The 57671-nt window shown below is 61.9% G+C and carries 50 protein-coding genes (2 of these 50 only partly in view); 31 read left to right on the forward strand and 19 right to left on the reverse strand.

From position 1 onward, the window contains the following. Window positions 1-817, forward strand: the 3' portion of a protein-coding gene (locus ACQ4LH_RS01315; protein WP_430695523.1) for a nucleobase:cation symporter-2 family protein. The gene continues 719 nt to the left of window position 1, outside the view; 817 of the gene's 1536 nt are visible here — the last part of the coding sequence; the start codon falls outside the window, past its left edge; the stop codon is at window positions 815-817. A gap of 26 nt (window positions 818-843) precedes the next feature. Here the strand turns inward: ACQ4LH_RS01315 and ACQ4LH_RS01320 are convergent, their stop codons facing one another. Further along, window positions 844-2619: a KinB sensor domain-containing domain gene (locus tag ACQ4LH_RS01320; protein WP_430695525.1), complete on the reverse strand. Its 1776-nt coding sequence runs from the start codon at window positions 2617-2619 to the stop codon at window positions 844-846. Further along, entirely contained in the window at window positions 2616-3968 is a 1353-nt protein-coding gene (gene algB / locus ACQ4LH_RS01325) for a sigma-54-dependent response regulator transcription factor AlgB (protein WP_430695526.1), read from the reverse strand. The genes ACQ4LH_RS01320 and algB overlap by 4 nt, the downstream gene beginning before the upstream one ends. Before the next feature lie 252 nt (window positions 3969-4220). On the opposite strand from algB, the gene ACQ4LH_RS01330 reads away from it, so the two are divergent. The 5 genes from ACQ4LH_RS01330 (at window position 4221) to ACQ4LH_RS01350 (ending at window position 7620) form a co-directional block, all read left to right on the forward strand. Continuing rightward, entirely contained in the window at window positions 4221-5057 is an 837-nt protein-coding gene (locus tag ACQ4LH_RS01330; RefSeq protein ID WP_430695527.1) for a BON domain-containing protein, read from the forward strand. Window positions 5058-5140: 83 nt separating this feature from the next. After that, window positions 5141-5575, forward strand: coding sequence for a ferritin-like domain-containing protein (locus tag ACQ4LH_RS01335; protein ID WP_430695528.1), 435 nt, complete (start codon window positions 5141-5143; stop codon window positions 5573-5575). Window positions 5576-5652: 77 nt separating this feature from the next. Further along, window positions 5653-5817, forward strand: a complete 165-nt coding sequence (locus ACQ4LH_RS01340) for a DUF1328 domain-containing protein (RefSeq protein WP_090379030.1) — start codon at window positions 5653-5655, stop codon at window positions 5815-5817. Between the two features lie 10 nt (window positions 5818-5827). Then, a complete protein-coding gene (locus ACQ4LH_RS01345) occupies window positions 5828-6286 on the forward strand; it encodes an inhibitor of vertebrate lysozyme family protein (RefSeq protein ID WP_430695529.1) in 459 nt (152 codons plus the stop codon). Window positions 6287-6390: 104 nt separating this feature from the next. Continuing rightward, window positions 6391-7620, forward strand: a complete 1230-nt coding sequence (locus tag ACQ4LH_RS01350; RefSeq protein ID WP_430695530.1) for a nucleoside recognition domain-containing protein — start codon at window positions 6391-6393, stop codon at window positions 7618-7620. A gap of 122 nt (window positions 7621-7742) precedes the next feature. Here the strand turns inward: ACQ4LH_RS01350 and ACQ4LH_RS01355 are convergent, their stop codons facing one another. Then, on the reverse strand, window positions 7743-8756 hold the full coding sequence (locus tag ACQ4LH_RS01355) for a DUF5924 family protein (RefSeq protein ID WP_430695531.1): 1014 nt from the start codon (window positions 8754-8756) through the stop codon (window positions 7743-7745). Between the two features lie 13 nt (window positions 8757-8769). After that, complete coding sequence (locus ACQ4LH_RS01360; protein ID WP_430695533.1) at window positions 8770-9117, reverse strand: VOC family protein; 348 nt, start codon at window positions 9115-9117, stop codon at window positions 8770-8772. Between the two features lie 206 nt (window positions 9118-9323). Here ACQ4LH_RS01360 and ACQ4LH_RS01365 point away from each other — a divergent pair, with 206 nt between their 5' ends. After that, window positions 9324-10274, forward strand: a complete 951-nt coding sequence (locus ACQ4LH_RS01365; protein ID WP_430695534.1) for an SDR family oxidoreductase — start codon at window positions 9324-9326, stop codon at window positions 10272-10274. A 55-nt stretch (window positions 10275-10329) separates the two neighbouring features. On the opposite strand, the gene ACQ4LH_RS01370 is transcribed toward ACQ4LH_RS01365, so the two are convergent. The 3 genes from ACQ4LH_RS01370 to ACQ4LH_RS01380 form a co-directional block, all read right to left on the reverse strand. Further along, window positions 10330-10758: an Imm50 family immunity protein gene (locus ACQ4LH_RS01370; RefSeq protein WP_430695535.1), complete on the reverse strand. Its 429-nt coding sequence runs from the start codon at window positions 10756-10758 to the stop codon at window positions 10330-10332. Between the two features lie 71 nt (window positions 10759-10829). Further along, on the reverse strand, window positions 10830-11312 hold the full coding sequence (locus tag ACQ4LH_RS01375; RefSeq protein ID WP_430695536.1) for a hypothetical protein: 483 nt from the start codon (window positions 11310-11312) through the stop codon (window positions 10830-10832). Between the two features lie 30 nt (window positions 11313-11342). After that, on the reverse strand, window positions 11343-12368 hold the full coding sequence (locus tag ACQ4LH_RS01380) for an AraC family transcriptional regulator (protein WP_430695537.1): 1026 nt from the start codon (window positions 12366-12368) through the stop codon (window positions 11343-11345). A gap of 228 nt (window positions 12369-12596) precedes the next feature. Between ACQ4LH_RS01380 and ACQ4LH_RS01385 the strand changes: the two genes are divergently transcribed. From ACQ4LH_RS01385 to ACQ4LH_RS01415, 7 genes are all read left to right on the forward strand, one after another. Further along, a complete protein-coding gene (locus ACQ4LH_RS01385; RefSeq protein WP_430695538.1) occupies window positions 12597-13568 on the forward strand; it encodes a TAXI family TRAP transporter solute-binding subunit in 972 nt (323 codons plus the stop codon). Between the two features lie 109 nt (window positions 13569-13677). Then, complete coding sequence (locus ACQ4LH_RS01390; protein WP_430695540.1) at window positions 13678-16236, forward strand: TRAP transporter permease; 2559 nt, start codon at window positions 13678-13680, stop codon at window positions 16234-16236. A 303-nt stretch (window positions 16237-16539) separates the two neighbouring features. After that, entirely contained in the window at window positions 16540-17058 is a 519-nt protein-coding gene (locus tag ACQ4LH_RS01395) for an Hcp family type VI secretion system effector (protein WP_430695541.1), read from the forward strand. A 176-nt stretch (window positions 17059-17234) separates the two neighbouring features. Continuing rightward, complete coding sequence (gene tssI / locus ACQ4LH_RS01400) at window positions 17235-19277, forward strand: type VI secretion system tip protein TssI/VgrG (RefSeq protein ID WP_430695542.1); 2043 nt, start codon at window positions 17235-17237, stop codon at window positions 19275-19277. Next, entirely contained in the window at window positions 19274-20116 is an 843-nt protein-coding gene (locus ACQ4LH_RS01405) for a DUF4123 domain-containing protein (protein ID WP_430695543.1), read from the forward strand. Before tssI ends, ACQ4LH_RS01405 begins: the two co-directional genes overlap by 4 nt. Beyond that, entirely contained in the window at window positions 20113-23346 is a 3234-nt protein-coding gene (locus ACQ4LH_RS01410) for a toxin VasX (protein WP_430695545.1), read from the forward strand. The genes ACQ4LH_RS01405 and ACQ4LH_RS01410 overlap by 4 nt, the downstream gene beginning before the upstream one ends. Further along, window positions 23343-24278 (forward strand): hypothetical protein, encoded by a 936-nt coding sequence (locus ACQ4LH_RS01415; RefSeq protein ID WP_430695547.1) that lies wholly within the window; start codon window positions 23343-23345, stop codon window positions 24276-24278. Before ACQ4LH_RS01410 ends, ACQ4LH_RS01415 begins: the two co-directional genes overlap by 4 nt. A 155-nt stretch (window positions 24279-24433) precedes the next feature. Here ACQ4LH_RS01415 and ACQ4LH_RS01420 read toward each other — a convergent pair whose 3' ends face one another. Genes ACQ4LH_RS01420 through ACQ4LH_RS01430 form a run of 3 tightly spaced genes read right to left on the reverse strand, consistent with a single transcriptional unit; the run spans window position 24434 to window position 27259 of the window. Continuing rightward, window positions 24434-25021 carry a hypothetical protein gene (locus ACQ4LH_RS01420; RefSeq protein ID WP_430695549.1) on the reverse strand — a complete coding sequence of 196 codons (588 nt, stop codon included), beginning with the start codon at window positions 25019-25021 and terminating at the stop codon, window positions 24434-24436. Further along, a complete protein-coding gene (locus ACQ4LH_RS01425) occupies window positions 25018-26268 on the reverse strand; it encodes a peptidylprolyl isomerase (protein WP_430695551.1) in 1251 nt (416 codons plus the stop codon). Before ACQ4LH_RS01425 ends, ACQ4LH_RS01420 begins: the two co-directional genes overlap by 4 nt. A gap of 1 nt (window position 26269) precedes the next feature. Next, on the reverse strand, window positions 26270-27259 hold the full coding sequence (locus ACQ4LH_RS01430) for a hypothetical protein (protein ID WP_430695553.1): 990 nt from the start codon (window positions 27257-27259) through the stop codon (window positions 26270-26272). Window positions 27260-27600: 341 nt separating this feature from the next. On the opposite strand from ACQ4LH_RS01430, the gene ACQ4LH_RS01435 reads away from it, so the two are divergent. Then, window positions 27601-28353 carry a M48 family metallopeptidase gene (locus ACQ4LH_RS01435; RefSeq protein WP_430695555.1) on the forward strand — a complete coding sequence of 251 codons (753 nt, stop codon included), beginning with the start codon at window positions 27601-27603 and terminating at the stop codon, window positions 28351-28353. 48 nt (window positions 28354-28401) lie between these two features. Then, window positions 28402-28803, forward strand: a complete 402-nt coding sequence (locus tag ACQ4LH_RS01440; protein WP_430695556.1) for a lysozyme inhibitor LprI family protein — start codon at window positions 28402-28404, stop codon at window positions 28801-28803. 36 nt (window positions 28804-28839) lie between these two features. Here ACQ4LH_RS01440 and ACQ4LH_RS01445 read toward each other — a convergent pair whose 3' ends face one another. Next, a complete protein-coding gene (locus ACQ4LH_RS01445) occupies window positions 28840-30486 on the reverse strand; it encodes a Na/Pi cotransporter family protein (RefSeq protein ID WP_430695558.1) in 1647 nt (548 codons plus the stop codon). Between the two features lie 208 nt (window positions 30487-30694). Between ACQ4LH_RS01445 and recC the strand changes: the two genes are divergently transcribed. From recC to ACQ4LH_RS01500, 11 genes are all read left to right on the forward strand, one after another. After that, the gene (gene recC / locus ACQ4LH_RS01450; protein WP_430695559.1) at window positions 30695-33955 is read left to right on the forward strand and encodes an exodeoxyribonuclease V subunit gamma; all 3261 of its coding nucleotides are present in this window, start codon (window positions 30695-30697) and stop codon (window positions 33953-33955) included. Beyond that, window positions 33952-37497, forward strand: a complete 3546-nt coding sequence (recB, locus tag ACQ4LH_RS01455; RefSeq protein ID WP_430695560.1) for an exodeoxyribonuclease V subunit beta — start codon at window positions 33952-33954, stop codon at window positions 37495-37497. Before recC ends, recB begins: the two co-directional genes overlap by 4 nt. Beyond that, a complete protein-coding gene (recD, locus tag ACQ4LH_RS01460) occupies window positions 37494-39314 on the forward strand; it encodes an exodeoxyribonuclease V subunit alpha (protein ID WP_430695562.1) in 1821 nt (606 codons plus the stop codon). The genes recB and recD overlap by 4 nt, the downstream gene beginning before the upstream one ends. 13 nt (window positions 39315-39327) lie before the next feature. Beyond that, the gene (locus tag ACQ4LH_RS01465; RefSeq protein ID WP_430695563.1) at window positions 39328-40512 is read left to right on the forward strand and encodes a hypothetical protein; all 1185 of its coding nucleotides are present in this window, start codon (window positions 39328-39330) and stop codon (window positions 40510-40512) included. Between the two features lie 212 nt (window positions 40513-40724). Next, window positions 40725-41861 carry an RNA ligase RtcB family protein gene (locus ACQ4LH_RS01470; RefSeq protein WP_430695565.1) on the forward strand — a complete coding sequence of 379 codons (1137 nt, stop codon included), beginning with the start codon at window positions 40725-40727 and terminating at the stop codon, window positions 41859-41861. After that, on the forward strand, window positions 41861-42478 hold the full coding sequence (gene prfH, locus ACQ4LH_RS01475; protein WP_430695567.1) for a peptide chain release factor H: 618 nt from the start codon (window positions 41861-41863) through the stop codon (window positions 42476-42478). Before ACQ4LH_RS01470 ends, prfH begins: the two co-directional genes overlap by 1 nt. Before the next feature lie 175 nt (window positions 42479-42653). After that, window positions 42654-43409, forward strand: coding sequence for a PspA/IM30 family protein (locus ACQ4LH_RS01480; RefSeq protein ID WP_430695569.1), 756 nt, complete (start codon window positions 42654-42656; stop codon window positions 43407-43409). 9 nt (window positions 43410-43418) lie between these two features. Next, window positions 43419-45068 (forward strand): AAA family ATPase, encoded by a 1650-nt coding sequence (locus tag ACQ4LH_RS01485; protein WP_430695571.1) that lies wholly within the window; start codon window positions 43419-43421, stop codon window positions 45066-45068. Continuing rightward, window positions 45065-45922, forward strand: a complete 858-nt coding sequence (locus ACQ4LH_RS01490; RefSeq protein WP_430695573.1) for a hypothetical protein — start codon at window positions 45065-45067, stop codon at window positions 45920-45922. The genes ACQ4LH_RS01485 and ACQ4LH_RS01490 overlap by 4 nt, the downstream gene beginning before the upstream one ends. 98 nt (window positions 45923-46020) lie before the next feature. Next, on the forward strand, window positions 46021-47703 hold the full coding sequence (locus ACQ4LH_RS01495; protein WP_430695574.1) for a phosphate ABC transporter substrate-binding/OmpA family protein: 1683 nt from the start codon (window positions 46021-46023) through the stop codon (window positions 47701-47703). Window positions 47704-47762: 59 nt separating this feature from the next. Then, window positions 47763-48521, forward strand: a complete 759-nt coding sequence (locus ACQ4LH_RS01500; protein ID WP_430695575.1) for a substrate-binding periplasmic protein — start codon at window positions 47763-47765, stop codon at window positions 48519-48521. A gap of 123 nt (window positions 48522-48644) precedes the next feature. Here the strand turns inward: ACQ4LH_RS01500 and ACQ4LH_RS01505 are convergent, their stop codons facing one another. Continuing rightward, entirely contained in the window at window positions 48645-48911 is a 267-nt protein-coding gene (locus ACQ4LH_RS01505; RefSeq protein ID WP_430695577.1) for a YheV family putative zinc ribbon protein, read from the reverse strand. Further along, window positions 48908-50956 carry an oligopeptidase A gene (prlC, locus tag ACQ4LH_RS01510; RefSeq protein ID WP_430695579.1) on the reverse strand — a complete coding sequence of 683 codons (2049 nt, stop codon included), beginning with the start codon at window positions 50954-50956 and terminating at the stop codon, window positions 48908-48910. Before prlC ends, ACQ4LH_RS01505 begins: the two co-directional genes overlap by 4 nt. A gap of 171 nt (window positions 50957-51127) precedes the next feature. Here prlC and ACQ4LH_RS01515 point away from each other — a divergent pair, with 171 nt between their 5' ends. Together ACQ4LH_RS01515 and ACQ4LH_RS01520 are read left to right on the forward strand one after the other, a co-directional pair. Further along, the gene (locus tag ACQ4LH_RS01515; protein ID WP_430695581.1) at window positions 51128-51670 is read left to right on the forward strand and encodes a gamma carbonic anhydrase family protein; all 543 of its coding nucleotides are present in this window, start codon (window positions 51128-51130) and stop codon (window positions 51668-51670) included. A gap of 14 nt (window positions 51671-51684) precedes the next feature. Further along, window positions 51685-52332, forward strand: coding sequence for an HAD family hydrolase (locus ACQ4LH_RS01520; protein WP_430695746.1), 648 nt, complete (start codon window positions 51685-51687; stop codon window positions 52330-52332). A gap of 41 nt (window positions 52333-52373) precedes the next feature. Here ACQ4LH_RS01520 and ACQ4LH_RS01525 read toward each other — a convergent pair whose 3' ends face one another. Next, the gene (locus ACQ4LH_RS01525) at window positions 52374-52604 is read right to left on the reverse strand and encodes a DUF1161 domain-containing protein (RefSeq protein ID WP_430695583.1); all 231 of its coding nucleotides are present in this window, start codon (window positions 52602-52604) and stop codon (window positions 52374-52376) included. Window positions 52605-52668: 64 nt separating this feature from the next. Then, window positions 52669-53721, reverse strand: coding sequence for an aminopeptidase (locus tag ACQ4LH_RS01530; RefSeq protein WP_430695585.1), 1053 nt, complete (start codon window positions 53719-53721; stop codon window positions 52669-52671). A 108-nt stretch (window positions 53722-53829) separates the two neighbouring features. On the opposite strand from ACQ4LH_RS01530, the gene ACQ4LH_RS01535 reads away from it, so the two are divergent. Then, window positions 53830-54249: a hypothetical protein gene (locus ACQ4LH_RS01535; RefSeq protein WP_430695587.1), complete on the forward strand. Its 420-nt coding sequence runs from the start codon at window positions 53830-53832 to the stop codon at window positions 54247-54249. A gap of 12 nt (window positions 54250-54261) precedes the next feature. Here the strand turns inward: ACQ4LH_RS01535 and ACQ4LH_RS01540 are convergent, their stop codons facing one another. From ACQ4LH_RS01540 to ACQ4LH_RS01555, 4 genes are all read right to left on the reverse strand, one after another. Then, window positions 54262-54687, reverse strand: coding sequence for an OsmC family protein (locus tag ACQ4LH_RS01540; RefSeq protein WP_430695589.1), 426 nt, complete (start codon window positions 54685-54687; stop codon window positions 54262-54264). Window positions 54688-54757: 70 nt separating this feature from the next. Further along, window positions 54758-55753 (reverse strand): LLM class flavin-dependent oxidoreductase, encoded by a 996-nt coding sequence (locus ACQ4LH_RS01545; protein ID WP_430695591.1) that lies wholly within the window; start codon window positions 55751-55753, stop codon window positions 54758-54760. Window positions 55754-55902: 149 nt separating this feature from the next. After that, on the reverse strand, window positions 55903-56118 hold the full coding sequence (locus ACQ4LH_RS01550) for a dodecin (RefSeq protein ID WP_430695593.1): 216 nt from the start codon (window positions 56116-56118) through the stop codon (window positions 55903-55905). A 110-nt stretch (window positions 56119-56228) separates the two neighbouring features. Next, window positions 56229-57116 carry a LysR family transcriptional regulator gene (locus tag ACQ4LH_RS01555; protein ID WP_430695595.1) on the reverse strand — a complete coding sequence of 296 codons (888 nt, stop codon included), beginning with the start codon at window positions 57114-57116 and terminating at the stop codon, window positions 56229-56231. A 135-nt stretch (window positions 57117-57251) separates the two neighbouring features. Here ACQ4LH_RS01555 and trpB point away from each other — a divergent pair, with 135 nt between their 5' ends. After that, window positions 57252-57671, forward strand: the 5' end (the start) of a protein-coding gene (gene trpB / locus ACQ4LH_RS01560; RefSeq protein WP_430695597.1) for a tryptophan synthase subunit beta. Its footprint extends 795 nt past the window's final position; the window shows 420 of its 1215 coding nt (coding positions 1-420); it begins with the start codon at window positions 57252-57254; the stop codon falls past the right edge of the window.

Consider the following 57671-nt stretch of genomic DNA (forward strand, 5'->3'; position numbering starts at 1 on the left):
CCATTTCGGCATGCCGACCTTCCATGTCGCGGCAATCATTTCGATGCTGATCGTGATCATCGTCACCCTGGTGGAAACCTCGGCGGACATCCTCGCGGTCGGTGACATCATCGAAACCAAGGTCGACTCCAAGCGCCTGGGCAATGGCCTGCGTGCGGACATGATCTCCAGCGTGCTTGCGCCGATTTTTGGCTCCTTCACCCAGAGCGCATTTGCCCAGAACGTCGGCCTGGTTGCCGTAACCGGGGTGAAGAGCCGCTATGTGGTGGCCTCGGCCGGACTGATTCTGGTGACCCTCGGCCTGCTGCCGGTGATGGGTCGTCTGGTGGCAGCCGTGCCAACGGCGGTGCTGGGTGGTGCCGGTGTGGTGCTGTTCGGCACCGTGGCGGCCAGTGGCATTCGCACCCTGTCCAAGGTCGATTACCGCAACAATATGAACCTGATCATCGTCGCCACATCGATCGGTTTCGGCATGATCCCGATTGCCGCACCGACCTTCTATCACCACTTCCCCGCCTGGTTCGAAACTATCTTTCACTCGGGCATCAGCTCGGCGGCGATCATGGCGATTCTGCTCAACCTGGTGTTCAACCACGTCAAGACCGGCAACTCGGATCAGCAATCGGTATTCGTCGCTGCCAGCGACCGCACCCTGCGCTATCAGGATGTGGCCGGCTTGAGTGAGGGCGATTACTTCAAGGACGGTAAGCTGTTCGACTCTGACGGTAAGGAAGTGCCGATTGTGCTTGAGGACGAACATGCGCCGGCAGCGGCGAGACCGCGCAGTGCTTCTTCCGCTGCAGCCAGCCACGTCTGAGGCCCTGATATTTGACGCTGCCGAGACTAGATCGGCAGCGCCAGATAGAACTGCGCACCCTGGCCGGCGCGTGAGTGCACGCCGATCTGCCCGCCGTGCAATTGGACGATCTCCTTGCACAGCGCCAGGCCGAGGCCGGCGCCGCCTTTCTTGCGGCTGACCTGGACGAAGGGCTCGAAGATCCGCGTTTGCTGGCGATAGGGGATGCCCTCGCCGTTGTCTTCCACGCTGAGCACCACCCGATCATCCTGCTGCCGCGCCTGCAGGCGGATATGCCCGCCGGGGTGGCTGTGGCGCAGGGCATTGCCGATCAGGTTGTCGAGCACCCGCTCGATCTGCAGCGGGTCGATCTGCACGTCCGGCAGTTCACCGTGCACCTCACAAGCCAGGCTGATCTGCAGCTCGGCGGCCTGGGCGTTGAAGCGCTGTTGGGTCTGTTGCAGCAGCGGGGCCAGGGCGCAGGCGGAGAGTTCCAGGGTCTGCAGGCCGTTCTGGTAGCGCGAGAAATTCAGCAGGTCGTTGATCAGCCGCAACAGGCGGTGCATTTCCTCATCCACGGTATTCAGCAGGTCGGCCTCGCGGGTTTCGGCGCTGAACTGCAGGCGCTCCTGCAGCAGCGAGAACGCCATCAGCATGCCGGTCACTGGCGTGCGCAGTTCATGCGAGGCACGCAGCACGAACTCGCTGCGCACACGCTCGAAGGCGCGCTGTTCGGTGACATCGCGCAGCACCATCACCGCGCACATAAACCGACCTTCGCTGTGGTGAACGCCGGACAGGCTGTAGGCCAGCACACGTTGCTCGCCGTCGACCTCGGTCTGCACATCATCCAGCACCTCGTCCAGGCTTTCGCCTTGCAGCACCTTGTGCAGCTGCTCGGCCAGGTCCGGGCGTTGCATGGCCTCGTCCAGTTTCTGCCCAAGCTGCTCGTCACCCCAGTTCAGCTGGCGCTGCGCCACCGGATTGATGTGCTCGATGCGCGCGGCGCAATCGAAGATCAGCAGGCCGTCATCGATGCTGTCGAGTACCGCCTGCAGGCGTTGTTGCCCGGCCTGCAGAGCCTCGATATCACTGTTCTTGAACTCGCGCAGGGCCTCGGCCATCAGGCCGAAACGCTGGCTCAGGGCGGACATTTCCGCCACGGGGGTCAGCGGTAGAGTGACCTGAAAATCGCCCTTGCCGATCTGGTCGGCGGCGCGCGCCAGCGCCTCGATTGGCCGGCCGAAACGTTGGGCGATGTTGTGCGCGGTGACAAAACCGATCACCAGCACCGCCATGCAGATCAGCCCCAGCAGGCCGGCGATCAGCCACGCGCGCTCTCGTGCGCGGGTTTCCTCAAGCGCTGCGGCGTCGACATAGCGCGTTTGCACCGCGTTGATGCGGTCACGCAGGGCTTCGATAGCGCGGCCGAAGCTGTCATTGCTGAGCAGCTCGCGGCGTACGGTCAGCGGTTTGGCCAGCAGGTCATCGAAGCTGGCGTAGGCGCGCTCGATTTCGGCAATCGCCTGGCGGTCGCTGTCATCGGTGGCGCTTTCGGCGGCGCGCTGCAGCCAGACCTTGAACTGCTTATCGGAGGCTTTCAGGGCCTCGCGGTCGAGGTCTTCGGCGAGCAGCAGAATCACCTGTTTGCCCAGCTCCTGACGCAGGCCCAGGCTGGCATCGATGATCTGCAGATTGCGGGTCATTGCCTGGCTCTGCACCTGGGTCAGCTGCAGCACGCTGAACATCCCCAACAGCAGCCCGACAATGGCCACGGTCAGCAGTGCGCTGCTGCTGATAAACAGCCGGCTGCGCAGCTTCACAGGCTGAGCTGCTTGCGCTTGCGGTACAGGGTCGAGGCGTCGATGCCGAGGGTTTTTGCCGCCTGGTCGAGGCTTTCGCTGTTGGCCATCACGGCGCTGATATGGGCTTTTTCCAGGGCTTCCAGGCTCAGCTGATCACCGATTTGCGGCGCACATTGGCTGGTCTGGGCGTTGAGCCCGAGGTGGCTGACCTGCACCAGTGCTTCGCTGCAGATAATGCTGGCGCGCTCAATCACGTTGCGCAGCTCGCGGATATTGCCCGGCCAGGCGTAAGTCAGCAGCGCCTCGCGCGCCTCCTCGCTGAAGTTGCGTGCGGGCCGCGCATACTCGACGACGAAGCGCGCGAGGAAACGCTCGGCCAGGTCGAGGATATCCTCGCGGCGCTCGCGCAGCGGCGGCAGGGTCAGGGTGATGACGTTGAGGCGATACAGTAGGTCTTCGCGGAAACGCCCTTGCTGGACCATCTCATCGAGATTGAGGTTGGTTGCCGCGAGAATCCGCACATCGGCCTGGCGGGTCACCGGGTCGCCGATGCGCTCGTATTGCTTGTCCTGAATAAAGCGCAGCAATTTGGGTTGCAGGGCCAGCGGGAAGTCGCCGATCTCATCGAGGAACAGGCTGCCACCATCGGCCTGGTTGACCCGGCCCAGGGTGCTTTCGCTGGCGCCGGTAAAGGCCCCGCGGTTATGCCCGAACAGCTCGCTTTCCATCAGCTCGGCACTCAGCGACGGGCAGTTGATGGTGATGCAGGACTTCTTCGCGCGTTTGCTCCAGCGGTGAATGGCCTGCGCCAGCTCGCCCTTGCCGGTGCCGGACTCGCCGAGAATCAGGATATTGGCGTCGGTGTCGGCTACCTGCTTGGCCGTCTGTAGCACCGCCATCAGTGCCGGGCTCTGCGAGTCGAGGCCATCGCCAGGCTTGCGTACATAGCCTTCCAGGCGTTCCAGGCGCTCGACCAACTGGCGCGCTTCCAGCTGTTTGGCGGCGGCCAGGCGCAGCTGCTCCGGGCTGCAGGGTTTGACCAGATAATCCGCAGCGCCGGCCTGAATGGCATCCACCGCAGTGTCCACCGCCGAGTGCGCGGTGATGATCACTACCCGCATCCAGGGGGCCTGCAGGCGCATCTGTGCCAGCACGTCCAGGCCATCGTCCGCGCCCAGGCGCAGATCGAGAAAACACAGATCGAAGACCTGGCGCAGTAGCAGAGCATCAGCCTGTGCCGCGCTGGTCGCGGTACTCACCTGATAACCCTGATCTTCCAGGCAATAGCGGAAGGTGCGCAGGATGGCGGTCTCGTCATCCACCAGCAGAATGCGTCCCAGGCTCTGTTCTTCTGTGCTTGCGTGCATATCCAGCTCCTTCTTATCCCGCACACAGTCATTGCGTGCACAGGGTTAGTCCGCGACGTGTCGTGCAAGTTGCACGGCCGTTCTGCGCCGATCATGCAAGCTGCAAGCTTGGTGCTTTCGGTTAGTGTTTATAAGTTATTGATATTTATGAATTTATATCAACAAACAAAGCTGGCATGGCAGTTGCGATATACCCGTAACGACGGCGACAAACGGCCGTCTGCTTGATCGTTATCCATTGGAGGAACTGCCATGCATCAATTGAAAACTCTGGCCCTGGCCACTGCGACCGCCGGCCTGATCGGTCTGGCTCCTTTCGCTGCCTATGCTGCCGAGGGCGATGCCAGCCGCGAGCTGAGCGAGGCGCGCCAGGAAGGCTCGATCTGGACCGCGTTTGCCCTTAACCGCCACCTCAACCCCTTCACCATCGACGTGGATGTGGAAAACGGCAGCGCCAAGCTGACCGGTAAGGTGGAAACCGATGTAGAGCGCGACCTCGCAGAGCAGATTGCCCTGGGTATCGAAGGGGTGAAAAAGGTCGACAACCAGCTGACTCTGGATCCGGCCTTCGAAGCCAAGGCCAGCGCCGAGCCGAACCTGTCGCAGCGTTTTGACGACGCGACTCTGGTAGCCACGGTGAAATCCAAGCTGCTGTGGAACAGCAATACCGAAGGTCTGGATATCAACGTTAACGCGGACAACGGCAAAGTCAGCCTGACCGGTAACGCGCAGACCGCCGAAGCCAAGGAACTGGCTGGTCGTTTGGCGGCCAACACCGATGGTGTGCGTGCAGTGGACAATCAGTTGAGCGTCAGCGCCACCGACAGCACCGCTGCCAAGGCGCAGAACGCGGCCGATGACACCGCTGCGGTGATCAGCGATGCGTGGATCACCAGCAAGGTGAAATCCAGCTTTATCTACAGCCGCAACCTCGACGGTCTGGATATTTCCGTCGACACCCAGAAGGGCATGGTCAGCCTTAGTGGCACTGTGCTGAGCAACGCCGAGAAGCAACTGGCGATTGAAACCGCCCGCAACATCCGTGGCGTGCGCGGCGTTGACGCCGATGGTCTGCGCATCGACAGCTAATTCATCCGGGCGGCGGCCATACCGGTCGCTGCCTGTTGTCTGAGGCTGCCTTGGCAGCCGCTACAACTCATAGGAGATCCACCATGACTGACACCACCGAGCAACTCAACGAACTGATCGAAATCACCCGTGACGGCCAGCGCTTTTACCAGCACGCCCACGATGAAGTGAAGGACGTGCGCCTGCAGGTGCTGTTCCGCGACATGTCGCAGAGCAAGAGCGAGCTGATCCGCGCGCTGTCGGTGAAAGTGGCCGCCAACCAGGAAGTACCAGCCAGCGGCGGCACCTTCGTCGGCAAGCTGCGTCAGGTCTACGCCGATACCAAGGCGACCCTGGCCAGCGACACCGAAGCCACCTACGTGGGGCAGCTGGAAGAAGCCGAAGACCGCATCCTGCATGCTTTCGAGGATGCTCTGGAAAGCGCTGAGCCGGACGTGCAGGCCCTGCTGACCGCAGAAATGCCGAAAGTGCGCGCTAACCATGACCGTATGCGCACCCTGAAACAGTCCATGCAGTAAGCCCGGTCCGGTGTGGTTTGCGCCACACCGGGTCTTACCGCGCCGCGGCGCACACTGAGTAAACAAGGAGTATCGCCATGCTGAGTTGGGCCATTACCTTTCTGATTATCGCCATCATCGCTGCAGTCCTGGGCTTCGGTGGTATCGCTGGCACCGCCACGGGTATCGCGAAAATTCTCTTCGTGGTGTTCCTGGTGATGTTTATCGTCTCGTTCATCATGGGCCGCCGCCCACGTGGATAGAGGAGCCGCTATGACCATCAAGACGCTGCTTGCCGCCCTCTTGCTGGGCGGCAGTGCGGCGGCTTTGGCCGCGGACACCGATGGCCAATTCCGCCTCAACGAACTGCTCGCCAGTGATCCGGCTTATCAAGAAAGCTGGCAGGAGCTGGTGGAAGAGGAAAGCCGTCTGCCAGAGTGGGTAATGAACCTCAGCGGCATCGCCAGCCCCATGCAGGGCCTGGATGACGACGGCGACAAGTATCTGGTCGGCCAGCTGTGTGAAGAGCACAACTGCTTTAACCAGCGCCTCTACGTGGCCTTCAGCTGGGACAAGGAGGACGCCTACGCACTCTATGTGCAACTGCCCGACGGCCTGCCGACGGACAAGGCACCCAGCCAGCACGCTACCCTGCGCTGGCTCGGCGAACCGGATGAAGCGACTCAGCAGTTGCTGCAAGAGCAGCTGAAAAGCGACCCCAATTGGTACTAGTGGTTGTATGGCTCGCGGCTCAAGCGCGCCATACCGGTTAACCCCCACCCCAGCTGCACTAAGCCGCGCTATCATCCCGCCCATTGATCTGGGGGAGAGACAGCATGCTCAACGGCTTGTGGCTGGGGTTTTTCGTGGTGGCGGCAATTGCCGGCCTGGCGCGCTGGTTGCTGGGCGACGACCCGGCGGTATTCGCTGCCATGGTCGAAAGCCTGTTTGCCATGGCCAAGCTGTCGGTCGAGGTCATGGTGCTGCTGTTCGGCACCCTGACCCTGTGGCTCGGCCTGCTGCGCATCGCGGAAAAAGCCGGCCTGGTCGATGCCCTGGCGCGCATGCTCGGCCCGCTGTTTGCGCGGCTGATGCCGGAAGTGCCGCGCGGCCATCCGGCCCTCGGCCTGATCACCATGAACTTCGCCGCCAATGGCCTGGGCCTGGACAACGCCGCCACGCCGATTGGCCTGAAAGCCATGCGCGCGTTGCAAACCCTCAACCCCAGCAGCACCACGGCGAGTAATGCGCAGATCCTGTTTCTGGTGCTCAATGCCTCGTCGCTGACCCTGCTGCCGGTGACCATCTTTATGTACCGCGCCCAGCAGGGCGCGCCCGATCCGACTTTGGTGTTTCTGCCGATTCTGCTGGCCACCAGTGCCTCGACCCTGGTCGGCCTGCTGTCGGTGGCGCTGATGCAGCGCCTGCGCCTGTGGGACCCGGTGGTGCTGGCGTACCTGATCCCCGGCGCGCTGCTGCTCGGCAGCTTTATGGCCGTGCTGGCGACCATGTCCGCCACGGCGCTGGCGGCCCTGTCGTCGCTGGCCGGCAACCTCACCCTGTTCGGCATCATCATGCTGTTTCTGCTGCTCGGCGCGCTGAAGAAGGTCGCGGTGTACGAGGAGTTTGTCGAAGGCGCCAAAGAAGGCTTCGACGTGGCCAAGAGCCTGCTGCCCTACCTGGTGGCGATGCTCTGCGCGATTGGCGTATTGCGCGCATCTGGCGCTTTGGAGTTCGGCCTCGACGGCATTCGCTGGCTGGTCGAGGTGGTTGGCTGGGATACGCGCTTTGTCGAAGCGCTGCCCACCGCGCTGGTGAAACCCTTCTCCGGCAGCGCGGCGCGCGCCATGCTGATCGAAACCATGCAGACCCAGGGCGTCGACAGCTTTGCCGCACTGGTGGCGGCGACGATCCAGGGCAGCACGGAAACCACCTTCTATGTGCTGGCGGTGTACTTCGGTGCGGTCGGCATCCAGCGCGTACGCCACGCCGTAGGCTGCGCGCTGCTGGCCGAGTTTGCCGGCGTGGTGGCGGCTATCTTCGTCTGCTACTGGTTCTTCGGGTAGGTGTTCGGCAACGATCTGCTGCGCGTCGGCCCTGTACCGGTAATGACGCGTTTAGCACCCCTCTCCCACGTGTGGGAGAGGGGCTGGGGGAGAGGGAATAAAAGGTACCCACCGCTAAGCCGCTACTCCACCACCTTAAACCGCAGCACACCAATCATCTGCCCGGCTTCGGTCAGCACCTGCACCTGCCAGCGGCCTACGGCGTCGGCGGGGAAGTTCTGTTTGTGGGTCCAGGCGCGGTAGCCTTCCTTGCGCCCGCCTTGGATATCTAGGGCAATGCGCTCGACTTCGCCGCCATCGCGGCGCCAGACGTGATAAATCCGCTCATTCAGCCCGCGCGGCGCACTGATTGAGGTGTAGGCGAACAGGCCCTGGCTGCGCAGTTGCGCCACGCTCAATTCCTTGATGCTCTCGCCCGGCGCGCGGTTCTGGTTATCGAATTCGTTGGTTACCGCTACCTCGGTCAACCACAGGGTTGCCGGCGGCACCCAGGTGCGCGCTAGCCAGCCAGTTGCACCAATGGCCAGGGTCAGGCCGACCAGCAGCAAGCCCCGCCACCAGCGTTGTACGGTGATGATGGTGAACAGTGATGGAAACGACAGCACTACCGCCGCCGCCAGCGCCAGCTGATAGCTCTGCGGGGTGGTCAGCTTGAAGATAATCGGCAGCGCCGTGAGCAGCACGGCGAACAGCGTCAGGGTGTGATAGGCGAGAAACAGCCAGCGCTTGGGCGCCAGCCAGCGGTAGTAGAGCGGGTCGATAATCGAGATCAGCGCAGCGCTGGCCAGCAGGCCGCTGAACAGCAGCTGGCCGCTGTTCCAGGTGGTGGTGATAAAGAAGAACGGCAGAACGAAGAACAGGCTCTCCTGGTGGATCATCTGTGTCGCATAGCGCAGCAGGGGCGGCGGCAGCTCGAAACCGAACCACTTGGCGATGCGCTCGCGCAGGATATTTTCCAGAATCAGCCACAACCAGCTGATCAGCATCACCAGCGCCAAAATCTGCGCCAGTTCGGCATGCCGCTCGACCAGTAGAAAGCTCGCCAAGCCCGAGGCAAAGCCAAAGATCGCGACCAGCCCGGGGTTGCGCTGAATCAGCGCCACCAGCTTGAAGATCAGGTTTTTCCACGCAGGCATAAATTGAACTCGATTATTCCGACCAGACGGCCAGGCGATTACCGCTTGGGTCGCTGAATTCGAAGCGTCGGCCACCGGGGAAGCTGAAGATTGCCTGGGTGATCTGCCCGCCAGCAGCGGCCACCTGGGCGCAGACGCCTTCCAGATCCGTGGCGTAAATCACTACCAGTGGGCCGGCACCCGCTGCGCTGTCGGTGGTAAAGCCACCCGTCATGCGCCCGTCGGTAAAGCTGCTGTAGTGAGGGCCGTAGTCGGTAAAGCGCCAGCCAAAGACCTGTTCATAGAACTGCTTGAGCGCCGGCAGGTCGACGGCGGCTAACTCGATGTAGTCGATACGCAGATTCTGTTCGGCTTGGCTCATGGCGACATACCTGGGCAAATGGCGGGGCGCAGAGCATAGCGCGCCCAGCCGGCCAGGGCACACGCATCTGTCGCCTTTGGCAACGCTGTTTGGCCAGCCTTGCCACTGCCTCCCCGCAATCCGCTGGATAGCCTGCAATGGGCAAACACAGTCGGCGCAAACGCAGCCCGCGCACCACGGGGCTGCGCTGCGTTATGGAGAGTTAAATGCGCGTCTTGATCACGGGGGCAGCCGGCTATATCGGCCAGCAGCTGCTTAACCAACTGGCCGTTCAGCACCCGCAGTGGCTGCTGATTGCCGCCGATATCCGCCCGCAGAACCGCGCGGGGATGAAGCTGAATATCGAACCGGTGCTGCTCGATATCAGCCAGCCCGCGGCCGTGGAAGATTGCGTGGCCACCTGGCAGCCGCAGGCGATTGTTCACCTGGCCTCGGTGGTCACGCCGCCGCCGGGTATGAGCGAGGCGCAGCTGCATGCCATCGATGTGGGCGGCACCCAGGCGCTTATTCAGGCGGCTGCCGTCCATGGCGTCGAGCAGTTGATCGTTACCAGCTCCGGCGCCGCCTATGGCTATGACCCGCAGAATGCCGAATGGCTGGATGAGGATCAGCCGCTGCGCGGCCATGCCCACTTCGCCTACGCCAAGCACAAACGTGAAGTGGAACTGCTGCTGGCCGAAGCACGCGCGCAGCATCCGCAACTCAAGCAGCTGGTGCTACGCCCCGGCACCATTCTTGGCAAACAGGTGAACAACCAGATCACCGAGCTATTCAAGAAACCAGCGGTGCTGGGCATTCGTGGCAGCGACAGCCGCTTCGTATTTATCTGGGATCAGGATGTGGTGGACATCATCTGCCGCGGCCTGCGCCAGCAGAGCGCCGGCATCTTCAACCTGGCAGGCGATGGCGCGCTATCGCTCAAGGAAATCGCCGAACTGCTTAACAAGCCCTACCGCGCCCTGCCGGCCTGGCTGATTCGCACCGCGTTGCGCGTGCTCAACCCCCTGGGCCTAAGCCCCTACGGCCCGGAGCAGGTGGATTTTCTGCGCTATCGCCCGGTGCTGAGCAATCGCCGGCTGAAACAGGACTTCGGCTTTAGCCCACGCTATAGCTCGCGCGAGGCGTTTCTGGCGTTTTTACGGGCGCAGGGGATTTAAGGATTTGTAAGGGCTTGATCGCTAGCCAGCAAGCGATTTGAACCACACGCAAGGCTTACACAATTGGCAGTTCTTCTACGGACTCAATTGCAGCGTTGTTGCACTGTAGCGAACCTCCGAACCCCCAAATGGATTCGATCTCAACGTAGATGCCTGGCGACCCATGGGGTTCTGTGATCTTGAACTTAATTGAATTTATAACGTTTTGATGGTTGAACTCTGAAATTGAAAGGTCAGACACCCCGTTGAAAATAAAGTTAACCAATACGCTTTTGATGAGTGTCAGCGCATATTCAGCAGTCCCCACGCCAACCTCAGCATATTGCTGCACATGAACAACAAGCTTGGCAAAGCAGATATTTGTGTCTATGGGTAATGCCCTCGACACAGAAAAAGAAATGACCTCGGCATCATGAAACGAAGGCCAGAATCCCAAGGCCTTCTTTACTTTCTCGGATCCCTCAATGTGCTTGATACTTTCCATGCTGGTTTAGCTGTCCGATTAATAGGCGGGGCGACCTGTTTCAGTGGGCGAAGTAAATAAACTGAACCAGCTTAGGTTTCTTGAGCACATTGGCTGGCATGCAGCGAGCTGTCTTTGCTTAAGCCGCCACCAACTACAAGAGCTGCGCTCAAAATCACACAGTTTTTAATTATGTATTGCCCTTCAAGAGTTAAGGCATAAGGGAACTTTATAAAACAGACTTCAGGCAATACAAATAACGGCAGGATAGTCCCGAATAACTGTAAGAATAGTAGGCTTAGGGCAATTCTCAGGAGTGGTTTAAAAAGCAGGCATATACCAATGGCAATCTCCCAATACCCCAGAATAGGGATAAATATGTCAGGAGGAAGCCAGGTTATTGTGTTAGTCACCAAGTCATTTACTGGGCTTAAGCCAAGTGGTTTCAGCGCGCCGAGCCAGATAAATATAATCGATAAAGAATATTTTAGTAAAACTTGGCCGTGTTGATGCATCCATTCTGCAGCAATTTTATCGCACCTTCCGAAGGTAAAGTTTCCTACTTTAAGTTCCATGTGGCTTCCCTGAAGATATTTAATAGATAGTTATTGAATTTTCTGCCGCGCCCGATATTCACCCGGCGATAACCCAGTCCATTGGCGAAACGCGCGGAAAAATACGCTGGGTTCCGAGTAGCCCAGCAGCAGGGCGATTTCTGCGGCGGGTAAGTCGCCGGTGCTGAGGTGTTGTTCGGCCAGTTGCTGGCGGGTGTCGTTAAGCAGTTGCTGGTAGTTGCAGCCTTCATCGGCCAGACGTCGCTGCAGGGTGCGTTCGCTCAGGTGCAGATGGCGCGCCAGTTCGCTGCGATCCGGCTCGCCGCGCGCCAGTTGTTCACCGAGCAGGGCCACCACACGGGCGCTTAGTCCTTCGCTGGGCAGGCGGGCGAGCAGGGCTTCGGCATGCTGGCGCAGCAGGTTCTGCAGTGGCGGATTGGCCTGGATCAGTGGTGCGCGGGCCAGGCTGCGCGGCAGGACGATGCCGTAATCACTGGCGGCAAACTGCAGCGGGCAGGCGAAGGTTTCGCTGTAGCTGTCGAGCGTTGGCGGTTGTTCGTGGACGAACTGCGCGCGCAGTAACTGCCAGTTATCCAGCAACGGGTGGAGCATCTGCACCCAGCAGGCCATTAGCGCCAGCACGCGGGTGCGGGTGGCCGGCAGTTCGGGATGTAGCGGGCGATAGAGCAGCTGCAACTCCTCGCCCTGTTCGCGCAATTGCACTTCGCCGCCCTCGCCGACTAGGCGCTGATAACGCAGCCCGGCGGCCAACGCGTCGCCGAGGGTCGGGCTACTCTGCAACAGATAACCGAGCACGCTGAACGGGCCGGGGGCGAGGTTGCAGCCTAGGGCCAGGCCGGGTTCGGCATGTTCGATGCGGCTGAGGTGTTGCCACAGTTGTTCCTGAGTGGCGAAAGGTACGCGCGCATCGGGGTCGCTGAGCTGGCTGTCGTGCAGTTCGCAGGCGCTCATCAGTTGGGCGCGATCAACGCCCAGGCGGCTGGCGGCATGCAGCACCGCGAGGGTGATGCTGGCGCTGACCGAGGTGTGTTGCGAGTCGAGTGTGTGCTTGGGCATGGCCTGATTCTGCCCAAAGCTGTGGCCTGAAGGTAGCGTTAAGACGTCTAGAGTCTGTTCCATTCGCGCCGCCGCGAACGAAACGGCAACAGACCCTCTCTAACACTTGGTTACCAGGGGCGCCGGTATTACTCCGTGCAACCTGTGGCTGAGCGGTTAGACTCTTGTCCTCCGGACGCACTCAAAAGGTGCGACCGGTTCAAAAATAAACAGAAAAGGAGAACTCCCATGAAAGGTAAATCCCTGGCATGGGCCCTGTCGGCTGCACTCGCAGGTATTACCCTGAGCAGCGCCGTACAGGCCGAAGAGAAATTCGTCACCATCGGCACCGGTGGCCAAACCGGCGTTTATTACGTTGCCGGTCAATCGATCTGCCGCTTCCTCAATCGCGGTGCTGCTGAACACGGCATCAAGTGCAACGCCCCAGCCAGTGGCGGCGGCGTGGCCAACGTCAACGGTATCCGCAGTGGCGAATTCAATTTCGGCATCATGCAGTCGGACCACCAGTTCAAGGCCATGAAGGGCGTCGCGCCGTTCGAGAAAGAAGGCGCCATGGAGGACATCCGTGCGGTGTTCTCGCTGCAGAGTGAGGTGTTCACCATCCTCGCCCGCCGTGATGCCAACATCGCCAGCTTCGATGACCTCAAAGGCAAGCGCGTAAACATCGGTAACCCAGGTTCCGGTCAGCGCGACACCCTGGAAGAGATCATGCAGGTTAAGGGCTGGGATCGTTCCGCCTTCTCCCTGGCCGCCGAGTTGAAGCCAGCCGAGCAGGCATCTGCCCTGGGCGACAACAACATCGATGCGATGACCTACTTCGTTGGCCACCCTAACGGTGCCATCCAGGAAGCCACCACCACTACCGACGCGGTACTGGTGCCGGTGACCGGTGCGGAAATCGACAAGCTGCTGGCTGCGAAGAGCTACTACACCAAGGCCGATATCCCCGGCGGCGTGTACAAGGGCAACGACGCGCCAACCCCGTCGATCGGCGGCAAAGCGGTGCTTTCCACCTCGGCCAAGGCCAGCCCGGAAGTGGTTTACCAGCTGGTTAAATCGGTCTTCGACAACATTGATCGCTTCAAGCGTCTGCACCCTGCATTTGCCGACCTGAAAGAAGCAGACATGATCAAAGTCGGTCTCAGCGCACCGTTGCACGAAGGCGCAGTGCGTTATTACAAAGAGCGCGGCTGGTTGTAAGCAGCCCACGCTGCCCGTCAAACGGGCTAGTGTCTCTAGATAAGCAAACCCGCAGCTGCAAGGCTGCGGGTTTTGCCGTTTTCCGTACTCTCGAATGCAGGTTCAACCCATGCATGACAAGCAACTGTCCACCGAAGAACTGATCGCCCAGGATGTCGGTGCGCGCACCCCGCTAGGGGCCATGGCGCAGGTGATCACCGGCCTGGCTCTGCTCTGGTCGCTGTTTCAACTGTGGATCGCCTCGCCGCTGCCGTTCGTGTTCGGCATTGGTGTGTTCAACGACACCGAAACCCGTGCTATCCACCTGGCGTTTGCCCTGTTGTTGGCGTTTCTCGCCTACCCGGCCTTTCGCAAGTCGCCGCGTGACCGCGTGCCGCTGCTGGATATCGCCCTGGGCTTGGTCGCTGCAGCCAGCGCCGCCTACCTGTTTATCTTCTACCAGCAGCTGGCTTTACGTCCGGGCAGCCTGACCACCGCGGACATGCTGACCGCCTGTATCGGCATCCCTTTGCTGCTGGAAGCCACCCGCCGAGTGCTTGGCCCGCCACTGGCGATCATCGCCCTGCTGTTCCTCGTTTACAGCCTGGCCGGGCCCTATATGCCGGGGATGCTGGCGCACCGTGGGGTCAGCTTCAATGCCATGGCCAACCACCAGTGGATCACCACCGAAGGGGTGTTCGGCATCGCCCTCGGCGTATCCACCAGCTTCGTGTTTCTCTTCGTGCTGTTCGGTGCCTTGCTCGAACGCGCTGGCGCGGGGCATTACTTTATTCAGCTGGCTTTCAGCATGCTTGGCCACTTCCGCGGTGGCCCGGCCAAGGCGGCCGTGGTTGCGTCGGGTTTGACCGGGCTGATTTCCGGCTCGTCGATTGCCAACGTGGTGACCACCGGCACCTTTACCATTCCGATGATGAAGCGCACCGGCTTCTCGGCCGAGAAGGCCGGCGCGGTGGAAGTGGCGTCGTCGGTGAATGGCCAGATCATGCCGCCGGTGATGGGGGCTGCGGCCTTTCTGATGGTCGAGTACATCGGCATGCCCTATGTCGAGATCATCAAGCACGCCTTCCTGCCGGCGGCGATTTCTTATATCGCCCTGCTGTATATCGTCCATCTGGAAGCGTTGAAGCTCGGTCTGCAGCCGGTGGGCGGGCATCAGCCCAAGCCCTGGCTGCGCCGCCTGACCGGCTTCGCCTTCGGTGCGGCGCTGATCAGCGGCCTGTCGCTGGCGGTGTATTACGGCCTCGGCTGGCTCAAACCGGCGCTGGGTGAGTACGCCCTGCCGGGTATCGGTGCGCTGCTGGCGCTGATCTACCTGGGCCTGCTGAAAGTCGCCGCCAGCGTGCCGGTGCTGCCTGCCGAAGACCCGGACGCGCCGCTCGACAAGCTGCCGCAAACCCGAGCCGTACTGCTCTCCGGCCTGCACTTTCTGCTGCCGGTGGTGGTGCTGGTCTGGTGCCTGATGATCGAGCGTCTGTCTCCCGGCCTGTCGGCCTTCTGGGGCAGCGTGATGCTGGTGATCATCCTGCTGACTCAGCGTCCGTTGCTGAGCTGGCTGCGCACCGATGGCACGCATGCCCACGGCTCGTTTATGGATGGCGTGATCGACCTGCGTGAAGGCCTGATTGCGGGCGCGCGCAATATGATCGGCATCGGCATTGCTACAGCGGCGGCGGGCATCATCGTCGGCGCGGTGTCGCAAACCGGGGTTGGCCTGGTGCTGGCGGATCTGGTCGAGTTGCTGTCGATGGGTAACCTGCTGCTGATGCTGGTGCTGACGGCGATCTTCAGCCTGGTGCTGGGCATGGGCCTGCCGACCACTGCCAACTACATCGTGGTGTCCAGCCTGCTGGTGCCGGTGATTGTCACCCTCGGCCAGCAGAACGGCCTGATCGTGCCGTTGATTGCTGTGCATCTGTTCGTCTTCTACTTCGGCATCATGGCCGACGTGACGCCGCCGGTTGGGTTGGCCTCGTTCGCCGCTGCTGCGGTGTCCAAGGGCGATCCGATCAAGACCGGGATTCAGGCCTTCTACTACAGCATGCGTACGGCGGTGTTGCCGTTCCTGTTTATCTTCAACACCGACCTGCTGCTGATCGACGTGGACTTCTGGCACGGGGTGCTGATCTTTATCATCGCCACCATCGCCATGCTGATCTTCGCCGCCGGCAGCCAGGGTTACTTCCTGGTGCGTAGCCGCTGGTACGAGAACCTGCTGCTGTTGCTGGTGGCCTTCACCCTGTTCCGTCCGGGTTTCTGGATGGACATCGTGCATGACCCTTACCGTGACATCCCGCCGGCACAACTGGCCCAGGCCCTGGGTGATGTGGCCGATGGCAGCCAGCTGCGTCTGCGTATCAAAGGTGAGGATGCGGTCGGTGATGCCCGCGAGTTCAGTCTGCTGCTGCCCGTGCCGGAAGGTGCCAGCGGCGAAGAGCGTTTGGAGAAACTCGGCCTGTTGACCTATGAAGAGGGCGGCAAGGTGCTGGTCGATAGCGTCACCTTCGGCAGCCCGGCGGCCGAAGCTGGCCTGGAGTTCGATCAGGAAATCCTCACCGTTCGCGCCCCGACGGATCGCTGGACCAAGGAACTGATGTGGATTCCTGGCTTCCTGCTGTTCGCCCTGGTGGTCTGGTTGCAGCGGCGCCGCCGTTCCAGCGCGACGGCTTAAACTGAGCCTGACGCATCCACCCGCTGCGCAGCTTATTGCGCAGCGGGCTGTTGATAAGTCTGTGGGTATCAGGCTGTAGGCCTTGTAGCTAATGGCTTTGAGCAAGCTGCGCAGAAACCTGCGCAGCCTTGCGCAACAAGTTGCTCAGCTTTCAGTGAACTGGCGCACAACGGCTTGATATGCACACCGGTATTGATCTCAAGATACTGATTTATAAGACTTTTATTTAATTGGCATGCTTGTCGCTATATAGGGAGTTCCCGGATCACTGCAGATCCATGACCCAAGGCAAGGAAAGCACTCATGCCAACACCCGCGTATCTGTCCCTCGAAGGCACCAAACAAGGCCTGATCACTGCCGGCACCTTCACCGAAGATTCCGTCGGTAACATCTTCCAGGAAGGTCATGAAGACCAGATTCTGGTTCAAGCCTTCAACCACCAGGTCATCATCCCGCGTGATCCGCAGTCCGGTCAGCCGACTGGCCAGCGCGTCCACAAGCCGCTGATGATCACCAAAGTCTTCGACAAATCCTCGCCGCTGATCTTCAACTCCCTGACCTCCGGTGAGCGTCTGTCCAAGTGCCGTCTGGAGTGGTACCGCACTTCCTCCACCGGTACTCAAGAACACTACTTCACCATCGAGCTGGAAGATGCCGTGATCGTTGACGTGCAGTCGCGTATGCCGAACTGCCAGGATCCGAACATGGCTCACTTCACCCACCTCGAAGACGTGTACTTCACCTACCGCAAAATCGTCTGGACCCACGAAGTCTCCGGCACTTCCGGCTCCGACGACTGGCGTACCCCGATCTCCGCCTAAGCATTGGCTGAGTTCGCGTAATACCGCTTCGGCCAGGCTTGTCCTGGCCGCTGCGTTTCAGAAAGATGGGATCGTAATAAAGTCGAATATGCACGTTCACCCGGCAGCGCCTGGGTTAAAACGGCTGCGCCGCGCATAACTGCTCGACTCATGGAACGAAAGAAGAGGAACAACGAATGTTCGCCCCCGCCAACCAGACTCATTTCAGCCTGACGCTCGAAGGTGTAAGCCACGACCTGCAGGTGCTCGAATTCAACGGTCGCGAGGCGATCAGTCAGCCCTTCGAGTTCGAACTGGAACTGGTCAGCGAACGTCCTGACCTGGATCTGGAAAGCCTGCTGCATCAGGCCGCCTTTCTCGCATTCGATCAGGCCGGCCACGGCATTCACGGGCAGATTTACCGCGTCGCCCAAGGCGAGTCCGGTAAACGCCTGACCCGCTACCACGTGACCTTGCGCCCACAACTGGCGTACCTGGCGCATCGCACCAACCAACGCATCTTCCAGCACCTGACGGTGGAGAAGATCATCAGCCAAGTGCTGCAAGAGCACGGCATTCAGGCCAACGCCTACCAATTCCAACTCGGCTCGATTTACCCCGAGCGTGAGTACTGCGTGCAGTACGACGAATCCGATCTGCACTTCGTCCAGCGCCTGTGCGAGGAAGAGGGTATTCACTATCACTTCCAGCACAGCGAACAAGGCCATGTAGTGGTCTTCGGCGACGACCAGCCGCCGTTCCCCAAGCTCGCTCCTACCGCTTATCAGCAGGACAGCGGCTTGGTCGCTGACAAGCCGGTGATTAAGCGCTTCGGCGTGCGCGTGGAAACCCGTTCAAGTCGGGTGACCCGCCGCGACTACGACTTCGAAAAACCCAAGCTGCTGATGGAGGCGGACGCCAAGAGCGCGTTCAAACCCGACCTTGAGGATTACGACTACCCCGGCCGTTTTGTCGACCGTGAGCGTGGCAAACACCTCAGCCAGCGCATTCTCGAACGCCATCGACACGACTTCGAACTGGCGCAAGGCGACGGCGATCAGCCGCTGCTGGTCAGCGGCCACTTCCTGGCGCTGACCGAGCACCCGCGCGCCAGCTGGAACGACCTCTGGCTGCTCACCGAAATCCACCACGAGGGCAAGCAGCCGCAGGTGCTGGAAGAGTCGGTGACCAGCCACACCGAAGTCAGCGATGGTTTCCAGCAGGGCTACCGCAACCGCTTTACCGCCACGCCCTGGACCGTGCTGTATCGCCCACCGCTCAACCACCCGAAACCGCGCATCCTCGGCAGCCAAAGCGCGGTAGTCACCGGGCCTGCGGGTGAAGAGATTCACTGCGACGAATACGGCCGGATCAAGGTGCAATTCTTCTGGGACCGTGAAGGCCAGGCCGACGACAAAACCAGCTGCTGGCTGCGCGTGAGCTCAAACTGGGCCGGCGACCGCTACGGTGGCATCGCCATCCCGCGTGTGGGCATGGAGGTGCTAGTCACCTTCCTCGAGGGCGACCCCGATCAACCGCTGGTTACCGGCTGCCTGTACCACGCCGAACACGTGGTGCCTTACGCCTTGCCTGCGAACAAAACCCGCAGTGTGTTCAAGACCCTCAGCAGCCCCGGCGGTGGCGGCTATAACGAGCTGCGTATCGAAGACAAAAAGGGCGCCGAACAGATCTACATCCACGCCGAGCGCGACTGGGATGAAAACATCGAGCACGACCAGAAAATCCGCATCGGCAACGAACGCCACGACACCGTCGAAGCCAACAGCTACAGCGAATTCAAAGCCGAGGAACACCGCACCACCCATGCCGACCGCAAAAGCGAGATCAAAGCCAACGACCACCTCACCGTCGGCAACAACCAGCACATCAAAATCGGCACCGGCCAATTTATCAACGCCGGCACCGAGATCCACCTGTCCAGCGGCCAGAAAGTCGTACTCGAAGCCGGCAGCGAACTGACCTTCAAAGCCGCCGGCAGCTTTATCAAACTCGACGCCAGCGGCATCACCATGGTCGGCCCAATCATCAAATTCAACTCAGGTGGCGCGCCGGGGAGTGGGTCGGGGGCGGCGCCTATTCGGCCGGGCAAGGTTAAGCCGGCGGATGCGGATAAGGCGGGCGAGTTGTTGATTCAGGCGCAGAAGCAGGCGTTGCAACGTGCCGCTCGCACTGCGCAGCCTATCTGTGAAATCTGTCAGGTATCGGGAGGTAAACCTTGAATTACCTGTTACTTGATGGCGCACAGATTGACGGTTTGCTGGGCCGTATCTACAGCTTGGAGGATTCGCCCTCGGTCCATCCGCTGTATCAACAAAGTGCCTATGAAACGTTGGCTGAAGTCGGCCCGGTGTTAGTTGCAGTCAGTCCTGCGAGTGGCCTAGAGCAGCACTTTATCCAGCACTGGCAGAGCAATGCGGGGATCTGGTTGGAGTCCGATGCTGGCGAGATGGTCCTTGTCGAGCATTTGCGCAGCTTGATTCATGCTCAGGTTGAGGGTGTCACCGTACTGCTGCGCTATTACGATCCACGCATTACCCGCTCCTGGCTCGGCCCGATGACGGCCAGTGAACGCGATGGGCTACTGGGGCCGGTGAGTCGTATTCGCTTGCCTGACGACACCGCTGAGGCTGGGTTGCAGCGGTTAAACCCACAATTCGAGTCGGCTCGTTATGCCGACACACCGTGGGTCATCCTTAGTCAGGAACAGCTGGAGCAGATGACACAGGCGAAGCAGGCAGATTTCGAGCAGCGCCTGTTAGCCCACGTACAGGAGTTTTACCCTGACTGTTTGCACAATCTAGATGCCAGCGGGCAGCGTGCCTGGGTGGCCAATTGTCGGGCCAGTGCTGCGCAGTATGGTTATTGCAGCGCCGCCGCTGTCACCCGTTGGGCGACCCTGCTGGCTGAGCTAGGCAGCGACTTTCCGAATGCCCCTGACCATGAGGCCTACCGAACTCTGCTCGCTCAACCAGGAAGTTTGCCAGCGCAGCGCCTGGATAATCTGATAAACGAACTACAGCGCCAACTATTGCGCACCGACAAGGAGTCAGTCGCATGACCACCTCACAGGATCGCGCCTGGCATATTGCCCAGGCCGATAAGGCCGCCCAACAAAATTTCGCCCAGGAAGATGTTGCCAGTTCCATGGCCACCTGCCCGGCACGCCAGGCAGACGTCTTTATCGTGCCGACGCGCTACGCCCTGGCCGAACAAGCCGCCGACCATCCGCGTTGCAAGCCTGCAGCCAGTAGCCAAAGCCATCCGATGGCCTTGCGCCGTCTGCGCACCGGTTACCTTTATCTGTGGCACCACGAAGGGCCACTCAAGCGCTTTGCAGTAGCAGCAGATGGTCTGTTGCAGGACCAAGGGCTGGACGATAGCGACGCCCGATTACCCACCGGCAAACTGGCCGGATTTGCGCTGAACAAGCAGCATGATGCTTGGCTGCTCTACAGTGAAATCCCTCTGACCAGCAGCAACCATCAACGCCTGTCCAGCGAGCCCGCTGAGCGACGTGCCCGCATGCGTCGCATCCAATTGAGTGAAGTCGCTCGTAGTCTGGATGCTAAACACTGCCCGGCACTGGACAGTGCCGAGCGCGTTGTCGCTGAACTGATGCCGGAAGTTCGTGACCAGGCCTTAGCCCACGACTATGCAAAAAACGGCGATGCCTACCGCGAAGGGGTGGACACCCTTGGCCAGCAAATGATGGACGAGCCTACGCCGGAGCGTGTCAACGCATACGTCAATGCGCGCACCTGGCTAAGTGAGCGCGAGCAGGCGGCGGGCCGTCATCCGCAAGCAGCAGAACAGCCACCGGGCGAGTGGAGCGTCGTCGCCTGGGATGTGCCTGCAACGGATACCTGGCTGGGCAAGGCGCGCGCTCAGGCAGCCGAACTGCATGCCGTATTTGCCAGCCTGGACGATGATCTGGGCGTATTGCGCGACCTGAATCATGAGCAAGGCATGGTCAATCAGCGCGAAGAAGACTGGGATCAGGAACATGCCCACAAAGGGATGATCGCCGGCTTTATCAACAGCCTGATCAGTGAAGACGGTGCAGAGCTAAGCAACCTGATCAACTACCGTTACCGTGATCGCGATATCCAGCTCACCCCGGAGCAGGGCGATATTCTGCTCAAGGCAAAGCGCGAACTCACCCCTTTGCTCGCCGAAGAGACCGAAGTCAATCAGCGTCAGCGCCACAAAATTGGCCATGCTGCCGCTGATGTACGAATTGCCGATATTCATCGCCGTGAAGAAGTGGTTCTGGCGCCTACCCGGGAATTCATTCCGCTGGATCTGCACGGGCAGTTGCAAGGTGTGGTCATGGCCTACCAGGCCAATAAGGTCCACAACATGACTGACGCCAAAAGCAGCGCTCAGGTTGCTGACCGTGTGCAATTGCCAAATATGCAGAAATGGATGGCCGAGGTCGCCGAGCCGCACCGCCAGTGGCTTTTTGCCCGCCGTGAGGTGCTTTATAACGACATGTCCACCTACCTGGCTCGCCATGGTGGCGCGCTCTGGTATGCCGATTACGACAACAGCGCACATTGCTCCTGGCTCAGTGAACTCAGCCTCAACAGCCTGAGTGCCTTATGCAGCAGCGGCCCCGGTACGCAACTGGCCGTTAATCTGTTGCGCGCGCCTTCGGTTGAACAACCCTTTAGCTTGCTGGCCAGTGGTTTTAGTCCTTCATTGATGGACCTGGCAGACCGGGGCACTGATGTTGAGGCAGCCCTCACCAGTGCCAATCAGGCGGCTATTGGCCAACTGATCGGCAGCCTGGTGGCCAGTGGTAAATATGCCTGGCTCAGTGATCTCGGCGGCCCAAGCGGCGCAGACTGGGGGCAAGCGGTGTCGCGGCTGTCTGCGGCCTTTGCTGCGTTGGAGGCCGAGCACCTGGCCAGTAGCGCAGCCCCGAGCAATTTGATCCAGCGCTTCCCCGATCCGCTACGTGCGCTGTTGGTGATTGTAAGACTGTGCTCGGACGGCGCCATCAAGGCCGGCAGCATGGGCTTTAGCCTCAGCGGTACGGTGGGGCAACGTCTGTGGGACTGGGGTCGGCTTGCCGGGCAAAATCTGCAGAAAGGCCTGACCCCGGCTGTCACCGGTATCAAGAGTTTGAACACCCTGGGTGGCGTGCTGCCACTGGCGGCTCTGCTACTGCATATGAACAACGTGCAGATACTTAACCAGCGCGACCAGGGGCGCGAGCATGATGAGGTGCGCAGCCGTGAACATCTGGCCGAAAACCTCAAGGTTGGAGCGGCGCTATCGGCCGTGATCGGTGCGGCGTGGGAGGCCACTGGGCGGGTTGAAATCAGCAAGTTCGGCGTTAAGGCACCTATAGTCACTCTGTTTGGTTTTACTACTGGTGTGCTTGCATTCTTTGCCAGTGCTACTGACTTAACCAAGCTTTCTGCGGAAATGCAGAAAGACGGTGCTTACTGGGCAGCCGACCACTGGGCAAGGCTGGGCCACGATAGCGCGGTAATGGGATTGATGAGCGCCCAAACCGGCCTGGGTGGTTATGCCACTTACATGGCGTTGACTGGGAAATGGACCACCGAGCAGGCTATCAAATGGTTTACCTTGCGCATCGTGCCAGTGAACTGGCTACTGCTGATTATTGAAGGGCTGTACCTGGCCTGGAATTATTTCAAAGACAGCGAGCTACAAACCTTCCTTGAGCAATGTTGCTGGGGGCAAAAGCGGCGCTGGGGCGATAGCCCGGCGCAGCGTAGCGAGGAGCTGCAAACCCTGATTGACCTGCTTTTTAAGCCCAAGCTATTGGCCACTGCGAGCCTGCATAGCCGCCAGATTGGCCAAAGTGATCACAGCATCGTGATCGAGAGTCGGACCGACAGTCTGCAACTGTTTCTACCGGGGGCCAATCCCGAACGTACTCAGCTGTATATAAAGCTGGTGGCCTTCGACAACCGCAACACCCCCACCGACTGTACCCGGCAGTGGTTAAGTAATCTGGAAAGCCAATGGCTGCCGATTCACCAGGGCATGGGCTTGCGCCTGAGCGGTGCACTGCCCAAGCGGGCCGACAGCCATTACTGGCAGCTCCAGGTTTTGTACCATAGCCCGTTGGCTATGCAGGCCGGCACCCTCGGCCCGCAGCAACTGGTGGTCGGCGGCGGCATGGGCCTGCGCTATATCATCCGCGGCACTGCAGTCGTTGAGCATGCCTCCAATGACGGCCCCTTGCTTATCGATAGCTTTAGCACCGTGCCAGTGAGCCCCGAGTTGCTTCAACCCAAGGAAAGCGAATGACCGAACAAGCCTGTGATACCAAGCAAGGCCTGCTCTGGAAACAGGAGCATCTAGCCCCATTGCCCATCCCAACAGGCCAGCCTGCCAGCGACCTGATGAGTATCATCTGGCGTAAAAATCAGGTGTTGTTGGATATCGGTAGTTTCTCCATGGGGGGGGGCTTTATCACCCTGCACTTAGGTACGTTTATATCGGTAATGATCGTTGCATACGTCGTCTCAACAGGCGACTACTGGGCTGCTCTCGCGTTATTTAGTGCTGGAGCAGGGCTTATGGGCACCCTCTGGTACTTCTTTATCAAACAGTGGCGCAAGCCACTGACCCCGCCGATTCGCTTTAATCGCCAGCGCCGCGAGGTCTGTATCACTGAACCCGATGGTAGCTACTGGTTTGTTCCTTGGGAGCGGGTGCATGCCATTGCCCCCAGTGCGCTCGGCCTCAATACCGGCGGCGCCAGTAAGCACGGTAGCCTGCTTCTGTGGTTCCCGCTCAAGGGGCAAGAGCACGAAGATTACGCCCCCGACAAGCAAGGCTGGGTGCTTATGGTCAATACCGGTGGCGGTATTTCCTCCATGGCGCAGTGGGAGTGTATTCGCAGCTTTATGGAGGTAGGCCCGGAGGCAATACCCGAACCGCTGGAGAACATTTGTGGCTTGAGCCTAAAACAGATTTTTTGGCGCGAGTTCGACAAGTCCTGCCAGGAAAGAGGGCTTTTTCTCACTGTGGTTTGGGAAATAGGCATCATGTTCCCTGTATTCAACCCAATGGGTGCCCATTGGATCACGCGTAAAAAACTCGCTCATATACCCGAGCTAACAGCGCCTGAAGTGATTGAGTGGTCCAAGCCCCTGCCGCCCGAACAATGGGCCAAGCGCTCGCCTGAGTTGGCAAAAGCTATCGTAGAGCGTGAGGCGGAACTGGCCGCTGCATGACCGAGTACGCCAGTGATCAGATAAATGTCATCTGGCGTTAATTCTCGGTTTTTTTGCGCGTAAATGCTTCGGCTTTATGACATTTCATACAGCGTCGCGAGCTTCACAGCCACAGCTCTTTGCCAAGACTTAATAGCGCCTGCTGGCCACATACCCTAAGGCTCTACCCCCTCCTGCAACAACTCCGGCCTCTCCCTCTGCAGCTTGCTCTGCAGCATTTCCAGCTGTTCCAGCGCGGCGCGGGCTTCGTCGAGTTCGCTTTGGCTGCGTTCGCCGGATTGGGCGGCTTGTTCGATGCGTTCGCGAATGGCAGGGATCTGCTGGATGCCGCTGGCGTAGGCCATGATCTGGTCGCGGGTTTGTTGTTCTTCGAAGGCGTTGTACTGCGTTGGGTCGGCCAGCTGTGCGACGGATGCGGGTTGGCGGGGTTTGAGCTGGCCTAGGGCCGGGCTGCGGGGGTCGCCTTGGTCGGCCATTAGCTGGATCAGCATTTGCGCTTCCTGGGCATTCAGTTGCGGTTCGCTGGGCGGCTCTTCCACAGGTTTTTCAGCAGGCGCCGGGATTGCTGCTGGTTGATGTGTCGACAGCGCGGCGGGCATCTCTGGCAAGCGAATGGCCTGGTTAGATGGCGTTGAGGATTGTGGCGCAACGGCTGGCGCGGTGTCGGCCTGGGGCGTGCGCACAACTACGATGGTCACCGCCGTGACCACGCCGAGCAGGCCGATGCCGAGCCAGGCCTTCATAGCCCTTCTACCTTGGCGTTGGCCAGCAGGGCGTCGACGCGGGCCTGGAAGGCTTGAGTCAGCTGCTCCTTGGCGACGGCCTGGTTGACCTCATAGCGCACGCTCGGATCGCTAAGCGGCAGTTGCTTATCCTCACGGCTGCGCACCTGAACGATTTCGAATGCGCCGTCGATCAGCATCGGCTGAGAAATGCTGTCCGCCTTCTGCAGCAGGGCGGTCTTGCGCAGAAAATCCAGCTGCGCATCCTGCGGGCGAATCAGGCCGAGGTCGCCGGGTGGCGTCTGGCTCTTGGTATTGGCCAGTGAGTAGCGGCGCACGGCGTCATCGAAGCTCAGCCCCTTTTGCAGTTCGGCATACACCTGATCGGCGATGGCTTGATCGGCCAGGCGAATATGGCTGGCCTGCACTTGGGCAACGTTCAGGTAGAGCTGCAGATTGCGCTGGTAGTAGGCCTCGGCATCCGCATCGCTGACCCGGCTGGCCCGCTCGCGCAGGCTGGCGGTTTCATGGTGGAAGTCATTGTGCAGGCCGAGCTGGTGCAGGTATTTGTGGCGGACGAGTTTGTCGCGCACCAGCTGGCGGATACCGGCCTGTTCGTCGGCGCTGAAACCCTTTTGCGCCAACTGATACCAGAGGTAGTCGCGCAGCGCTTGCTGGCGCACCTGCTCGGCCAGGTACAGCAAGTTGCCCTGCTGCAGTTCCACTCGGCCTTGCACGTTTTCACCTTGGTACAGCTCCAGCAGGTTCAGGCGTTGTTCGGCCTGACCGGGGAACTGCCAGCTGATCAGCTGCACCTGTGCGGCGGCGGCCTGTTGTTGGGGGCTCAATTGCAGGCTGTCGAGCACCACGCCCTGAGCCTGCGCGGTCAATACCTGGCGCAGGCGTGCGCTGCTCAGCGCTTGTGGTTGGCGCAAAAAGGGCCGTACATCGTGGTCGAACTGGCGGGCGTAGACTTGTTCGATCAGGTTGGCGGCTTCGCGCTCGACCAACGCATCCAGATCGCTGCGGTATTTGCTGCTCAGTTCGGCTTCCACTTCACGGGCCAGCAGGTGGTTTTCCGCCAGGCCTGTGCGCAGCAGGCGCAGGTCGGTATTGAATTTGACCCGGGTCATGGCCTGCTCCAGCAGGCCGATGCTTTTGCCGGGCAGGCGTTCACCGTTGATGCGCATGTCCTGGCTGCCCAGGGCTGACAGGCAAATGCCGGTCAGCCCCAGTACCAGCAAACTGCGCTGGATGATCGCGCGCACCTTACAGGCCACCCTGGCCGTAGAAGGTGTTGGCACCCTTGGTCAGCACGCTGACGGTGAGGGCGATGGACTCCGGAATCAGCTCCTTGGCAACCCGCAGACGGGTGGCGTAGCTGGTGTCGTACAGCGGCTCGGGGCGCTGATAGGCGACCTGGGCGGTCTGGGTCAGCAGATCGCGGATCGGCTTCTGTGCGTCATAGCTGCCGACCCGGTTGGCCACGGCGGCGATATTGTTCAGGCCTTCGCTGAAGTAATGATCGTCCACCCAGCCTTCCCAGCCGGAGTGGCCATTGCCCGACGTGACCCAGGCATGGTGCGGCTGCGCGACATCGCCGGTGGTGTGCAATGAGTAGCCGATGGTTTGCAGGGACGGCGCGTTCTTGAACTGATCGAACCAGTACTTGGCCAGGTTATCGATGGGCTGGAAGGCCGCCGTCTGGAAGTCGCCGTAGTGCGTCTGCCAGTTGGAGGAAGTGCCCTGGCGGTAATGCGCTTCGGTGGTGTCGAAGTCGCTCTTCTTCAGCTCGCGGTTGTACAGATAAACCATGGCGTACCAGTCAACGTCGCCGCTCCAGCTGCCATCCACCTTGCGGTAGCGGTAGTCGTAACCGCCGTGGTCGTTGCCGTGGGCGTCGCCCTGGCGGGCCATGTTGATAAAGTGCCAATAGGACGTGTAATTGACGATGGAGGCCGCTGCGCCATACACCGGCGCGTGCTCGTAGCCGACCCACCAGCCGCCCAGACGGGTGTCCTGAAAATCATCGACGTCGTAGGCCGCCTGGCCGAGGATTTCGCCGGCGCGGGCTTCGCTGCCGGCTGCGCCGACGTAGAACTGGTAGGCGCGTTTCATCTCAGGCGTGGCGTGCGCCGAGTTGAGGAAGGCCAGGGCGTCCTTGACGATGTTCTTGTGTGTAGGTTGCGACCAGGCGCTGGCGTGGCTGGCACTAAAAGCCAGGCCTAGACCAACGACCAGGGAGGTGAGGGTTTTCATAGGGAAGGCGCTCTTTTGTTGTTGGAGTTGAGCAGTATTAGCGGTCATTGATGGCAGAACTGTTGCAATGCCGCACGCCAACTTAAAGCCTATGTGTCTGGTTGCCTCAACCCAACTAAGGTTTAGTGGTATAGACCAATTATCTTGCGCGCCTTATGCCGCGCCGCTGTTTTTATGGTGCAAAGCCACCTGGATACTGAGGCATTGGCCACCTGAGCCAAGCTGCAGAGTGTGAGCCGTGTCTCGCTTTTGGGCTGCGCATATCACCGACAATGCCGCGCGGGCCGGGACGCCGCTGCCTCTCGGCTACTCCATTGCCTCAATCCTCAAGGACGATGACCATGAAACTGCAGTTCTCCCTTTCCGCGCTCGCGCTCGCCACCCTGCTTTCCGGCTGCCAGAACATGAGCCCCGACGCCATGCTTAGCACCGGGCTGCAAACCATGCAGGCTGCCACTCTCAGCGATGCTGAAGTGAAGAGCATGGCCGACGACGCCTGCGTACAGATGGACGCCCAGTCACCAATCGCGCCAGCCGATAGCAAGTACAGCAAGCGTCTGGAAACGATTGCCCGTAACCTCGGCAGCCAGGTCAACGGGACGCCGGTTACCTACAAGGTTTACCTGACTGACGAAGTCAACGCCTGGGCCATGGCCAACGGTTGCGTGCGCGTGTATAGCGGCCTGATGGACCTGATGAACGACAACGAAGTGGAAGGCGTGCTGGGCCACGAGATGGGCCACGTTGCTCTCGGCCACACCAAGAAGGCGATGCAAGCGGCCTACGCTACTTCGGTGGCCCGTGGTGCCATTGCCTCCTCCGGCAACAGTGCAGCAATGGCGCTGTCCAGCTCGCAATTGGGCGATTTGGGTGAGGCGCTGATTAACGCGCAGTTTTCCCAGTCTCAGGAAAGCGCTGCCGACAACTTCTCCTTCGATCTGCTGAAGCAGCGCAACATTCCGCTGCAGGGACTGGCCAGTGCTTTCGACAAGCTGGCTCAACTCGGCGGTGGCGACAGCAGCATGTTTGACTCCCACCCGGGCTCGGCCGAACGCGCCGCGCATATTCGCCAGCGCATTGCCGCCGGTAAGTGATCCATGAAGGGGCCGCAGCAGCGGCCCCATTTGTTTCAGGAGTCACCTATGCATAACCTATGCGCTCTGTTGATCTGTGCTTCTTTGCTACTGGCGGCGCAGGTAAATGCAGCTAGCAGCGATGAGTTGGATGCTCGCTACAATGACTGCTTGGAGACTAGCGAGGGGCTTACTAACAGCCTGGTCGCAGCCTGCGCTGAGGGGGTTTCGGATGTTGCGAAGAAACAGATGAACCTTACTTACCAGCGTCTCTACCTCAAACTGCAGCAAGCCTCGCCGGAAGATGCCCAGCAGCTCGAGGAGGCGCAGAAGGCCTGGCTGATCTATCGCAACGCGCATTGCGATATGCAGGGTAAGCACATTGGCTCGCCGATGTACTACACCTGCCCGATGGAACTGAACATCGATAGGCTCGTCGAGCTGGAATTTTTGCTCGATAACGGCGGCTAGAACTCCATCTTTCGCCCGGGGCTAACCCGCGGCAGATTACTCCCCCGCCATGTCCTGGCTGTGCAGCGCTCCGGTCTCGCTGCTTTCCAGCACCACATAGGCGCTGGCGCAGAACAGCGAGTTGAGGCGCTTCATATCGGCGATCAGCTCCATATGCAGAGCGCTGGTTTCGATGCTTTGCACCACCTGATGGTGCAGCCGGCTGACATGGGCGTGGGCTAGGCGGCGTTCCTGAGCGCGGAAGCGGCGTTTTTCGCGCAGCAGCTGGCGCGCGCTTTCCTTGTCGGCGGAGAGAAACACCGAGAGGCCCAGGCGCAGGTTGGCCAGCAGCTGGGCGTGCAGGGCGGTGAGTTCTTCCAGGCCGCTGTCCGAGAAGGAATGGCGCTGCGCAGTTTTCTGATCCTGCACTTTGCCGAGCATGCGTTCGATGATGTCGCCGGCCTGCTCCAGGTTGACCGCCAGTTCGATGATCTCCGCCCAGCGCCGGCTGTCGTGCTCACTCAATACTTCGCGCGGCACCTGCGCCAGGTAGAGTTTGACCGCGCTGTAGAGCGCATCGACATCGTCATCCAGGCGGCGCAGCTCCTTGCCCAGGGCGGTTTGCCCGCCACTCAGGACTTCCAGCAGGTGATTGAGCATGGTCTCGATCAGGTCGCCGATGCGCAGGGTTTCGCGCACCGCATTGGCCAGCGCCAGGCTCGGTGTGGCCAGCGCGGTGGGATCGAGGTGGCGCGGGCGGGCGATGCCGTTTTCGTCCGGGCGATCCGGCAGCAGCCAGTTGCAGAAGCGCGCCATCAGCCCGACCGTGGGCAGCATCAGCAGGCAGCGCAGGCTGTTGTAGAGCAGGTGGAAGGCGATCACCAACTCCTCGGGCCGCCACTTCAGGCTGTCCAGCCAGTTGGCCAGCGGATCGAGGAACGGCATCACCAGCAGCAGGCCAATCAGCTTGTACAGCAGGCTTCCCAGGGCCACTCTGCGGCCGGCCGGGGTTTGCAGGCTGCTGTTGAGAAAGGCCAGCACGCCGCTGCCGATATTCGCGCCAATCACCAGGCCGATGGCCACCGGCAGGCTGATCAAGCCGGCACCGGTCAGCGTCGCGGTAAGCAGCACGGCGGCCAGGCTGGAGTAGGAAATCAGCGCGAACAGCGCGCCGACCAGGGCATCCAGCAGCAGGTCGCCGGTCAGTGAGGCAAACAGCACCTGGATACCGCGGGTTTGGGTAATTGGCGTAGCGGCGGCGACGATCAGCTCCAGCGCCAGCAACATCAGGCCCAGACCGATGGCCACGCGGCCGAGCTGGCCGGCGCGGGTTTGCTTGCGCGAGAGAAAGAAGATCACCCCGAGGAAGATCAGCAGCGGGCTTAGCCAGCTCAGGTCTAGGGTCAGCACGCGGGCCATCAAGGCGGTGCCGACATCCGCACCGAGCATGATCGCCAGCGCTGGGGTCAATGCCATCAAGCCCTGAGCGACAAATGAGGTGACCAGCAGGGCGGTGGCATTGCTGCTCTGCACCAGCGCGGTGACGCCGATGCCGGCGGCAAACGCCAGCGGGCGCTTGCTGACGTTATGGCTAAGCACCTTGCGCAGGTGCGAGCCATACACCCGCAGGATGCCGGTACGGACGATATGGGTGCCCCAGATCAGCAGGGCGACGGCAGACAGAAGATTAAGCAGGGTGAGCATGGTGCTGCTCCCTGGCGCGTCAGCCCGGTTGCAGCGTGACGCGTGGTTTTTACTTGTTATAAAGGCCCATCTTGTAGAAGCGCAGACCCTGTATTTAGCTTTAGCTGGGGTTGGCCATCCGCGCCAGCGCGCGACACAGACTGTCGTGCAATCCCAGCCAGGCTGCGTGAGCTGATAACCTTGGCCGCTACTGAACGGATGCCCACCGATGCTTACGCTTTATCACGCCCCTGACCTAGAAACCCTTGGCGAGCTGGCCACCACCCTGCTCGCCACGCCGATGCGTGAGCCTTTGGCGCCGGCGTTGGTGGTAGTTCCTAGTCAGGGTATGGGGCGCTGGCTGACGTTGGAGCTGGCGCGTAAGCAGGGCATCGCCATGCAGCTGGAGGTGCAGCTGCCGGCCAAGTTCGTTTGGGACTTGTCGCGCCTAGCCTTGGGCCAGCTGCCGGAGCAATCGGCCTTTAGCCCCAGCAGCCTGAGTTGGCGGCTGTATGACTGGCTGTGCGAGCCGGCCAACCTGGCCGAGGCGCCGCGTCTGGCACATTACCTGGAAGGTGGCGATGAGCGGCGGCGCCTTTCACTTGCCGTCAAAATCGCCGACGTATTCGACCAATACCTGCTGTATCGCGACGACTGGCTGGCCGCTTGGGAGCGCAACGAGCTGCAGGACCTTAGCCCGGACGAAGCCTGGCAGGCGCTGCTCTGGCGCGAGCTGACCCGCGACGGCCATCCGCATCGTGCCCGGCTACTGGAAGAACTGCTCGCCCGTCTGCATCAGCCTGAACCCATGCCGGGGTTGCCCGAGCGCGTGCTGGTGTTCGGCATCAGCAGCCTGCCGCCGCACCATATGCGCGTGCTCGAAGGCCTGGCGCGGCACACCGAAGTGATCCTCTTCGCCCTGAACCCCTGCCGCGAAGCCTGGGGCGAGATTCGCGATATCCGTGAACTGGCCAGGCAGCCCGAGGCCACTCCCGAGGACTGGTATCTGGATGTCGGTCATCCGTTATTGGCGAGCCTGGGCAAGCAGGGTCGCGATTTTTTCGACAGTCTGTTCAGCCTGGCGTCCAGCGAAGGCAGCCAGGAAATCGGCCTGTATTCCGAGGATGCCGACCTGCACGACGCCAGCCTGTTGCAGGCGCTGCAGAACGATATTCTGCGCCTGCGCACCCGTCAGCCCGATGAGCGCCTAGTGCTGCGCGAGGACGACCGTTCGCTGGAGCTGCATATCGCCCACTCGCCGCTGCGCGAGGTGGAAATCCTGCATGACCAGTTGCTTGCGCGGTTTGCCGCCGACGGGCAGCTGACCCCGGATCAGGTGGTGGTGCTGACCCCGGATATCGAGCGTTATGCGCCCTATATCGAAGCTGTGTTCGCCCCGCGTGAAGGCGTGCCGCGTATTCCGTTCAGCCTGGCCGACCGCAGCCTGCGCGCGGAAATCCCCCTGCTGGAAGCCTTCCTCAACCTGCTGGCGCTGCCGGAAAGCCGCTTCGCCGCCGAGGAAATTCTCGCCTGGCTGGAACAGCCGGCAATCGCCCGCCGTGCCGGTATCGAAGCCGAAGACCTGCCGCTGCTGCGCGACTGGCTGCGTGAAGCTGGGGTGCGCTGGGGCCGCGATGGCGCGCACCGCGAGCAGTTGGGCCTGCCAGCCGATGCTGCGTTTACTTGGAGGCAAGGGCTGGATCGCCTGCTGCTGGGCTTTGCCGCGCCGCCGCAACTGGCCGGCAGCCAGGCCCCGTTGCTGGGTGCCAGCTGGCCGTTGGATGCGCTGGAAGGCGGTCGTGCGCAACTGCTCGGCCGTCTGGCCGGGTTTGTTGAACGCCTGGCCGCCCTGGCGCAGAGCCTGCAACGGCCACGGCCTTTGCGCGAATGGGCCGAGAGCCTGCAAGTGCTGATCGACCAGCTTTTCGACGAGCGTGAAGCTGGCGACACCCTGTTGCTGCTGTCCAAGGCTTGTGCCGCACTCAAGGAGCAGGCCGACGCGTCGGGTGTTGAGCGGCCAATCGAGCTGGCGCTGATCCGTCAGCAACTGACTGCGGCGCTGGAGCAGGGTAGCGCCGCCTCCGGTTTTCTCACCGGCGCTGTGACCTTCTGCACCATGGTGCCGATGCGCAGCCTGCCGTTTCGCCTGGTCTGCCTGCTCGGCCTGGATGACGGCGCGCTGCCACGCCGCACCCCTGCCGCCGGCTTCGACTTGATCGGTCAGAAGCCCCGGCGCGGTGACCGCGCACGGCGCCTGGACGACCGCTATCTGCTGCTGGAAACCCTGCTCTCGGCAAGGGGTGGCCTGTACCTCAGCTACGTCGGCCGCGACCCGCGCAGCAACGCCGAGCTGCCGCCTTCGGTGCTGGTCAGCGAACTGCTGGATGTGGTCGACCTCACCGCCGTCTGCGGCATCGATGGACAAAACGCCAGCGCGCGGATTACCCACCATCATCCATTGCAACCCTTCGCCCCCGGCAACTTTGCAGGTAACTGGCATGCCGGTTTTGCCGCGCCGTGGTTCCGCGCCGCGCAGCGTTTGAGTCAGGCGGTGGAGGCACCAACGCCCTTTGCCAGCGCCCTGGATGCGCCAGATTCGGACTGGCTTTGCATCGAGCCGAGCCAGTTGATCCACTGTTTCAAGCACCCGGCGCGCTACCTGCTGGAACAGCGCCTCGGCCTGCGCCTGGCGCAGAGCGAGGAAACCCTGGCCGGCGATGAGCCGTTCAGCGTCGAGTGGACCAGCCAGCATGGCCTGCGCCAGCTGGCGTTGCAGGCCATCGAGCAGGGTTGGAGCGAGCGCCAGGAGCGCGCCGTGGCCGCTGCGTCTGGCTGGCTGCCGGTGGGTGAGTTGGGTCAGGCGCATTGGGGGCAGATTCGCGGGCCAATCCGCGCCTTCGCCCCGACGCTGTTCGACGAACGCCCGGATGACGCACCGCAACCCCTGCTGGTCGACCTCGAACTGGCCGGTGTGCGCATCCACGGCTGGCTGGATGGCGTGACCAGCGCCGGCCTGTTCGACTACCGCCTGCGCGACCTGGGTGCCTGGGAACTGGCACCGTTCTGGTTGCGCCATCTGCTGCTCAACTGCGCAGTCACTCCGGGCATCAGTCGCGACAGCCGCCTGCTCTCGCCGAAAAGCGAATGGCGCCTGGGCCCGTTGGCCGATGCCCGAGGGCTGCTGCTGCCCTGGCTGGAGGCGTACAAAAGCGCGCTGTGCGAACCGCTGCCGCTGTTCGCCAAATGCAGCCACGGTTTTGCCCGCAAATGGCGCAACCCCGGGCGCAAGGAACCGATTGATGCCGCCCGCAGCGAAGCGCGGCTGATGTGGCAAGGCAACGACCATATGACCGGCGAAGGCCAGGACCCCTGGAGTGCCCTGGCCTTTCGCGACCGCGAGGCGCTGGACGAACGTTTCGAAGCCCTCGCCGAGCAGCTCTACGGCCCGGCGTTGGATGCCCTGCAAGGCAGTGAAGAGGATGAAGCATGAGCAGCGCCAGCCTTAACCTGCTGCAGGACAGCTTCACCGGCCGCTCGCTGATTGAGGCCAGTGCCGGTACTGGCAAGACCTGGACCCTGACGGCGCTGTACGCCCGTTTGTTGCTAGAGAAGCAGCTCAGCGTCAGCCAGATTCTGGTGGTGACCTTTACCACCGCCGCCACCGCCGAGCTGCGCGAGCGCATCCGTAAACGCTTGGCCGAGCTGCTTGCGGTGTATGACAACGGCCCAGGCGACGATAAGTTACTCAATGATCTGCGCGCCCAGTATCCGGACGCGGCCAGCCATCGGCGTTTGCTGCTGGCGGTGCACGGCTTCGACGAGGCGGCGATCTTCACCATCCACGGTTTCTGCCAGCGCGCATTGCAGGATGCCGCGTTCGAGGCTGGTGGGGATTTCGACAACGAGCTGACCCACGACGACCGCGAGATTATCGATGCCCTGCTCGCCGATCTCTGGCGCCATGAGCTGGCCGCCGCCGAGCCGGAATGGGCGGCGTTTCTGGTGCAGCAGAAGATCACTCCGCAGGTCCTACGCCAGCGCTTGCGCAACCACCTGGGCAAGCCCTATCTGCGTATTGAGCCGCAACCCGGTGCCAGCAGCGAGATGAGTTCCCTGCGCTCCGCCTGGCAGCAGGCGCAGCGCTGCTGGCTGAGTGAAAGCGCCGCCTGGCTGGCGCAGCTCAAAGCCTTCGACGGCTTCAAAAGCAATATGTGCAACCCGGCCAAGCTGGGCGTTTGGCAGGCCGAGCTGGATGGTTATTTCAGCGATGCGGCAGCACTGTTCAGCAAAACCGAAGCGCATCGCCGGTTGGCCCGCGAAGGGCTGAACAAGGCCAGCAAGAAAGGCTGCGAAGCCCCTGCCAATCCGCTGGTCGCTGCCTTGCAGGAACTCTGCGATGCGCTGGATGCGGCGCAGCCCGAGGCCGAGCAACGCCTGATCGATCTGCAGGTACGCCTAATTGACCAGCTCAACGAGCAACTGCCGGCGCGCAAGGCGGCGCAGCGTTTGCTGGCCTTCGATGATCTGCTTAACAAGTTGCAGCAGGCGCTGCAAGGCGAGGGTGGGGAGCATCTGGCCGGCACGCTGCGTAATCAGTATCCAGTAGCGCTGATCGACGAGTTTCAAGACACCGACCCGGTGCAGTACCGGGTGTTTCATCGCATCTATCAGGATGCGGGTGATCTGTGTTTTGTCGGCGACCCCAAGCAGGCGATCTATGCGTTTCGTGGTGCAGATCTGGCCACTTACCTCAAAGCCCGCAGCGAAGCTGCGCGGCAATACAGCCTGGCCACCAACCATCGCTCCACCCCCGAGCTGATCGCAGCGCTTAACCAGCTGTTCGATCGCCCCATGCCCTTCGCCGAAAAGGGCCTGACCTATCAGCAGGTGGGGGCCAGTGAGCGGCCGCGCCCGCAGCTGGTGCTGCCACCCATGGAGGGCGAGGCGGACGCGCCGCTGGCGCTGGTATGGCTGGATAACGACTATCTGGGCAAGGGTGAAGCGGGCGCTTTGGTGGCGCGCGATACAGCGCGGCGTATCGCTGCGGTGCTTAGCGCCAGCAGTCAGGGCCAGGCCTATTTCGACGATCAGGGCCAGCGGATACCACTCAAGGGCGGCGATATTGCCGTGCTGGTTGCCAGCCACCGTCAGGCCAGTGAGGTGGCTGCAGAGCTGGCTGCCCGTGGCGTGCCCAGCGTGCGTCGTGGCAAGGAGAATGTCTGGCACAGCGAGGAAGCGGATGAGCTGTCCGCTGTGCTCGCCGCCTATGCCGAGCCGGGCCGCGAAGGCGCGTTGCGCTATGCCCTGGCCAGCCGCCTGCTGGGCCGCAGCGCGCAGGTGCTGGCTGCTTGCGCCGAGGACGCCCAGGCTTGGGACCGCGAGCGCGAAGATGCCGAGCGTTACCACCAGCTCTGGCAGCAACAGGGTTTTATGCGCGCCTTCCGCGCCTGGCTGGATGAGCAGCAGGTTGCCCAGCGCCTGCTGGCCCTGGTCGATGGCGAGCGCCGTCTGACCAACCTGCTGCACCTGGCCGAACTGCTGCAAACCGAAAGCCTGCAACGCCCCGGCCTGGAGCAATTACTCGCCTGGTTTAACGCCCAGCGCAGCGCCGAGGCCCACGGCGAAGACGCCCTGCTGCGCCTGGAAAGCGATGCCGAGCGGGTGCAGATCGTCACCATCCACACCTCCAAAGGCCTGGAATACCCACTGGTGTTCTGCCCCTACTTGTGGGACGGCGCGCTGCTGCGCCAGAGCGAAGACATAAACTGTCACGCCGACGACGGCACGCCGCTGCTGGACCTGGGCAGCGAGCAGCTCGACACGCACCGCGAGCGCGCCCGTCATGAGCGTTTCGCCGAAAAACTGCGCCTGACCTATGTGGCACTAACCCGCGCGCGGGATCGCCTGTGGCTGCACTGGGGGCCGGTGGACTGCAAACCCAGAAAAGACGGCACCCTCGGCGACAGTGGTCTGCACAGCAGCGCCCTGGCCTGGCTGCTGCACGGCCGCGAATTGCCCGGTGAGGATGCCTTGGCCGAGCTTGCCGACCATCTGCAAAGCCTGACGCCACAGGGCCTGCGTGCAGAAGTCGAACAACTTATCGCCAGCAGCCAGGGCCAGATGGTTATCCAGGCGCTGCGTGAGGGGGAGGCCAGCGCCGCCGGTGAGCAGCGCGCGCCAGCCCCGCAGCAACTCGCCAGCCTGCAGCGCAGTCTGCACAGCGCCTGGCGCATCGGTAGCTTTTCCGGGTTGGCCGCCGGTATGCATATGGAAGCGCCAGACCGCGACGGCCTGGTGCTGCCGGATGCCAGCGAGCCGGGCACCGGTTTCTTCGCCTTCCCCCGTGGTGCGCGGGCCGGTACTTGCCTGCATGCCATCCTCGAAGATTGGGCTCGGGGCAAGGCTGCGCTGGCTGAGCTGATTGAGCCAGGGCTAAGCGGCCACGGCATCAACAACGACTGGCAGGCCGTGGCGCTTGACCATCTGCAACAGGTGATCGACACCGATCTGGATGGCCAGGGTTTGACCCTCGCCAGCCTGAATCCAACCCGGCGCTTGCCTGAGTTAGGCTTTACCTTCCCCCTGGCCGGGCTGGATGTGCAGCGCCTGCGGGCGATTCTCTGCGACCCGACCCATGGCCTGGCGGCTCCGATGCGCGAGGCGGCGGCGCGCCTGGAATTCGACAGCCTTAAGGGCTTTCTCAAGGGCTTTATCGACCTGACCTTCGAACATGACGGGCGCTGGTATATCGCCGACTACAAATCCAACTGGCTCGGCCCGGACGCCAGCTACTACGGCGGCGAACGCCTGCTACAGGCCCTGGCTGCCGAGCATTACTACCTGCAATACCTGATTTACCTGGTGGCGTTGCGACGCTTTCTGCGTCAGCGCCTGGACGACTTCAGCAATGACCAACTGGGCGGCGCCTACTACCTGTTTCTGCGCGGCATGCCTAGCGCCGGGGTGTATTTCTCGCGGCCCAGCGATGGGCTGTTGGATGCATTGGATAAGTTGTTTGCGGAGGGCGCGTGATGCTTAACGATCTGCCCCTTGGCCCATTGGAGCGCGCCCTGGTCGACAGCCTGCAGCGCCTTGATCCTACGGTGTCACCTGTGGTGCTGGCCTCGGCGGCGTTGCTCTGTACGGCGCTGGACAAGGGTGATGTCTGCCTACCCTTGGCGCGATTGGCTGGGCAGCGGCCTTGGCCCGAACATGCCTTCAACCTGCCGGCGTTGGGTGAATGGCAGGCGCAGCTTGAGGCCTCAAGCCTGGTGGGCGGCGATGGCGATTTCGCCCCGCTGATTCTCGAGCACGGCCGCCTCTATCTGGCGCGCTACCAGGCCTATGAACGTCAGTTGGCCGAACAGTTGTTGCTGCGTGCGGCCGATCTGCCTGCGGTGGATGAAGCGCAATTGAGCGAGAGCCTGACCCGGCTATTTGCTTTCAATACGCAACAACCGGACTGGCAGCGCCTGGCCGCCGCGCAAGCGGTGCGGCGCAAGCTGGCGGTGATTTCCGGCGGCCCCGGCACCGGTAAAACCACCACCGTGGTGCGTCTGCTGGCTGCATTGCTTGAGCAACCCGACTGCGAGCACTTGGCCATCGGCCTGGCAGCGCCTACGGGCAAAGCTGCTGCGCGTATGGCCGAGGCGATTCGCAATGCCAAAGCTCAGCTGCCGGTCAGCGAATCGATCAAGGCGGCGCTACCGGATGAGGCGCGCACCCTGCACCGTCTGCTCGGCAGCCGTGGCGACAGCCCGCAGGTGCGCCATCACGCGGCCAACCCGCTGGCGCTGGATGTGCTGGTGGTGGACGAAGCCTCGATGGTCGACCTGGCACTGATGGCCAAACTGCTCGACGCCCTGCCGCCCAGCGCACGGCTGATCCTGCTCGGCGACAAGGACCAGCTGTGCGCCGTGGAAGCCGGCGCGGTGTTCGCCGAACTCTGCGAGGGCCGTGGTTTCGACGCCCAGGCTGCTAGTGAGCTGCAGCGCATTACCGGCCAGCAAGTGCCGGTCAGTCAGCCAAGCTCGCAGCTCGGCGATGCGGTGGTGCTGCTGACCTACAGCCATCGCTTTGCCGGCGATAGCGGCATTGGCGAACTGGCGCGGCGGATCAATGGCGGCGATGTCAGCGGCACCCTGAATCTGCTTAAGGAAAATCGCAGCGACCTGGCCTGGAATGCCCAACCTACGCCCAACGATCTGCTGGAGCGTCTGGATCAGGGCTACGCGCCCTATATTGCTGCTGCAAAAAGCGCCGATCCAGCGGCGGCCTTCGCCGCGTTCAATGCCTTCCGCGCGCTTTGCGCCCAGCGTGAAGGTGCCTGGGGCGTGGCCGGGATCAACGAAGCGCTGGAGGCACGGATCAAGCGCCGCAGCCAGGTGCCCAGCCGCGAGCGCTGGTATGTCGGCCGGCCGATCATGGTGCGGCAGAACGACTACGCACTCGGCCTGTTTAATGGCGATATCGGCATCTGCCTACAGACTGAGTTCGGCCTGCGGGTATTTTTTGAGGGTGAAGAAGGCTACCGCCCCTTCGCTCCAGCGCGCCTGCCCAGCCACGACAGCGCCTTCGCCATGACCGTGCACAAAAGCCAGGGCTCGGAGTTCAGCGAAGTGCTGCTGGTGCTGCCCGAACAACCCAGCCCGCTGCTGAGCCGCAGCCTGTTCTACACCGGCATCACCCGTGCCAAACACAAGGTGGAAATCTGGGCCCTGCCGCCACGCCTAAGCGAGGCCGTGGCCACCCGTGCGGAACGGGCGGCTGGTTTGGCTGAGCGGCTGGAGATGCCAATGACTGAAAATGCTGCTTCCGTAACGACGCAGGGGCAGCTCGATCTTTTCTAGCTAGGAGTTTTAGATGAGCAACGGAATGTTCTGGTGCCGACTAGTGGCGCTCTTTCTGGGTGTGGTTTCACCTGCGCTATTCGCTGCTGAAGGGCCGCAGGTCTACAGCGGGATGTTGGGCAAGATGGCGATAGTCGTGGAACTCGATCTGCGCGACCCTGAGCAGGTCATTGGCCGCTATTTTTACCGCAAGCACCACCATGACTTGGCTTTGAGGGGCCGACTGCAAGGCCAGCAACTCAGTCTGGTCGAAGGCCGAGACAGGTACGACGACGCTCCGCGTCCCGAACTGCGCTTGCAGCGCAGCCCGCAGGGGTGGCAGGGCGAATGGGTCGGGCCGCAGGGTAAAAAGCTTGCCGTTAAGCTTACCCAACCGACCATTGAGGAGCCGCCAGCGGGAGCCGAACCCTTCTGGTATCGCCTATATGAGGAGTCACCCTACGAGTTTTTGCGCCTCAAAGAGCTGCCGCTAAAGCCCGGTAAGCGACAGGACTTTATGGGCCATGAGTTGCAATGGTGGACGGAGGCTGTTTCGGGGCTGAGGATGTTCGAAGTACTGAGTGGTTATCCCCAGGCACAACTGGATTTGATCAACCAGCAGTTGCGGGCGCGGTTGCGCGAGGAAGTGATTGACTATCACGCCTGCAAGCTGGGGGCCGGTGATCCACGGGCGGAGTTTCTGCAGACTGTGAGGCCGAGGCTTTTGTCGGCGCATGTTGTAAGTCTGAGTATTTTCACCAGCTACGACTGCGGTGGAGCCCACCCGGATTTCAGCGATGCGCCGCTCACGCTGGATGCAGATACCGGAAAACCGCTGGGCTTGGAGGACCTGCTCTGGGTCGGTGAGGGTCCCGCTTTTCACTATCTAGAAACACGAGAGCACAAGCCGGATGAGGAATCGGTGAGTTTCGATGTGTTCTCCCAATACCGTAATCGGTACTTCGCACCCTGGTTGGTCGAGCAGTGGCGACAGATCGCTCCAGACGAGTTGCCAGAGCCAGCGGATGATCTCGAGTGCAATTACAGTGACCCGGAAATCTGGGACTTCCCTAGCTGGTATCTCAACGAGAAAGGTATTGTGCTCGACTCGATCTTCCCGCGTGTCGCGCGTGCCTGCGAAGAGACCGAGTGGTCGGTGCTGCCCTATGCGGTAGTCAAGAAGCATCCCGGTCGATTGCGCTTGGCATTGCCGGACTAAGGCGGGTATTGCACTGCGCGCATCATCGGCCTAGGATGCGCGCCTTCTCTCAACCGACAGCAAAGGAGCCACATCATGCAGCAGCTGATCAACCTTTGCAGGTCGCGCCTGGTTTAATCGCCTCTTCCGCAGCTCTTCGCAGCGGTTCGCATTGCCCGGCTTCGGCCTGCCAACTCCAAGATTTTTTCGTTTCAACCAATTTGGATTGGACTATGGGCACTTGCATTCGCAATTTGTCCGACGGCATCGTTTTGATCGCCGCGGACGACACCTGGATCGAAGGAAAAGCGATCCAGCAACTTGAAACCACCGCACGTCTGCCGGGTATGCAACGGGTCGCCGGAATGCCGGATTTGCATCCGGGGCGTGGCTATCCGGTGGGGGCGACATTCTTCTCCACAGGTCGGCTGTATCCGGCACTGGTCGGCAACGATATCGGCTGTGGCATGGCGCTTTGGCGCACCGATATCGGCGTGGCCAAACTGAACCTGGACAAGCTGGAAAAGCGCCTCGGCAGTCTCGACGGCCCCCTTGGCGATGACTGGCAGGAGGCCGTCGCCGCGTTCGGCCTGCCGCCGAGCGGCCACGAGCATTCTCTAGGCACCATTGGCGGCGGCAACCACTTCGCTGAACTGCAGCAACTCGACCAGAGCTTCGACGACGAGGCGCTGGCCACCCTAGGTATCGACCGCAAGCAGCTGCTATTACTGGTACACAGCGGTTCGCGCGGGCTGGGCGAAGCGATTCTGCGCGAGCAGGTCGATTTGTTCGGCCATCAGGGGCTGGAGGCCGGTTCTGCGGCTTGCGCCCATTACCTGGGGCGTCACGATGGTGCGCTGCGTTTCGCAGAAGCCAATCGACAGCTGATCGCCCGGCGCATGCTCGAACGACTGCGCGCTGAGGGTGGGCAGTTGCTGGATATCAATCACAACCTGGTATCACCTGCACATATCGCGGGCCAGGATGGTTGGCTGCACCGCAAGGGCGCAACGCCGTCCGATCAGGGTGTACTGGTGATTCCCGGCTCACGTGGCGATTACAGTTACCTGGCGCAGCCGCTGGCCGACGAACGCAGCCTGTTGTCCCTGGCCCATGGTGCTGGGCGTAAATGGATGCGCAGCGACTGCAAGGATCGCCTGGCTACGCGTTACAGCGTCAAACAGCTGGAGCGTACGGCGTTGGGCAGCCGAGTAATCTGTGCTGATCGGGCGCTGATCTACGAGGAGGCGCCAGAAGCCTACAAGGCCATCGACTCGGTGGTCGGTGCGCTGCGTGAGGCAGGTCTGTTGCGGGTATTGGCACGTCTGAAACCGGTGCTGACCTACAAAACGCGGGGAGGTTGCTGCTGATGATCCTTCTGCAATTGTCGGCGGCCCAAGGGCCGGAAGAATGCGCTTTGGCGGTGGCCAAGGCGCTCAATCGTTTGCTGGCGGAAGCCATGGAGCTGGGCGTTGAGGTGCGGGTGCTGGAGCAGGAGGCCGGCGAACGCCCGGCAACTTTGCTTTCGGTCTTGCTGGCGCTGAGCGGTGAGGCAGCCGAGCAGTTGGCGGATGACTGGAGTGGTTCGCTGCAGTGGATCTGCGTCAGCCCTTATCGGCCGGCGCATCGGCGCAAGAATTGGTTCTTCGGGGGCGCGCGTTTCGCCGCGCCCCCGACCAACCTGGAAAGCCAGATCCGTTTCGAAACCCTACGTTCCTCCGGTCCCGGCGGCCAGCATGTCAACACAACGGACTCGGCAGTGCGCGCCACCCATGTGGCCAGCGGCATCAGCGTCAAGGTGCAGTCCGAACGCAGTCAACATGCCAACAAGCGTCTGGCGTTGCTGCTGATTGCCCGGCGCCTGGTCGAGCAAGCCGAACAGGCGAACGAAGCCTTGCGGGCCGAGCGCCGGTTGTTTCATCACCAAGTGCAGCGCGGTAATCCGCGGCGTACGTTTAAGGGCGAGCGCTTCGAAGCCTCGCCATAACCTATCCACGGCCCGGCAGCGGGCCGTGTTCTATTGCCGAGGCAGGCGACCTTTAAGTGCAATCTTCGATTGAGGTTGCATCCGCGGGGCCGCTCACCAAAAATGCCTGCACTCTGCCCAGTGTTAAATTGATCCGGGCACTCTAAGGTTTGTTCGCACACAGCAAGGAGTCGCCATGTTCGCTCGCCTCAGCAATATCTTCAAAGGCATCCTCTCTCTGTTTATCAAGGATCTGGAGCGGCAGAACCCGGAAGCCTTATTGGAGTTGGAGCAGGAAAATCTGCGCAAGCAGATCGCTAACTTCAACCAGGGCCTGGCCGCCCATGCGGGTCTGGCCGAGCGCTTGATGAGCCAGGTGCGCAAGCAGGAAGCCGAGGAGCGTGAGCTGCATGCGCGCACCACCGCCCACCTTCGTGCCGGCAACAAGTCGGCCGCGGCGCAGAACGCCTTGCGTTTGCAGAACCTGGCCCGCGAACTGGAAGAGAATCGCCGCCAGCTGGCCCAGGCCGAAGAGACCTACCAGAACCTGACCAAGGCCCGCGAAGTGGCGGTGAACGCCGCGCGTAGCAAGATTGAGGCGCTCAAGGGCGCAATCAACGATATGCGCATGAAGACCGCGATGGCCGAGATGAACGAGATGGCCGCCGGCATGGTGAGCAATATCGGCGGCTCGGGCGATACCCTCAACCGCCTGCACGAGATGGTCGAGGAAGAGCGCACTAAGGCCGCTGGCCGCGCGCGCATGGCCCGCGATTCGATGGACATGAGCGAAGTGAATATCAAGGAAGCCGAAATGGACGCCCTGGCCGACCTGGCCCTGGCCGAGTTCGCGGCCAAGGAAGGCATCAGCCTGCCGGGCCAGGAAGCCACTCCTGAGGCGCCGGCCAATCGCAGTATGGGCGGCAGCACTCCGCAATCCGAAAGCCAGTAAGGCGTGCCCATGAGCAGTGAAGGCAAAGCACCCGCCTGGCTTGACGAGCTACGCCTGGCCTATGAGAGCGGCGCCCACGGCCAGTTCGTGCTGTATGGCAACGTCGCCGACCGCTTTCCGTTGGACGGTCGGCTGGTCAGCCTGACCCGTTACCTCGACGCCAAGCTGTTTGGCACTTTCGATATCGTCTTTCTCTACGACCCCGGCAATGGCCTCAGTCTGTTGCGCGGTGGCGAGCGTTTCGCCCAATGGCCGGTGGCAGAAAAGATCCAGCCCTGGCCCCATGACCCACGCGAAGCGGTGGAGCTGATCAGCCGTTACCTGCGCTATCGCGCCAATCTGCAAGCCCTCGGCCGCGGTGACAACGAACATGTGGCGGTGATTCTGCGCGGCGCCGAGCTGGTGCTGCCGGCCAGCCGTCAGGGCGATTTCGCCACCGCGAGCTTAGCCAGCCTGGTGCGCGATTGGGCCGCCGAGCCGCCGTTCGCCGATATGGCCTTCGCCAGCCTGCTGATCGCCGATAACCTCAACGACCTGCATCCGCTGGTGGCCAATAACCCGCGCATCGACCGGGTGCAGGTGCCGCTGCCGGATGCCGCCGGCCTCGGCCAGTGCCTGGCGCAACTGCGCATTGATCATCCCGCCGCCTTCGCCGCCGAGGATAACGGCACCGTGCAGGCCCTGGCCGGAGTCAGCCTCAGTGCCCTGGCCAGCCTGGTCAAACGCCGCGCCCATGAAGGCAAGGTGCTTGGCGCCCAGGACTGGATCGAAGCCAAGAAAGAACTGGTGGAAAACGACAGCGCCGGCCTGGTGGAATTTATCGAGTCCAAGCGCACCCTGGACGATTACCACGCCCAGGAGGCGCTGAAAGTCTGGCTGCGCCAGGACATGGCGCTGTGGCAGGCCGCCGATCTGCGCGCACTGCCCAAGGGCTATATCTTTTGCGGCCCGGTTGGCACCGGCAAGACTTATCTGGTCGAGTGTCTGGCCGGCGAGGCCGGGGTGCCGGTGGTCAAGCTGAAGAACTTCCGCGACCGCTGGGTCGGCTCCAGCGAAGGCAATCTGGAGAAGATCTTCCGCCTGATCCGTGGCCTCGGTCGCTGCATCGTGTTTATCGACGAAGCCGACCAGACTCTCGGCAAACGCGACGGTGGCAGTGGCGACAGCGGCCTGTCCGGGCGCCTCTACTCGATGATCGCCCAGGAAATGGGCGACGCTGACAACCGCGGCAAGGTGATCTGGATTCTCGCCTCCTCGCGCCCGGATCTGATCGAAGTCGACCTCAAGCGTCCGGGTCGGGTCGACGTGAAAATCCCGCTGCTGCCGACCACCACGGTCGAAGAAAGCGCCGCGCTGCTCAAGGCCCTGCTCAAACGTTTCGAGCTCAAGCTGGAAACCAAAGCGCTGGTGAAATTACCGCTGCCCTTGCTGCTTACCCCAGGCGCCGCCGAGGCCCTGGCGGTAAAGGTCTACCGTCAGGTGCGCACCGCGCAGATGGAACCTTTGGCGGCGCTTAAGCATTGCCTGCAGGGTTATCAGCCGCCGGTGGCCGAGCAGGTGCTACGGATGCAGATGAGCATCGCCATCCGCGAAGCCACCGATATGGCCTTCGTCCCCGAGTCGCTGCGCCATCTTGGCGAAGAGATCACCAGCCCATGAGTGCCGGGCGCTACCTCTGGTCGGCCTTTAATGCCCGCCCCCTGGGCATGTCGCTGCCGCCGAACTGGTTCGGCCTGGCTGCGTTCGCCTTGCTCGGCGTCTTTGTCAGCCCCGGTTTCTGGGTGCTTGGCGCGGGCCTGGAGCTGGGTTATCTGCTGCTGCTGGCGAGCAGCACGCGTTTTCGCCGAACCGTGGATGCCCGGCAAGTGCCGCTGACCGACCCCGCCAGCCAGCGTTATGAGGCTACAGTGGCGCTGCTCGATGCCGCGCAACGCGCTCGGCAGCAAACGGTCGAAGCCCGTGCCCGCGAGGTGCTGCAACTGCTCTCGCGCTCGCCGCTGATGGCCTCTCATGCCGCTAGCCTGGAGCAACTGGTGTGGCTGAACTTGCGTCTGCTGGTCGCTGGCCAGGCGCTGAATGTGGTGGTGGACACCGCCGCTCAGGACAGCGCCGAACTGCAGAGGCAGGAAGACCAGATCGACGCACGCCTGGCCGCCAGCGAACTGAACGACGAGTTACGGCGCAGCCTGGAACAGCAAAAGCAGGTGATAGACGCGCGCCAGGCGGCCCATGCCGAAGGCCTGCGACGCAAGGAGCATGTGGATGCCGAGTTGCAGCGCATCGAACAGCAAATCGCCTTGATCCGCGAACAGACCCTGCTCGCCACCGACGAAGAACAGATAGGCGTGGCGCTCAACGCCTTGACCTCCTCGTTCAACGAGGCCAGCCGCTGGCTGAATAGCCAGCGCGACCTGCTCGGCGTGCTCGAACTCAATGAACAACAGGCTTTGCCGCGTTATGTGCTGCAAGGCCAGGGCGATAAGCCGGCGCAAGGCGAATCGCTACGTCAGTGATGGCCGGTGCAATAGACGCAGCCCGGATACAGTCCGGGAGGCGGTAATACACTTTTGATTGGCGGGCCGCTGGCTCGCATCCGACAGGGAGAGGCGTCATGTATCAATCCGCACCCAGGCAGCGCCAACAGGGCAATGCCGCCGGCAAGTTGTTGACCATAGTGCTGGTGCTCGGCCTGCTTGGCCTGGGCGGCTGGTTGGTCAGCAAGGACATGCTCGAAGAAGGCGCCGGTAGCGTGCTCAGCGGTTTGCCCGCGAGCCTCGGAGTGGCCGCGGGGCCTGTGCCGGTTGAGCCGGTAAGCGGCACGCCGACCCTGCAATCTGCCGCACCCTATGAGATGAAGAACAACATCATCGACATCGACATGAGCGAGTACGCCGGTTACGGCGGCCTGATCGTCGCCAATGGCGGCCTGGCGCCCAACCCCGAGTCGATCTTCGCCAAGCAGTACGGCTTCCAGGTGCGCCTGAACAAGGGTGAGAGCGAGGAATGGTCGGCGCTGAACAACGGCCAGATGGCCGCAGTCGCCACTACCGCCGATGTGCTGGCGGTGCTCGGCAGGCAGTTCGAGGTTACGGTGCCGGCGCAGATCGCCTTCTCCCGCGGCGCCGACCAGGTGGTGGTGGACACGGGCATCGCCAGCATCAACCAGCTCAAGGGCAAGGTGCTCGGCGCTACCCAGTTCAACGAGAGCGAGTTCTTTATCCGCTACCTGGCGTCTGAAGCCGGCGTGCCAGTCAAGGTACTGCGCGACTTGGACGCCCGCCCGGCGCCGAACGAGCTGGGTCTGGTGTTCTACGAGGATGCCTTTATCGCCTGCGATGCCTACGCCGCCGAACTGACCGGCAAGCAGCGCCTGAACGGTTGCGTCGGCTGGTCGCCGCGCACCGATGAAGTGGTCGCCGAATCTGCTGGTGCAGCGAAGATGCTGGTGTCCAACCGCAACCTGCTGGTGGTCGCCGATATCCTGGTGGTCAACAAGGGCTTTGCGACTGCCCACCCGGAAATCGTCAAAGGTCTTGTCCATGGTCTGCTGCAAGGCAACCGTCTGCTACGCGACGATCCAAAAGCCCATGCCGGCGTGGTCGCTCAGGCGTTCGGCTGGACGCCTGAGGAAACCCTCGACGAGCTGAGCAAGGTGCACCTGAGCAACTTGCCGGAAAACCTGGCGTTCTTCGACGGCAGCATCGATTCGGCCGGCTCCTTCCAGGGCATCTTCCAATCCTCGGTGCTTGCTTACGGTTCGGTGATCCGCAACCCGGCCGACCCAGCACGCTTCGCCGATTTGCAGCATCTCAAGGCGCTGGATGAGGGCGGCCAATTCAAAGGCCAGAGCATTGCCATTGCGCCGATCCGCACCAGCGGCAAGGTCGCCCTGGAAGGCGACGCGCTGTTGAGCAAGGACATCCGCTTCTTCTTCGAGGCCAACTCGGCCGAGTTGGACAAGCAGGCCAAGGCCAACCAGGACTATCTGGATACCATCAAGCAATTCCTCCAGGTCAGCCCTGGCTCCATCGTGCTGCTGCGCGGCCATGTGGATAACGCCATGGTCGCCGACTTCGAGCGTCAGGGTGGCTCGGCACTGGTGCGCTCCATGGCGTTAAAGGCCATGGAGCTGTCGCGCCAGCGCACCTTGGCGGTCAAGGAAGCACTGATGGCGCGCCACCCCGGCATCGCCGACGACCGTATCGAGTTGGTCGGTCGTGGCTGGGAAGAACCCCTGGGTCAGGACAGCGAGCAGAACCGTCGCGTCGAGGTGCAGTGGTTTACCCTCGAATAAAGACGCCGCTGCGCACGGCGCACCCTAGACTACAGCCATAGCTCCTGGATATTGGCCCGATGCTGCAGCGCTTGCTGGTCTACCTGTTGTCGAGCCTGTGCCTATGCGCCCAGGCCGCTGACCTGCGCCTGGTTACCGGCGATGACTACGCGCCCTTTACCGGTCAGGCCTTGCCGGAGGGTGGCATGCTCACCCAGGTGGTGCGGGCGGCGTTGCAGCAAAGCAATATCGCCAGCAGCCTGGATTGGCAGCCATGGAAGCGCGGCTACCTGAAAACCCTGCGCGGCGATTACGACGCCACCTTCCCCTATGTACGCACCCCGCAGCGTGAAGAAGAGTTTCTCTACTCGGAGCCGCTGTTTATCGCCGAGCAGCATATTTTCAGCCGTGCCGGTGAGGTGATTGAGGTTGACGATGTGCCCAGCATGCAGGGCCGGCGCCTGTGCTACCCATTGGGTTGGCAGCCGCCACCGATCATTCAGCAACTGGTCGATGATGGGCAGCTAAATCGGCACTCCCCGGCGGGGCTGCACGAGTGCGCGCGTCTGCTATTGATGGGGCGCGATGATTTCTTTATCTCCGACCGGCGCCTGGGCGAAACCGCGTTGCGCTTGACCGGGGAGCCTATCGAACGCTTTCGCCGCTCCAACAGCGCGATCAACCGCAGCACCTTGCATCTGATCGTGCCGCGCAGCCACCCGCAGGCGGCGGTGATCATCGCGCAGTTCAACCAGGGCTTGGCGCAGTTGCGCGCCAGTGGCGATTACCAGCGCATGCTTGAGCGCCATCAGCAGCAGGGCGAGAGTGCTACGCCCTGAGCTGGCGCAGCGGTTGTACAGCCGGTTGGTGAGGGTGTAGCTACTCGGGTAGTTTTTATGGCCTGCCATCCCTGGCGGCCACCCTACGGGCCGTCGCGAAGCGACGTTAAAAATAGCTTCCAGCTATTTTTTCAGCTTGGGATTCGGGAAAAACTGCACCGCCTGCACCTTGGGATTGGCGGCCTTGGGTTTTAGCGCGCTGATATTGACCCGAGTGGGCAGTTCGCGCGGCACTGAGTTGCCGCGCTCGTCCAGGGTGTCGGCGTAGCCGCAGGCCACGCATTCGCGGTGCGGCACGCCATCGACGTTCCACATCTGGATCTTGTCCATTTCGCTGCACGCCGGGCAGACCGCCCCGGCGATAAAGCGTTTTGCCGTGGTCTCTGTCATGCGGCCTCCTGGCTCAAACCGAGGTGGCGCAGCAGGGCGTCGATGGATGGCGGGCGGCCACGGAAATCAACAAACAGCACCATCGGCTCCTGCGAGCCGCCACGGGCCAGGATGGCTTCACGGAAGGCGCGGCCGGTGGCGCTGTTGAATACGCCTTCTTCTTCGAACTTGGAAAAGGCATCGGCGCTCAGCACTTCGGCCCACTTGTAGCTGTAGTAACCGGCCGCGTAACCGCCGGCGAAGATATGCGCGAAGCTATTGGGGAAACGGTTGTAGGCAGGTGGACGCAGCACCGAGACTTCCTGGCGGATGCCTTCGAGTACGTCGAGCACGCTGCGGCCGTCGCCGTGGGTGGCGTGCAGTTCGAAGTCGAACAGGCTGAATTCGATTTGCCGCACCATCATCAGTCCGGACTGGAAGTTCTTCGCCGCCAGCATCTTGTCCAGCAGGTCCTGTGGTAGCGGCTCGCCGCTCTCATAGTGGCCGGAGATCAGCGCCAGGCCCTCGGGCTCCCAGCACCAGTTCTCCATAAACTGGCTCGGCAGCTCCACCGCATCCCAGGCCACGCCGTTGATACCGGACGCGCCGGCGTGTTCGACGCGGGTCAGCAGGTGATGCAGGCCGTGGCCAAATTCGTGGAACAGGGTGGTGACTTCATCATGGGTCAGCAGCGCTGGCTTGCCGCCGACGGCTGGGGTGAAGTTGCACACCAGGTTGGCCACAGGGCTGATCAGCTGGCCGGAAGCGTTGCGGCGTTTGTCACGCGCGCCGTCCATCCAGGCGCCGCCGCGCTTGTTGGCGCGGGCGTAGAGGTCGAAGAAGAAGCGCCCGACGTGCGCGCCGTTCTCCTTGATTTCGAACAGACGAACGTCCGGGTGCCAGCTGTCGAAGCCGCTGAGTTCCTCGATCTGGATGCCATAAAGCTTTTCGACGATGGCGAACAGGCCGCTGAGTACCTTGTCGATGGGGAAGTAGGCGCGGAGGATCTCCTGGGAAATGCTGTAGCGCTGCTCGCGTAGTTTCTCGCTGTAGTAGCCGACGTCCCAGCTTTGCAGATCGTTGCAGCCCTGTTCGGCGGCGAAGGCTTGCAGCTCGCGTAGGTCCTGCTCGGCAAACGGCTTGCCACGTACCCCGAGGTCACGCAGGAAGTGCAGCACCTGATCGGTGGTCTCGGCCATCTTGCTGGCCAGGCTCAGCTCGGCGTAGTTGGCAAAGCCCAGCAGCTTGGCCAGCTCCTGACGCAGGGCGAGGATTTCCAGCATCACCGGGCCGTTGTCGTTTTGTCCGGCATTCGGCCCTTGGTCGGAGGCGCGGGTGCAGTAGGCGGCATACACCTCTTCGCGCAGAGCGCGATCGTTGGCGTAGGTCATCACCGCGAAGTAGCTGGGGAATTCCAGGCTGATCAGCCAGCCGTCCAGGCTCTTGGCCTCGGCGGCTTGCTTCATCTGCGCCTTGGCCGAATCGGTCAGGCCATCCAGCGCGGCCTCGTCGGTGACGTGCTTGGTCCAGGCCTGGGTGGCATCCAGCAATTGGTTGGAGAACTTGCTGGCCAGCTCGGAGAGCTTCATCTGGATCTCGCCGTAGCGCTTCTGCTGCTCGGCCGGCAGGTCGATACCGGACAGGCGGAAATCGCGCAGGGCATGTTCGAGAATGGTCTTCTGCGCCACGTCGAAACCAGCGGCGGCAGGGCTTTCGGCCAGCGCCTGATAGGCCTGGAACAGCGGCTGGTTCTGGCCGATTTCGGTCCAGTATTCGGACAGCTTGGGCAGGCAGGCCTCGTAGGCGGCGCGCAGCTCGGGGCTGTTGCACACCGCATTGAGGTGGCTGACCGGGCTCCAGGCCTGGCCCAGGCGTGCGCCCAGTTCATCGAGCGCGAGCACCAGGCCATCCCAGCTCGGTGTGCCAGACTGTTGTTCAAGCAGCCTGCTCATGGCCGCACGGTTGTCGGCAAGAATGCTGTCCACCGCCGGCTCGACATGCTCCGGACGGATGGCGGCATAAGACGGCAGATCGAAGGCTTGCAGCAGTGGGTTGTTGGCAGTCACGACAGTCACCTGTAACGAAGTGGGTTTGCAGCTGTGACCCTGGCGGGCGCAAAAGGCTCCCAGGGTCAGGCTTGAGTGGACACAGGGCGCTACAAAACAGCGCGCATGTCCTGAACATGGGTGCCATCTTAATTACAATCAAGGTCAGGCGCAGCTTAAGAGGTTTCTATCGTGGCGATTCGTACTTACCAGCAATTCACCCCTTTGCTCGGCCCACGGGCCTTTGTCGACGCATCGGCCGTGGTTCTCGGCGATGTGGAAATCGGCGCGGACAGCTCGGTCTGGCCGTTGGTGGTGATCCGTGGCGACATGCACAGCATCCGCATAGGCGAGCGCAGCAGTGTTCAGGACGGCAGCGTACTGCACATCACCCACGCCGGGCCCTTCAACCCGCGCGGTTACCCGCTGAATATCGGCGACGATGTGACCATCGGCCATAACGTCACCCTGCACGGCTGCAACATCGGCAACCGGGTGCTGATCGGCATGGGCAGCATCATCATGGACGGCGTAGTGATCGATGACGAAGTAATGCTTGGCGCCGGCAGCCTGGTGCCGCCGGGTAGCCATCTGCAAAGCGGCTACCTGTACGTCGGCAGCCCGGCCAAACAGGCCCGTGAACTGAGCGAAAAGGAGCGCAGTTACTTCCGCTACAGCGCCGACAATTACGTACGGTTGAAGGATCAGCACTTGATGGAAGGTTACGGCAGCTGATGGCTCAACCGGCTTTGCATTACTCGACCATCCTGTTTGACCTCGATGGAACCCTGACCGACCCGCGTGAGGGGATTACCCGCTCGGTGCAGCATGCACTGGCCAAGCTGGGCATCGATGAGCCTGATCTGCAGGCGCTTGAGCACTTTATCGGTCCGCCGCTGTTGCAGTGTTTTATGCACACGTATCAGTTTGACGAGGCCACGGCCTGGCAGGCGGTGAACCACTACCGCGAGCGATTCCGTGAGGTGGGGCTGTATGAAAACCAGCTGTTCGACGGCGTGGGCGAGCTGTTGCAGCTGCTGCAGAACCAGCAGCGCACGCTATATATTGCCACCAGTAAACCGACGGTATTTGCCGAGCAGATTGCCCGGCATTTCGGCTTTGCTCAGCACTTCAAGGTGATTTATGGCAGCGAGCTGGATGGCACGCGCACCGACAAAATCGAGCTGATCGCCCATCTGCTGCAGCAGGAACAACTGGATGTGGAGAGCACGCTGATGATCGGCGATCGCAAGCACGACCTGATCGGCGCCAGGCGCAATGGCCTGGATGCAGCGGCGGTGGGTTATGGCTTTGGCAGTTTTGCTGAGTTGCAGGCCGAGGCGCCGACCTATCACTTCCATAGCCTGGCCGAGTTGCACCAGGCGTTTGTGGGCTAAATCGTAGGATGGGTTAGCCGTAGGCGTAACCCATCGCACGGTTAACCATTTTTCTGATAGATGATCTTCTTGCTGCCGCCGTCGCAGCTGCCGACCACCATATTGGGGTCCTGGGCTTCTTCGTTGGGCACGATTTCCAGGGTGTAGCTGGCAACGCCGGCGGCCTGGATTTTCACTTCAATCTCCGCACGCAGCTCTTCGCAGGGCTTGGGGGCGGCCAATACGCTGGTGCTGAATAGGCCAAGCAACACGGCCAGGGTGAATTTGTTCATTGCATCGCTCCTTTTGCGTGAACAGAAACTACAGGGGTTGGAGTGGTTTTTAGGTACGTAAGTTCTAAGAGCCTGAAGATAAGTCGGCCAGTGCCTGATGCCGTTCTACCTCGGCCAGATTGCCCAGCGCTGCGACACGCTGATAGAAGCGCGGCCAGTCGCGGTCAACCCGCTCAAACAGCGCGGCGAAGGCTGGCACCCATTGATCATAGAGGCCAAACGGCAGCAGCTTGGCGTTGTTTATCGGCGCGTTGATCCAGTCGTCGTAACGCCCGTTGCCGCCCCACTCGCGGGCGCTTAGCGCATGGTATTCGGCACGCAGGCGGGCGATCTCGGCCTGCTTACCGCTGCGCATCTGCGCGGGCGGCAGGTCACTGGCGTAGAGCTGCTGCAGCCGCGCTCGGCTGGCCAGGACCAGGGCGATAAACTGCTCGCGCTGCTGTTCGCCCTGCGGGTCGCTGGGCTGCAGGCCCTGCTTGGCGCGCCATTGGCGCAGGCCTTCACGCTCGACAAAGCTGGCGAAGGACTCGTTAAACGCGGTGTCATCCGCCACATACAACTGCTGGTGCGCCAGCTCGTGGAAGATCACCGCTACCAGGCGTTCATCGCTCCAGCGCAGCATGGTGTTGAGAATCGGGTCATCGAACCAGCCCAGGGTCGAGTAGGCTTCGACGCCGCCCAGATAGGTATCCAGACCCTGCTGTTTCAGCAGCGCTGCCGAGCCGCGCGCGCGGCCCTGGCTGTAGAAGCCGCGATAGGCCACGCAGCCAGCAATCGGGAAGCAGTGCAGCTCTGGCGACAGGGAAAACTCCGGGGTGGCGAACACATTCCACACCACGAACGGTCGCTGAATATCGGCGTACAGGCGGTAGCTGCCGTTGTCGGGCAGGTTCAGCTGGGCGCTGGCGAAATCCCGCGCCTGCTGAGCGAGGGCCAGGCGTTGCTTGAGTTCGGGGTCGGTCGCCGGGTTCTCCAGCAGTTCGGCAATCGGCTCGCGCGCCTGCAGCAGTTGCAGTTGCCCGCCCGCCAGGTGGCTGTAGTAATCCAGGGTGCTGCAGCCGCTCAGCAGCAGCGTGGCGGCCAGTGGAACCCAGCGCCAGAGCAGGGCGTCGAACATTGATCAGTACCCTTGAGTAATCAGTCTGCCACGCTAGCGCATCGGCGCTGCTGCCTCCAGCGCGGGATCGGCGTAGGCTAGCAAACAGCTCAATTGTGGAGGTGTCCCATGCGTTATCTGGCTTTGCTTAGTGCTGTGTTGGTGCTCAGTGCCTGCGCCTCGGCGGTGCCAGCGCCTGACCCGAATCAGGCCTGGGTCGAGCTGCGCAGCCATGCTGGCACGCTGCTGATGGCGGACCGGCTTGATGACCAGCGCTTGACCGATGGTCGCTATTTTCAGGTGCCCGCTGGTGCCCATGAGTTGCAGGCGCGCTTTCAGTTCGAGGTTAACGGCGGCGGTGGCCTGGACGGTGCCTATGAGCCCCGCCAGGTGACCTGCGAGATTCGCGTGTGCTACGACAACTTCGTGGCTGGCCAGCGCTATCGACTGGAGGCCCGGCCCATGCAGATGAAAGCTCAGGCCTGGCTCTACGATGGGCAGCGCAACGTGCTGGCGCGGGGCAAGATTTTGCGCTGCGGCACGTTCTAAGGCGCGCTGCAATCAGCTATCGAGCACCGCTTCCAGGGTGATTTCGGCGTTCAGCACCTTGGATACCGGGCAGCCGTTCTTGGCGGTTTCCACGGCTTTCTCGAAGGCCGCACGGTCGGCGCCGGGAATCCGCGCCTTGAGCGTCAGGTGTACGGCGGTGATGGCAAAGCCGCCGTCGGCCTTGTCCAGGGTGACTTCTGCTTGCGTATCGATGCTCTCGGCGGTCATCCCCGCTTCGCCAAGTTCCTTGGACAGGGCCATGGAAAAACAACCAGCGTGAGCTGCGCCGAGCAGCTCTTCCGGGTTGGTGCCCGGCTGATCCTCGAAGCGGGTATTGAAGCCATAGGGCGCGCTTTTCAGGGCGCCGCTCTGGGTCGAGATAGTGCCTTTACCGTCCTTGATGCCACCTTGCCAGTGAGCTGAGGCTGTCTTCTTCATCCGAATACTCCAGTGCGTGGGTTATAGGGTTGAGAGCAGGCTCAGGCGGCACAAGTTCGAAAAATAACTGTTAGCGCATTTGCGCGACCAGCTCGAAAGCATGCAAACGGTCGGCAAAGTCATACAGGTCGCAGGTGAAGATCAGCTCATCGGCGCCGGTCTGTTCCAGCAGTACTTCCAGGCGCGCACGAACCTTGTCCGGGCCACCGATCATCGCCATACCGAGAAAGCTGCTCACCGCCTCTTTTTCATGCGGCAACCACAGGCCTTGCATGCTAGCCACCGGCGGTTTCTGCACCAGGCTCTGGCCGCGAATCAGGGCGAGAATGCGCTGATAGGCCGAAGTGGCCAGGTATTCGGCCTGCTCATCGCTGTCGGCGGCAATCAACGGCACACCGAGCATCACATAAGGCTTGTCGAGCACCGCCGAGGGCTTGAAGTGATTGCGGTAGACGCGAATCGCCTCATGCATATAGCGCGGCGCGAAGTGCGAGGCGAAGGCATAGGGCAGACCCTTCTCGCCGGCCAGCTGAGCGCTGAACAGGCTGGAACCGAGCAGCCAGATCGGCACATTGGTGTCGGTGCCGGGCATGGCGATCACCCGTTGATCCGGCGTGCGCGGGCCGAGGTAGCGTTGCAGTTCTTCAACATCTGCGGGGAAGTCATCGGCATTGCCAATCCGGTCTCGGCGCAGCGCCTGAGCGGTGAACTGGTCAGCCCCAGGCGCGCGGCCCAGACCCAGCTCGATGCGGCCGGGATAAAGTGTGGCCAGGGTGCCGAACTGCTCGGCAATCACCAGCGGCGCGTGGTTGGGCAGCATCACCCCGCCGGAGCCCAGGCGAATCTTGGACGTGCCGGCGGCCAGATAACCCAGCAACACGGCGGTGGCCGAGCTGGCGATGCCATCCATATTGTGGTGTTCGGCCACCCAGAAGCGTTCGAAACCCAGACGCTCGACATGCTGGGCCAGCGCCAGGGAGTTGTGCAGGGCCTGGGCGGCGTTGCCGTCGTCACGCACCGGGGCGAGATCGAGGGTGGAAAATTTGCTCTGTGCGAGTGCGCTCATCGGGCCTGCCTGTTGGTTATCCGCTTGTTCGGGCGCAGCAATGCGCCAATACCTGAGTTAGATAGTGGGGCTTGTTCTGCGGATTCCAAGGGGCAGGTGGTCTGGATGCGATAACCGGGCCGTGCGCAAGCGACGGCCCTTGGTGTGGGTCAGCTACTGCTAAGGCGGAAGCCGATTTTCAGGGTGACCTGATAATGGCCGACCTTGCCATCGACAATATGCCCACGGGTTTCCACCACCTCGAACCAGTCGAGGTTGCGTACCGACTTGGTGCATTCTGCCAGGGCATTTTCGATGGCATCTTCGATGCTGACTTTCGAGGTACCGACGATTTCGATTTTCTTGTAGGTGTGATGATCGGACATTGCAGCTCTCCCAGATGGCTGAACAGGTGGGTCATGTAGTTGAGTCCCACCCCTGAACGCTAAAGTTCAGATTAGTCGCACTTGGCCTGCCCGGTTGCCGGTGATGGTCGCTAACGCTCCAGTTCCTTGTGCAGCCACTGCGCCAGGCGTTCGGCGCGGTTATCGCGGCTGCGTATCGGCACCCAAAGTGCCAAGCGGGCGCTGGTTTCGACAAAGCCCCAGGGCGCGACCAGGCGGCCGGCGGCGAGGTCGTCGGCGACCAGTTGCTGCGGGGCGATAGCTACGCCGAGGCCGGCGGCGGCGGCTTCCAAGAGGTAGTAGAGGTGTTCGAAGCCCTGGCCGAGTTTTAGCGCTGCGGCGTCCAGTGCATTGCTAGCCGCCCAGCTGGGCCAGGCTTGAGGGCGGGAACTGGTGTGCAGTAAAGGCTCGCCCAGCAGAGTGGCGGGCGGCGCCAGGTGCAATTCGGCGAAGCGCGCATAGCGCGGGCTAAGCACCGGGCCGATGCGCTCGGCAGCCAGCTCGAACACCTGCATATCGGCTGGCCAGGGGGGCTCGGCAAACCACAGGGTGGCATCCACGCCAGCGCGGCGCGGGTCCAGCTCGCCTTCGCTGGCGGATAACTGCAGGCGCAGTTCCGGCAGCTCGCGGTTAAGCCTATCCAGGCGCGGGATAAACCAGCGCGCCAGCAGACTGCCCGGGCAGGCCAGGACAAACGGTGCATCGGCCTGGCCCTGTTGCAGCTCGGCGCAGGTGCTGCGCAGGCGGCTGAACAGATCGGCGCTGACATCACGCAGACGAATGCCTGCATCTGTGAGTTTAAGGCCGCGACCTTCTTTGCTGAACAGCGCCACACCCAGGTGTTCCTCCAAGGCACGAACCTGCCGGCTGACTGCGCCATGGGTGACGTGCAGTTCATTAGCGGCCTGGCTGATGCTGTTCAGTCGCGCGGCCGCTTCGAAGGCGCGCAGAGCGTTAAGCGGTGGAAGGTCCTGGCTCATCTGTGAGTTTTCCTAACAGGTTGCGGCGATCTTATCGCTTTTGCCGCGCCCGCCACAGCTTTATCCTGTGCCCATTGTCGTAGAAGCGGGGAACCCTACCCGTGAAGCGCGCCCGAATTTTCTGAGGAGAACGCCATGACTTCCTTCCGCACTGGCCCTGACGCCAACGGCCTGTTCGGCTCGTTCGGTGGCCAATATGTCGCCGAAACCCTGATGCCGCTGATCCACGATCTGGCTGCCGAATACGAGAAGGCCAAGCTCGACCCCGAGTTCCAGAAGGAGCTGGCCTACTTCCAACGTGATTTCGTCGGCCGCCCGAGCCCGCTGTATTTCGCCGAGCGCCTGACCGAGATGTGCGGCGGCGCGAAGATCTACTTCAAGCGCGAAGAGCTCAATCACACCGGCGCGCACAAGATCAACAACTGCATCGGTCAGGCACTGCTGGCTCGGCGCATGGGCAAGAAACGCATCATCGCCGAGACCGGAGCCGGCATGCACGGCGTGGCCACCGCCACCGTGGCGGCGCGTTTCGGCATGGAATGCGTGATCTTTATG

It is taken from the genome of Pseudomonas peli (genome assembly GCF_050563605.1).
Classification (GTDB): Bacteria; Pseudomonadota; Gammaproteobacteria; order Pseudomonadales; family Pseudomonadaceae; genus Aquipseudomonas; species Aquipseudomonas peli_A.

Coding starts and splice junctions, on each gene's coding strand:
- ACQ4LH_RS01495 (WP_430695574.1), top strand. CDS start 46,021: ATGTATCAATCCGCACCCAGGCAGCGCCAACAGGGCAATGCCGCCGGC.
- ACQ4LH_RS01385 (WP_430695538.1), top strand. CDS start 12,597: ATGAAAGGTAAATCCCTGGCATGGGCCCTGTCGGCTGCACTCGCAGGT.
- ACQ4LH_RS01485 (WP_430695571.1), top strand. CDS start 43,419: ATGAGCAGTGAAGGCAAAGCACCCGCCTGGCTTGACGAGCTACGCCTG.
- ACQ4LH_RS01380 (WP_430695537.1), bottom strand. CDS start 12,368: ATGCCCAAGCACACACTCGACTCGCAACACACCTCGGTCAGCGCCAGC.
- algB (WP_430695526.1), bottom strand. CDS start 3,968: ATGCACGCAAGCACAGAAGAACAGAGCCTGGGACGCATTCTGCTGGTG.
- ACQ4LH_RS01415 (WP_430695547.1), top strand. CDS start 23,343: ATGACCGAACAAGCCTGTGATACCAAGCAAGGCCTGCTCTGGAAACAG.
- ACQ4LH_RS01545 (WP_430695591.1), bottom strand. CDS start 55,753: ATGAGCGCACTCGCACAGAGCAAATTTTCCACCCTCGATCTCGCCCCG.
- ACQ4LH_RS01445 (WP_430695558.1), bottom strand. CDS start 30,486: ATGCTCACCCTGCTTAATCTTCTGTCTGCCGTCGCCCTGCTGATCTGG.
- ACQ4LH_RS01340 (WP_090379030.1), top strand. CDS start 5,653: ATGCTGAGTTGGGCCATTACCTTTCTGATTATCGCCATCATCGCTGCA.
- ACQ4LH_RS01330 (WP_430695527.1), top strand. CDS start 4,221: ATGCATCAATTGAAAACTCTGGCCCTGGCCACTGCGACCGCCGGCCTG.
- ACQ4LH_RS01500 (WP_430695575.1), top strand. CDS start 47,763: ATGCTGCAGCGCTTGCTGGTCTACCTGTTGTCGAGCCTGTGCCTATGC.
- ACQ4LH_RS01395 (WP_430695541.1), top strand. CDS start 16,540: ATGCCAACACCCGCGTATCTGTCCCTCGAAGGCACCAAACAAGGCCTG.
- ACQ4LH_RS01440 (WP_430695556.1), top strand. CDS start 28,402: ATGCATAACCTATGCGCTCTGTTGATCTGTGCTTCTTTGCTACTGGCG.
- recC (WP_430695559.1), top strand. CDS start 30,695: ATGCTTACGCTTTATCACGCCCCTGACCTAGAAACCCTTGGCGAGCTG.
- recB (WP_430695560.1), top strand. CDS start 33,952: ATGAGCAGCGCCAGCCTTAACCTGCTGCAGGACAGCTTCACCGGCCGC.
- ACQ4LH_RS01435 (WP_430695555.1), top strand. CDS start 27,601: ATGAAACTGCAGTTCTCCCTTTCCGCGCTCGCGCTCGCCACCCTGCTT.
- ACQ4LH_RS01535 (WP_430695587.1), top strand. CDS start 53,830: ATGCGTTATCTGGCTTTGCTTAGTGCTGTGTTGGTGCTCAGTGCCTGC.
- ACQ4LH_RS01335 (WP_430695528.1), top strand. CDS start 5,141: ATGACTGACACCACCGAGCAACTCAACGAACTGATCGAAATCACCCGT.
- ACQ4LH_RS01540 (WP_430695589.1), bottom strand. CDS start 54,687: ATGAAGAAGACAGCCTCAGCTCACTGGCAAGGTGGCATCAAGGACGGT.
- ACQ4LH_RS01410 (WP_430695545.1), top strand. CDS start 20,113: ATGACCACCTCACAGGATCGCGCCTGGCATATTGCCCAGGCCGATAAG.
- ACQ4LH_RS01350 (WP_430695530.1), top strand. CDS start 6,391: ATGCTCAACGGCTTGTGGCTGGGGTTTTTCGTGGTGGCGGCAATTGCC.
- ACQ4LH_RS01525 (WP_430695583.1), bottom strand. CDS start 52,604: ATGAACAAATTCACCCTGGCCGTGTTGCTTGGCCTATTCAGCACCAGC.
- tssI (WP_430695542.1), top strand. CDS start 17,235: ATGTTCGCCCCCGCCAACCAGACTCATTTCAGCCTGACGCTCGAAGGT.
- ACQ4LH_RS01505 (WP_430695577.1), bottom strand. CDS start 48,911: ATGACAGAGACCACGGCAAAACGCTTTATCGCCGGGGCGGTCTGCCCG.
- ACQ4LH_RS01530 (WP_430695585.1), bottom strand. CDS start 53,721: ATGTTCGACGCCCTGCTCTGGCGCTGGGTTCCACTGGCCGCCACGCTG.
- ACQ4LH_RS01430 (WP_430695553.1), bottom strand. CDS start 27,259: ATGAAAACCCTCACCTCCCTGGTCGTTGGTCTAGGCCTGGCTTTTAGT.
- ACQ4LH_RS01390 (WP_430695540.1), top strand. CDS start 13,678: ATGCATGACAAGCAACTGTCCACCGAAGAACTGATCGCCCAGGATGTC.
- ACQ4LH_RS01360 (WP_430695533.1), bottom strand. CDS start 9,117: ATGAGCCAAGCCGAACAGAATCTGCGTATCGACTACATCGAGTTAGCC.
- ACQ4LH_RS01420 (WP_430695549.1), bottom strand. CDS start 25,021: ATGAAGGCCTGGCTCGGCATCGGCCTGCTCGGCGTGGTCACGGCGGTG.
- ACQ4LH_RS01465 (WP_430695563.1), top strand. CDS start 39,328: ATGAGCAACGGAATGTTCTGGTGCCGACTAGTGGCGCTCTTTCTGGGT.
- ACQ4LH_RS01365 (WP_430695534.1), top strand. CDS start 9,324: ATGCGCGTCTTGATCACGGGGGCAGCCGGCTATATCGGCCAGCAGCTG.
- ACQ4LH_RS01345 (WP_430695529.1), top strand. CDS start 5,828: ATGACCATCAAGACGCTGCTTGCCGCCCTCTTGCTGGGCGGCAGTGCG.
- ACQ4LH_RS01550 (WP_430695593.1), bottom strand. CDS start 56,118: ATGTCCGATCATCACACCTACAAGAAAATCGAAATCGTCGGTACCTCG.
- prfH (WP_430695567.1), top strand. CDS start 41,861: ATGATCCTTCTGCAATTGTCGGCGGCCCAAGGGCCGGAAGAATGCGCT.
- ACQ4LH_RS01370 (WP_430695535.1), bottom strand. CDS start 10,758: ATGGAAAGTATCAAGCACATTGAGGGATCCGAGAAAGTAAAGAAGGCC.
- ACQ4LH_RS01470 (WP_430695565.1), top strand. CDS start 40,725: ATGGGCACTTGCATTCGCAATTTGTCCGACGGCATCGTTTTGATCGCC.
- ACQ4LH_RS01490 (WP_430695573.1), top strand. CDS start 45,065: ATGAGTGCCGGGCGCTACCTCTGGTCGGCCTTTAATGCCCGCCCCCTG.
- ACQ4LH_RS01555 (WP_430695595.1), bottom strand. CDS start 57,116: ATGAGCCAGGACCTTCCACCGCTTAACGCTCTGCGCGCCTTCGAAGCG.
- ACQ4LH_RS01375 (WP_430695536.1), bottom strand. CDS start 11,312: ATGGAACTTAAAGTAGGAAACTTTACCTTCGGAAGGTGCGATAAAATT.
- ACQ4LH_RS01355 (WP_430695531.1), bottom strand. CDS start 8,756: ATGCCTGCGTGGAAAAACCTGATCTTCAAGCTGGTGGCGCTGATTCAG.
- ACQ4LH_RS01480 (WP_430695569.1), top strand. CDS start 42,654: ATGTTCGCTCGCCTCAGCAATATCTTCAAAGGCATCCTCTCTCTGTTT.